The following is a 57,671-nucleotide window of genomic DNA, read 5'->3' as shown; positions in this document are numbered from 1 at the left end:
AATATTTCGCCACTCTTCATCCCTATAATCTTTGATGATTGTCCCATCCCTATCCAAAAAGGCTACTCTCATTTTATGTTATCCTTTCCAAAAATATTTTTTTGATTATTACTTATTATTTTCAATCTCCCGCATTTCCTAAGTAACGCATTCACTTCGATAGTTTGAATACAATTCAACCGGTAAATTTAAACTAGTTTTTTATTATACTAAAAAAAAATCAGAATGAAAGAGACGCTTTTTCATTCTGATTTTCTATTAACCTAGTTTATTTATTTTATTTCTTCAAGTGATTCAATCTATTTATTTCGCTAATTCAATAAAATTGGCCATTCGTTTCATCGCTTCTTTTAGATTTTCCATTGAAGCAGCATAACTAATACGAATATAGCCTTCTGCCTCTGGTCCAAATGCAATTCCAGGAATCACTGCCAATGCTTCTTTTTGTGCTAAAGCCAAACAAAATTTCATTGAATCTTGTTCTTGATTAGCAGGTATTTTCGCGAAAATATAAAACGCGCCATTAGGACGAGCCACATCAAAGCCTAATTGGGTCATTTTTTCGTAAACGAAATCACGTCGTTCACGATATTGTTCTTTCATAATTTCCGCATCATTGATTCCTTCAATCAATGCTCTAACAGCTGCTTTTTGAGAAATCGTTGAAGCGGCTGTCACCAAGTATTGATGAACTTTAATAATTTCAGCTATCAACGCTTCTGGTCCAAAAATGAAGCCAATACGCCAACCTGTCATCGCATGAGATTTAGATAGTCCATTAATTAAAATCGTTTGTTCTGGAATAAATTCTGCAATCGATACATGTTGATTGTCATACGTTAATTCACTATAAATTTCATCACTAATCACAAAAATCGGATATTTCTTGACAACTTCTGCAATTGCTTGAACTTCTTCTCTAGTATAGGTTACTCCTGTTGGATTACTTGGATAATTTAAAATAATAGCTTTCACTTGATCGCCATGTTCAATCATTGCCTGTTCAATCATCTCTGGAGTCAAGACAAAACCATTTGAACTAGTATCGATATAAACGGGTTCAGCAGAAGCTAGTGTAATAATTGGTTCATATCCTGGATAAATTGGGGCTGGCATCAAGACTTTGTCTCCTGCCTCTAAAATAGCTAACAAACTAGCTGAAATGGCTTCGGTTGCACCAACTGTCACTAAAACTTCTGAAGTATGCCGATAGCTCACTCCATATTTTTCTTTCATAAAATAAGTGGCTGCTTCACGAACATCTGGTAACCCTGACATTCCTGAATAATGAGAAAAATTATCTTTAATTGCTTGTTTAGCAGATTCTTTGACATGTTCTGGTGTATTAAAATCTGGCTCTCCTAAAGTCAGTTTCAAAATCCCATCGATACCAGAAACCTGTTCATCAAAACGACGGATTGTCGATACTGCAATCTTATACACTTGTTTATTAAATCTATTTGTTAAATTCATTTACTGCCACATCCTTAAATAAGTTTATCTAAAACAGTTGTTCTAAAATCAGTCCACATAACCTCAAATATTTATCCATCAAACTAGATTAAACCTGTTTAGTTTTTTTTAACTAAAATTAGGATAGCACTTTTTTATTCTCTAATCAATTCTTAATGGAAAGAAAAAGGTTTTACACGTCATTTTATTGATAAAAGAAAAGGAAAAACTGGGAAATACCTTCTTATTCCTTAGATTCAATCGTTTTTTTCTTATCCTCTATAGTATCATACCCATAAAAAAAATGAAATTTTTATTTCAAAAAAGATTTTTTTCTTTCCATTTCCATAGATTGACCTTGCACTATTCAACATAGTTCTTTATAGTAAAAAGAAAATGGTTTGATGGAGGTCCTGATTAATGAAAGGAATTAGAAAAATTACCCCTTATGTCCCAGGGGAACAACCCAATTTTCCTGGGATGGTCAAGTTAAATACAAATGAAAACTCTTATCCCCCTTCTCCAAAAGTTAGCGAAGCTTTAACGGTATTCAATACTGACCGTTTAAAATTATATAGTTCATTAACCAATCAATCACTAAAAGAAGCGTTAGCTATTGAATTAGGAGTTGATACACAGCAATTAATTATTGGTAATGGCTCAGATGAAGTTTTAGCTTTTTGTTTTTTGGCCTTTTTTAATAGTTCAGATCCAATTTTATTCCCTGATATCACTTATGGATTTTATCGCGTATGGGCCGATTTGTTTAAAATTCCTTTCCAAGAAATTCCTTTAACAGATACATTTAAAATTGATTTTAGTGATTATTCGAAAAAAAATGGCGGTATTATTATTGCTAATCCCAACGCACCGACCGGTATTTATAAAGAAAATAGCGAAATCGAACAACTTTTGCAGCAGCATCCTGATGTTATTGTCATCATTGATGAAGCGTATATTGATTTCGCGGAGAAGTCTTCTATTGAACTACTAGATAACTATCCTAATTTAGTGATTGTGCGAACTTTTTCTAAATCTCGTTCATTAGCTGGACTCCGAGTGGGGTATGCGATTGGAAACCCTGAATTTATTCAAGTAGTAGAAAGTATAAAATCATCGTTCAATCCGTATTCTGTTGATATATTGGCTGAAAATTTAGCAGCAGCTGCCACTAAAGATCTTAACTACTATCAAGAAATAACAACAAAAATTTGTACGACTCGTGATTGGTTCAGTCAAGAAATTAGTAAAATCGGTTTCTTGTCTCTTCCTTCAAAAACTAATTTTATTTTAACAACCCACCCAGATTTAAATATGGAGGAGCTTTACAAATTTTTAGAAAAAGAAACTATTTTTGTCCGCTACTTCGGAAGTGTTCCTCGTTTGCAAAATTATTTACGAATTTCAATTGGTACCCAAACGGAAATGGAAAAAGTGAGTGATGCCTTGAAATCTTTTAAGAATCAGCAAAAATAAATTTGTTAGTAAAAAAACAGTTATTCCTTGAAAAAAACAAGAAGTGACTGTTTTTTTAATTGTTTGCTTGTTTGACCGCATCAATTACAGCATAACGAAAACCATTTTGTTCTAGTGCAGCAACGCCCTTAATTGTACTCCCACCAGGAGAAGTCACACCATCCTTCAATTGTGCTGGATGTTCTTTAGACTCCATAGCTAATTTTGCAGTTCCTAAAATCATTTGGGAAATAATTTCGAATGAAACGGGTCGTGACAATCCTTCCATTACAGCAGCATCACTTAACGCTTCCATAAAAATGGCTACAAATGCCGGACTACATCCTGCTACCGTTCCGAATGTTCCAAGTAACTCTTCTTTCACTTCTTTTACCATTCCAAGAGATTCCAGTAATTCAATGGTTTTCTTCTTTTCCAAATCAGTAAAGTTTTTAGAAAAACTCACTCCTGTTACGCCTTCATTGACACGCACTGGTGTATTAGGAATCGCATGAACAACTCGTGTATCATTTCCTAACAGTGATTGGTTTTCAGCAACTGTATGTCCACCAGAAACTGAAATCAATGTAGCTTTCCGTGGAAAAATTGGCGCTAAATCAGTTAAGATGGTTGGAACAACAGCGGAACCCGTTGCTAAAAAAAGGTAGTCACAATGACCAAAAGCCTCATAAGAATCCACTAGTTGAAACCCTAGTTGTGCTTGTAATTTTTCAGCCGTTCCACTTGAACCACCTTTGACAATCAACTCTTCTGGTAAAAGGACCTCTGCTTTTAATAATCCTTCAATCAAAGCACTTCCAATTTGACCTGCACCTATAAATCCTATTTTCATGAGTTTCATCCTCCAATTCTTTTGTAATTCAAAGAAGAAGTTAGTTATAGATAATCTATCTAACTTCTTCTTTATTTACTTATTTGAACTCCTAAAAAGTATTCACTCAGCTATTTACTATTGTTTTTAACTTAAGAATCAAGCAATCAATCCATTGATTACTTTTTCAAACTTAGCGATTTTTTGATCCGCTTCTTCTTGAGAACTTGCTTTTGTTGCTAAATAAAACTTAATTTTCGGCTCTGTACCAGAAGGACGAATCGCCACCCAACTGCCATCTTCCAAGAAATATTTCAATACATCAGAAGGTGGTGTCGTTAATTTCTCGACGTTTCCTTTAGAATCAGTTCGAGTTAATTCTTTGAAATCTTCTGTTTGGATCACATTAATATCTGCAAAAGATGTCCAAGCTTCTTCACGGAATTGTTTCATCAATGATTTGATTTTTTCGCTACCTTCGATTCCGCTTAATGTGACAGAAATCGTTTTTTCTTCAAAATAGCCATACTCTTCAAAAATAGCAATCAACCCATCGTAAAGTGTTTTGTCTTGTTTTTTATAATAAGCAGCAACTTCTGCCAAAAGGACTAAGGCTTGAATGGCATCTTTATCACGCACAAAGGATTTTACTAAATAGCCATAGCTTTCTTCAAAACCAAACATAAAGGTTTGTGAATGATCTTCTTCATACTGCTCAATTTTCTCAGCAATAAATTTAAAACCAGTTAACACATCGACCATTTTCGTTTTATATTTGGCTGCAATCGTTGTAGCTAATTCGCTAGAAACAATTGATTTTAGAACAACAGCATTTTCAGGTAATGTTCCAGCTTGCTTATGTGCTTCCAAAATATATTGAATGAAGATTGCACCTAATTGATTCCCAGTCAACACTTGATAAGAGCCGTTAGGCAAACGAACAGCTGCTCCTAATCGGTCGGCATCTGGATCTGTAGCAATCAATAAGTCTGCACCTTCTTTTTCGCCTAAAGCAATTGCATATTCAAAAGCAGATTTTTCTTCGGGATTTGGTGATTTAACAGTCGTAAAATCTGGATCAGCAATTGCTTGTTCTGGTACAAGAACAAATTTTTCAAATCCAGCTTGTTTCAACGCTTTTTCTCCAAGCATTTTCCCAGTACCATGTAAAGGTGTGTAAACTAATTTTAAATCAGCACCCATTTCATCAATCAAAGCTTGATTAATCGTTACAGTTTTAACCAACTCTAAATAAGCCTGATCGACTTCATCACCAATAATATGAATCAACCCACTAGCTTCAATTTCTGCTTCTGGCAATACATCAATTTTTAATGGATTTTCAACTGAACGAACATATTTTGTCAATGCATCTGCATCTGCTGGCGGCATTTGTCCGCCATCTTCCCCATATACTTTATAACCATTGTATGCAGCAGGATTATGAGAAGCTGTAATCATGATTCCAGTAAAAGCATTTAAATGTCGAACCGCAAAAGAAAGTTCTGGCGTTGGTCTTAAGCTTTCAAAAACATACGAAGTAATTCCATGTTGTGCTAAGGTTCTAGCTGCTTCCATTGAAAATTCTGGTGACATATGACGAGAATCAAATGCAATTGCAACGCCTCTTTTTTTCGCTTCGTCTCCTTGTGCATCAATAAAACGTGCTAACCCTTCTGTTGCTTGGCGAATTGTAAATATATTCATTCGATTAATTCCAGCACCTAAAATACCACGCATTCCAGCCGTTCCAAATTCTAATGGTGCGTAAAATGCATCTTGACATCTTTCAGGATCCGTTTTTAAATCGCTTAAATCGTTTTTTAATTGTTCAGGTAGGTTTGTTTCATTTACCCATTGTTCATAGACTTGTTCCCAAGACATGAATAACACCTCTTTTTCTAATGTTTTTAATCGCTTTATATTATATCATTCTACATCTTGAGAATAAAGAGAAGTAAAAATCTCTTTATTAAAAACGTTTTTTATTTAAATATTTTTTGATTTGCTACTAATTGATCAGTCACTAATGTTGGTTTTTGCGCGAAAAAGTCCGCAAATTTTTGACTCCATTTTTTTGTTTCCCTTGCTTCACCAAAGGCGGTCATTGTTTGATCGTATGCTTCAATCAGCTCATAAGTATATGGATGATAGTAATTCAAATGGACCACAGCTGCTTCTGGTAAACGCGGTTTGACCTTCATTTCTACGATTGGTTTTCCAATGCATAAACCAAACAAGGGAAATGTTTGGTATGGTAACTGTAATAATTCCGTTATTTCTTTTCCTTGTTTGCGGATACTTCCAACGATTACAGAGCCTAAGCCAAAACTTTCGACAGCAATAACCGCATTTTCAATGGCCAACGCAGCATCGGTTGTTGCTAATAAAATAGGCTCAATACTGTCTTCAATCAAATAATCGCTTTGATATTGGTCACTGACTATTTTTGTTCGCTGTAAATCACCCACAAACAGTAAAAATGCAGAACATTCTTCGATTTGTGGGTTCCCAGGATTCCATTCTACCAATTGTTTTCTAATTTCTTTATCTTGAATCACAATAATACTGTAGAATTGACCGTTCATCCAGGTCGGTGCTTGACGTGCAGCTAGTAATATCTCTTTCAGTTGCTCCTCTGGCAAAACAAATTGTTTATCAAAATCTCGATAACTACGACGATTTTTTAATAATTTTAACGTTTCATTCATACAATCCCCTCCATTACAGGTATTTTATCATACTATTTCTGACTCAAAACTATTTTCCGAGTAATTTCATTAAACTTTATTGAAAATAGCTCAAGATTCTCATCATTAATACGAGAAAAATTGATTCGAATGCCTTTTCTTTGTTCACTAAATAAAATACTTGGTGCAATCAATAACCCCTCTTTTACAAATAAATCCCACTCTTTTTGTCTAAAGTCACCCTTTTTCCAAACTGCCCAAAGATAAAAACCCCCTTTTGGTTTTTCAACTGACCACTCTTCCATATTAGCCAAAATACTATAAACAGCTTCTCCTCTTTTGAACAATGTCTTTCTTAATTCAGCAATTTTCGTTAAAAAAGTTGCATCATTTAACGCTAGATTAGCGAATAGTTGAGGAAAAATACTTAAAGAAAAATCCATCATTTTTCTTGCTTCAGCCAATTTTTGACTGACCGAAGAAGGCGCACTTAACCAGCCTATTTTTGTCGTTGAACCTAAAATTTTTGAGAGCGAACCAATGTAAAGAACATTTTCCGGATCTAGTTTTTTCAATGGTTGAATTAAATTTGATGAATGAAAATGAAGGCTGGCAAACACATCATCTTCAAGAATCGGAACTTGATAGTTTTGGCAAATTGCAATTAATGCTTTGCGCCGATTTAATGTCATGACTTTTCCCGTTGGGTTTTGAAAAGATGGATTTACCATGACCATTTTCACTCGCTGCTGTCTAATTACTTTTTCAAGCGAATCAATCTTGATTCCCTCTCCATCAATCTCTACTCCATATAAACGAATTCCAGCAGCTTGAAAAATAGGCAAGGCATAAAGAAAGGATGGATCTTCTATTGCTACACTATCCCCAGGTTTTAAAAGAACTTGTAAAATCAAAAATAAAGCTTGTTGAGCTCCTGAAGTGATTAATAAACTGTCAGGAGACAAATTAAAATGATATTCCTTTTCAATCGATTCTGTGATTGCTTGACGTAACGGATAGTAGCCCAAATCGTCTTGCTGTTCTTCTTCAAGAAAATGTTTCCATGTTAGTGCTGGGAAATCAAAACTTGGAATTAAATCCATAGGCAGCTCTCCAGTATATGCATCAATAATATCTTTTGAATTCATTTTAATGCTCTCTTCTATTTTATTTGTAACAGGATCATTTTGAGAAAAAGCATTTTGTTCCAAATATCTACGCCAATCGGTTTTTGGAACTGTAGTGATTCCCCACTTCCCTTCATTGACAATCGTTCCACTTCCTTGTTTGCGAACAATCCAGCCTAAAGATACTAACTCATCCAATGCATGAACGACCGTCGAACGATTTACTTCAAAAAAACTAGCTAATTTTCGTTCAGAAGGCAAACGCTCTCCAGGCAACAATTTCCCTTCTTTAATATAAGAAAGAATCAATTCCATAATAGTGATATAAATCGGTACACCTTTTTCCTTTTCAATATGCCACATAATATTAACTCCTATTCATATTCGATACTTGAGCAATAAACTATTTATCTAATTCAGAGAAGCAAAAATTGGATGAGTTGAAAATAACCCAATTGGCAGTTTTTGTCAACTTCCATTTGATTTATACTATTCTTAATTCAAAAAATAAGGAGTCGATTATTTTATGATAAAAAAAGTCGTTACAGTCGCAGGATCTGATTCTAGTGGTGGTGCTGGAATTCAAGCGGATTTAAAAACATTCGAAGAGTATGGTACATTTGGTTTTTCAGCAATCACAAGCATTGTTACAATGAATCCTGATGAGGGTTGGAGCCATTTAGTCACACCTATTGAACCAAATTTAGTTGAAAAACAATTAAAAACGATTTTTGCTGGCGCTCCTTTAGATGCGATGAAAACAGGAATGTTAGGAACTGTCGAATCAATTGAAATCACAAGAAATTATATCGATAAATTCGATATGAAAAATATCGTCATCGATCCCGTGATGGCCTGTAAAGGAACAACAGAATTATTACAACCAGAAAACGTTGCAGCAATGATTCAGCTACTTTTACCTAAAGCAACGATTACAACCCCAAACTTAGTCGAAGCTGGCATTCTTTCTGAAATGGGTGACTTGACTAGTCTTGAACAAATGAAACAAGCAGCAAAAAAAATTGTAACTTTGGGACCAAAAAATGTTGTTATTAAAGGCGGTCATCGCTTACAAACAGAACATGCAACGGACTTATTTTATGATGGTACTTCTTTTACTATTCTTGAAGGTGAACTGTATAAAACTGATTTCAATCATGGGGCTGGTTGTACCTTTGCGGCTGCAGTAACAGCTGGTTTAGCAAAAGGTTTTTCGGTTCCTCAAGCCGTTTCCATTGCCAAATCATTTGTTGCAGCTGCAATCAAGCATGGTCAACAAATTAATCCATTTTTAGGGCATGTTTGGCATGGCGCTTATAATGAAGCAGAAAAAAGAATCAATCAGGAAGGATAAGACAGCGTGAAAAATACCATTTCAATTCGTTCCATTGTACTTGTTGCTCTTTTTGCAGCACTGACTTTTCTAGGAACCACAATCAAAATCCCTGTACCCACGGGTGGTTTTATTCATCTAGGTAACTCGATTTTACTACTGGCAGTCTTATTAATTGGTTATAAAAAAGGCGCATTAGCTGGTGGCCTCGGTTTTGCTATCTTTGACATTTTAAATGGTTACGCTGCTGAAGCACCTTACTTTATTTTTGAAAGTTTTATTGTTGGTGGTGCAGCAGCATTAACTGTGCTTTTATTTAGAAATAAAATAGATTCAATTGGAAAAATTTTGACTGTCGCAACCATAACAGGAATTGTTAAAATCATTATGACTCAATTAAAGAATACAACGATGCTTTTTTTAGCTGGATCTAATTTATCCATTGCTTTCACTGGTGCCTTAAGCAAACTTCCTGCCACAATTGTTAATGTAATCAGTACGATTATAATTGTCGCTCTTGTTTATTTTCCTTTGAAAAAAGCGATGTCAAAAATCATTACAGATAGATAAAAATAACGAAACCCCAGAAAAATTTTGTAGATGTTTTTCTGGGGTTTGTAATTAAGAAAATATAATTTTTGGTGCGCAAAACACCTGTGCTAATTTTCTTATCCATTAAGAATTCGTTAACTTCAAATTAATAACCAGAAGAGAATTAATGTAAACCTATTTCTTCTAAAGATTTAAAAATTTGTATATAACCAATCCTAAAACCGTTCCCACTAGAAAAATACCTAAAAAAACTTGATAAAATTGAGTTTTTTCTTGTTTTTTATAGGTATTGAATACGCTAAATACAAGAAAGATTGACACAAATAAAATTAATAATACTAGAATCATGATAAAACCTCCTATTAATAATTTTTTTCAAAAAGCTAAGATGATTCTGTATTAATTTAACATAGAAAATTACTGCTAAAATAGCTTTGACATAAACAATCACTTTTTTATCTTAAATGGTTATTTATCTTTAACTCTTAATCAAAGCAATAAAAAAAGTAGCTCTTCTTTACAGAAAAACTACTTTTTTACTTCAATACTATTCTTTAGTCAAAATACTTTCCAAAATCCCAAAGATAATACCTGCCACTGGAAAAATGACCCAACTTACGCCCCAATTACCATAGATAAACGATTGAACCAGAAAACACACAACTACGATTGGCCAGTAAACTTTTTCAAGAATCAAAAGCAATGGTGGTTTTTTTTTATCTAAATCAGCTTTTGCTCGTGGACCAGGTTTGTCTTCATCAGAAACAAAGTATGTTTGATTGACTAATTTATCGAAACTACCCATAATTACGCCACCGAATACAAGAAAGAACACACCAATCGCTACAAGAATCAGCATCGCGCTCAATCCTAACATTTCATAAAAGTCCCCATACATAAATCGATCAAACGTCTCCGTAAAAATCAATAATGGACCTACTGACAAGATGCATAGTGACACACCCGTTACAATACACAACACAAATGAACGTTGAAACTGTTCTTTTCTTTTTCTTACTTCATTTTTGACAGAAATAGGAATCAAGCGATCATTAAACTGTCTACCTATTTGAGCCATACTAGTTCCAGCAATAATAAAGAAAGGAACACCAATTGCCGCCCCTAAAAAGATAAATAGTACTCCGATTACTTCGTTAATAAGTGCAGATGCCGCAAACATTGCAGCAACTCCTAAAATAATAATCATTACTCCCAGACCGATTAACGTCGCTCCTCGATGATATATAGCTAAGAAACTTTGTGCTTCTTGTGATGTAATCTCATCTAATTCATGACCATGCTCCGTTTCATAATCTTGTTTCAAATTCATTTCTTCAAGTAGCTCTTCAATGTTTCCAAATTCTGAAATCACAGCTCCGATTGCTTCATTTTCAGATTTTCCTTGTGCTTTTAAATCTTCATAGCGATCTTCTGCATTCGCCAATAAATCAGCCTTAAGTTGTTTTGTTTTTTCAGTTTCTTCTACCCCAAGAAAAAGAGCAGTTATATAATCATTAATTGTTTTCATTTTCTTCCTCCTTAATAAATTGGTTGACGACTTTTTTTGTTAAAAACCATTCTTGAATTTTTTCTTTTAGATAAACATTTCCTTTTTCAGTAATTTTATAATAAGTTCGTTTTTTTCCATGGGTGATATCTCCTGGAAATGATTCAATATAACCGTTTTTTTCTAAACGGTTGAAAGCTGAGTACAACGTGGTTTCTTTAATTGAATAGTTGTCTTGTGAAATTTCTTGAATTCGCTTTGAAATCGCATAACCATATGAATCACCTTCAAGTAAAACAGTTAGGATAAACGTATCGTTGTATCCTCTGATTGCATCACTACCAATCATTCTCCCACCTCCATTTTACTCCACCTAACGTACTACGTCTGTCGTTGTAATTAGAATACCATAATTACTCCGACAGGTAAAGTAAAAAAGCAAGACAAAATAAAAAATTTTGTCTTGCTTTCATTTATTTTCTTTAAATCGTATCTCCATTAAAAATAGAGTTCTTTACAATCACATAGTCAACTTTTCTAATGGCTTCAAGATCTTTACCACCTGCATATGAAATCGAAGATTGTAAATCTTGTTGCATTTCGACTAAAGTATCGGAAAGACTTCCTTTATGTTGAATCCAGATTTTCTTTCCTTCAACATTTTTCTTCTCACCTTTTTGAAATTCAGAAGCACTGCCAAAATACTCTTTTACTACAACGCCATTCTCTACTTTTGTTTCACCTGGAGATTCATCGTGTCCTGCAAATAATGAACCAATCATAACCATTGTTGCACCAAAACGCACTGATTTTGCGATATCACCATGTGTTCGAATTCCGCCGTCAGCAATGATTGGTTTTCTTGCAGCTTTAGCACACCATCTTAACGCGGCCAATTGCCAACCACCTGTACCAAATCCTGTTTTAATTTTAGTGATACAAACTTTCCCAGGGCCAATACCGACTTTAGTTGCATCTGCACCCGCATTTTCCAATTCACGGACAGCTTCAGGCGTACCAACATTACCAGCAATTACAAATGTCTCTGGTAATTTCTTTTTTAAGTGTTGAATCATTTTTATTACAGCATTAGAATGACCATGAGCAATATCAATTGTCACATAATCAGGGACTAAATTACGCTCAGCTAGTTCATCAACGAAAGCATATTCTCCTTCTTTAACACCAACACTGATAGACGTGATTAATCCTTTGGCATTCATTTTCTCCATAAAAGGGATACGAGCAGCTTCGTCAAAACGATGCATAATATAGAAGTAATCATTTTTTGCTAAAAATTCAGCAATTGATTCATCGACGATTGTTTGCATATTAGCGGGAACTACAGGCATTTTAAAGCTATGTTTTCCTAAAGTTACCGTTGTATCACATTCAGAACGACTATTCACAATACATTTATTTGGGACAAGTTGGACATCTTCATAATCAAAAACTTTCATGAGTTATTGCCTCCTAAGTAATTCGTAATAAATACGCAAAAAACACGAACATTCATCCAAAATCGTTCGGATTTTTACACACCTATGCTAATTTACACTATTTTATTAGGAATGTCAAAGAAGTATTGACGAAAATTCAACAGTTATGCCTTTTTTTAATATTTGGGTAGACTTCCCTTTATAATTGCACATATTATTTTCATTATTTAACTTTTTTACATAAATTGCTACTTTCTAAATCTTTTTTAAAACTGCTTTAAAAGAACTAGTTTGATTTAATTCCTATCGAAACTGAGGTATAATGACTGGGAAATGTATTTTATTTAGGAGGCCAAGCCATGTTAAAAATCGAAAGAATTAAAACAGGTGTTATTCAAGAAAACTGCTACTTAATTTATAATGATGAACATTTATTAATTATTGATCCTGGAAATGATGCTGAAAATATTAGCGCTCTTATTCAAAAAACGAATAAAAAAGTTGCAGCTATTTTATTAACACATACGCATTACGATCATATTGGCGCAGTTGAAAGCCTTCGTAAAGAATATCAGGTTCCTGTTTATGTTAGTCCCTTGGAACAAGCATGGTTATCTAATCCTGAATTAAACTTATCTGGATTAGTTAGACATGATGATATGCCTGACGTGATTGTTCGCCCTGCCGAAGTTGAGTTCACGTACTCTGATTATGAAATTGGCGGAATGCGTTTTTCAGTTATGCCTACACCTGGCCATTCGATTGGAAGTGTTAGCTTTCTATTTGACGATTTTGTTATTTCTGGTGATGCATTATTTAAAGGCAGTATTGGACGAACAGATCTCCCTACTGGAAATATGGAACAATTGCTTCACAGCATAAATACTTATTTATTTACTTTGCCTGATGAACTACCTACCTACCCTGGGCATGGAGACGCTACAACAATCGGTCATGAAAAAAGAACGAATCCATTTTTTAACTAATTTATTTAGGAGGAAATAAAAATGAATAAAGCAACTGTTTTGTATTTGGTTCGACATGGAAAAACGATGTTCAATACTATTGGACGAACTCAAGGTTGGTCTGACACGCCATTGACAAAAGAAGGCGAAAAAGTCATCCACGCTCTTGGTTTAGGCTTGAAAGATTTTCCGTTTGAAGAAGCTTATTCAAGCGATAGTGGACGCGCTATGCAAACCGCACGAATTATTTTACAAGAACACGAAAAAGGAAATACGATTCCTTATAATGTCGATCCCCGAATTAGAGAATGGTGTTTTGGTTCCTTAGAAGGTGGTTATGACGGAGAATTATGGGGAGTCGTTCCTAGAGTTTTAGCATTTAAGGACTATAATGATATGATGACAAATCGAATTAGTTATCAAGAATTAGCTGAAGCAATCATTGCAGCTGATACCGCTGATTGGGCGGAACCTTACGAAAAGATTCGTGAGCGCGTTTGGAATGGTTTTGAAGACATCGCTCATAAAAGAGAAAAAGACGGCGGCGGCAATGTAGTAGTTGTTTCACACGGCTTAACTATCTCCTTCATGCTTTCATTGATTGATAATAGTTTACCAATGCAAATTGGGCTTGAAAATGGTAGTGTTACTAGATTGACTTATGAAAATGGCACATTTAGTATTGATTCTGTAAATGATACTCAGTATATAAAAAATGGCTTTGCTTTAAGAAAATAACAAAAGGTAGAACAATCCGTATATAAAAAAACAGTGAGAGTGAGACAAAAGTAAAAAACACTTTTGTTTAATCTCTTAAAACCGAACAAACGGTGGTGCAAAAGCAGCTCCTTCGGAAATAAGCCGAAATTTACCAAAAATTTGAAGAGCAATTTCCGGAAATTCCTTCTTATTTCTCGGAGCTAACCGCTTTTTTCCCAACCTCGTTGTTTCTTTTATATACGGATTGTCATTGTAGCACAAACCTGTTTTATCAACTATGTTGCTTCACAACTTTTACTGCTTTACGAGAATTTTGCACTTTTTCGATAGACTCATCATAGTTTTTTGATGCATAGGCAAAGAAAAGTACATCAACCACATATAATTGAGCGGTTAATGAAACTGTCGCTGCACTTCTTAAAGGTGCTTCATCAGCTTCTGCCGTAACTAATAAAATATCCCCTTTTTCTGCTAAACTGGACGCCGAATTTTTCGTTAGTGCAATCAACATTGTTCCACTTTTTTTAGCTAGCTCTGCTAATGCAATCACTTCACTTGTCATTCCAGAATTAGAAATACAAATCAAAATACTTTTTGAATGATTGGTACCTATAGCCGAAGCCAAGAGTAAATGATCCAATGTACAAAAAACCATTTTCCCTAACCGTGTAAACTTTTGATAAATATCTTGGGCAACCAATGATGATGCACCTAAACCATATACATAAATAACCGAAGCTTCTTCAATCGCCAAAACAGCTTCATCGATTGCTTGCTCGTTTAAAGCTTCTGTCGTTCGTTCTAAAACATGAACAATTCTTGATTGCAGTTTTTGCTTAATAGCAGCTGTAGATTCACTATCTTCAACTTCGGTATAGTTTTCAGAATTTGTCGCACCCAAATTAGCTGAAAGCAATAGTTTTAATTCCGTAAAACCATTGACATTAATTGAATGACAAAAACGAATAATTGCGGCTGGACTAGAATCAGCTTTTTTTGCTAATTCTTGGGCGCTTAGTGTAATTACTTCATTGATATGTTTAATGATATAATCGGCAATTTTTTGTTCTGATTTTGGAAGATTTTGTCGATGATCTTGAATTGTAAAAATAATATTTTGTTGCATTTCTTACTTCTCCTCTTTTCGATTATGGAAGATAAAGTTCTTAATGGTCTTATTTTATTATAACTCATTTTCTTTGAGTGGTATGAATTTTAAATTAAATAAGTAAAAAAAGTCAGATTTAGTAATAGTTTTTAAAAAAGGATAGATGAAGCCTTAATTTTTCAGAATACTTTCTTTTTCATTTTATACTACAGAAAAACAGTTGAGATTATGCATTATAGCAGTTCTCTCAACTGTTTACCTTTTATTAATTTGTTTCTTTTAAATCTTTTGGAATTCCAAAGAAGAAGGTTGCTACAAATCCACCTGCATACGCAGCAAGTAAACCTAAGACATAAGCCATCCACTGGTTGTTAGCAATTAATGGAATAAGAGCCGCTCCACTTGGTCCAATTGCGATAGCTCCAACATTCCCAAAAGCTCCGATTACAGCTCCACCGATACCTCCACCAATACAAGCAGTTACAAATGGACGTCCTAAAGGTAATGTTACACCGTAAATAAGTGGTTCACCAATTCCTAGAATCCCAACAGGCAAAGCTCCTTTAATCATTTCAACAAGTTGAGTGTCTTTTTTACAACGAATCCAAAGAGCAATTGCTGCTCCAACTTGTCCACCACCAGCCATTGCTAGAATTGGTAAAAGCAGGGTCATTCCTGTTTGAGAAATCATTTCGATATGAATTGGGGTCAAAATTTGATGCAACCCAAACATGACCATCGGTAAGAAGGTTAAACCTAGTGTAAAACCAGCTAACATTCCGCCTCTTTCTAAAATAACATTTATTGATCCAACTAAACTATTTGAAATTAATCCAGCAACTGGCATAATCAAAAAGATTGTCAATAAACCAATAACTAATAAAGAGATTGTCGGCGTTACAATGATATCAATCGCATCTGGGACGAATTTGTGCAATTGTTTTTCAACTAATGAAAGTAACCATACCGCAAAAATTACTCCGATAATTCCACCTTGGCCAGCTGATAAAGAGCCACCAGTTAGTATATTCGGCAGTGGGGCTTCGGGGTTCATACCTGTCAACATAGTAATCCCACCAACGACCCCACCTAAAGCTGGTGTTGCACCAAATTCATTCGCACTATTGATACCAGTATAAATTGCAAGATAAGCAAAAATACCATTTTTAATAATGTTTAATACATCAATATACTGTTGCCAAGAAGCATCGAGTTGTCCCGCTACTAGCATGTTTGACATAACGGCAGCAGCTCCACCAATAATTCCTGCACCAACAAAGGCTGGAATCAATGGAACAAATATATTAGAAATTGATTTTAATACTTTTTTAAATCCAGAATTACTATTATTTTTTTGCTTTTGGGCAGCTTTCATTTGTGCCGCTTTTTCTTCAACTAATTGTTTTCCTGAATGATTTTCAGTTTCTTCAGTAACAATTGTTTCTGGGAACGGGTCGCCAAGTTTGACACCCACCATATCTACCATTTCTTGTGCCACTTTGTTTACTGTTCCTGGTCCAATAACGACTTGGAGAGTATCGTCTTCAACCACTCCCATAACACCGTCAATATTTTTTAATTCTTCTAAATCCACTAAGTCGTAATCGCGAATATCCATACGGACACGTGTCATACAATGACGAAGTTTAGATACATTTTCTGTACCACCAACTTTGCTATAGATTTCCCTCGCTATACGTGTGATTTTCTCTTCAGCCACTTTTCTTCCTCCTATTGATTTATATTGTATTTTTTATAAATTGATTGCCATCGATTAATTTTTGTTCTGCTTCTGCTTTTGTTGAAGAAGTCAAGATCATAACAATTGCTAGTTTTACATTTTCATCTGCTGCTACAAAGTATTTTTCAGCTGTTTCATAGTCACAATCCGTTGCTTCCATAATAATTCGTTTAGATCGTTCAACTAACTTTTCATTTGTTGGTTTGACATCAACCATTAAATTATTGAATACTTTCCCAATTCCAATCATTGAAATTGTAGATAACATATTTAAAATCAATTTTTGAGCAGTTCCCGATTTTAATCTTGTAGAACCTGTCAAAAATTCTGGTCCTGCATCCACTTCAATTGGAAATTGAGCGAATTGACTGATTTCAGCGTTTTTATTACAAGAAATCGAAGCAGTTACAGCACCTATTTGAGCTGCATACTCTAATCCACCGATTACATAAGGCGTTCTTCCACTCGCTGCAATCCCCACAACGATATCTTTATCTGTTAAATTCAAATGAACTAAATCTTCTTTTCCTAACTCACTTGAGTCTTCTGCCCCTTCAACTGCTACTGTCATCGCTTGTTCGCCGCCAGCGATTAATCCTTGAACAAGCTCAGGTTCAACACCAAAAGTTGGTACACATTCCGCAGCATCTAAAATTCCCAAGCGACCGCTTGTACCAGCTCCCATATAAATTAAACGTCCACCTTTATTAAAGCTTTCAATTGCCTTTTCAATTACTGGGGCAATTTCAGGCAATGCTTCTTTAACTGCAATCGCAACTTTTTGATCTTCTGTATTCATTTTTTCTAATGCTTCTACAATCGTCATTTGATCAAGATTCATCGTATCTTTATTTCTTCGTTCTGTCGTTAGGTTTTCTAAATTCATTTGCTATTTGCCCACTTTCTACTAATCTAAATTTTTTACCTGCATGAATTGCTTTAATCAATGAGTGATCTTTTTCTACGACCGTTGCTGCAACGGTTACTTTAGGATCTGCTTCTAAATCATGTTTCGTTAATTGAATTTCTCCCATATATCGTTCATAAAGTTGATTATCAATCGTAACACTACCCTTGTTTCTTTCCTTGGTATAGGCTTTTTCAGGAACTATTTCAGGAATCACTTTAAATCTTGCTTCTGCGCTTCGGATAACATCTCTAGCATCGTCTTGACGATTGACATGATTGCCAAGAATAAGTGAGTAATAGTCACTACCAGATGATTCTACTTCTAAAAGCAAAATATTTTCATTTTCATGGTAAGAAAACTGATTGATTGTTCGGTCATCAATTTCTGGATCACCAATATAAACAGCATCCACACAAAACGATTCTTTAAGCTCAATTGCGGCTGCTAATGGATTAACATATCGATGTTGTTCCAAAGTTGGTAGTCCTTCTTTTAACGGACCTCTTAATCGTTGGTTACCTGGAACAAAAGCAAATGTTCGAATGCCATTTTTTTTAAGCCAACTATTTTTTTCAACTAAAAACGCATCACTCAATCCAGTTTCTGGTCGAGGGTAATAATTATGCCAAGCTTCAAAACGCTCGAAATCGGCACCATGTTGCTTTAGTTCTTTAAGTTCTTCTAGGGTAATCGTACTCGCATTTAGTCCAATATCTATAGTTTTTGAGGCTTCTGCTATTTTTTGATTTGAAATTGCATAATCCATTCGAAGCCCAGTAACACCGATTTCCAAAAGCTGATCAAGTTTTTCGAATGAAAAACCTGCTTTAGCTAAAGCTTCTCCAGAAATATCAACCATCAACTTCATTTTCAGTTCTTGAGCATGCTTTCCAAGAACCTTTAATCGATCAAAATAAAGACTTGCATCTTCTTCTGGAATATGTAAGGAGGTAAAGATGCCTTTAAAACCAGCTTGTTGCATCTTATGCAAATAATCTATTTTTCTTTGATCTATGTCTTCGCCTAAAAATACAGATAATCCATTCATTTAAATTTCCTCCTTCACTAGAACGACTTCATTATAGTATAAATAAAATATAATTTCAAGTTACAACAAATTTTAAGCCAAAAAATGAAATATAATTTCAAATAAACTATTTATTATAAAAGTTTGCATCAAAAAAGTGGAGAGAACTGTATCAGCTCTCTCCACTTTTTAGTTTTCTTATTAAGTTATCATTATTTGTTTTTAAGCTTTCGCATGACCAACTTCGTCACCAGCAACAACGTCACCTGTTTTAGTTAACTCAATTGATTTTGCGGCATCAGAGTTCGTAATAACAACAATCATATCCGTTGCTTTACCAGCTGCCTTAATGTCATCAAGGTTAACGACTGCAACTAATGTTCCTTTATTTACCTTGCTTCCATCTGAAACTTTCACGTCAAATGGGCCACCATTTAATTCAACCGTGTCGATTCCCATATGTAGTAAAACTTCCAAACCATTTGCCATTTTCATACCGATTGCATGTTTTGTTTGAAAAACGCTTAGTACTTCACCTTCAACAGGAGCGTATATTTCACCATTTTCAGGAATTACAGCAAAGCCATCACCCATCATTTTTTGAGAAAAAACAGGATCATTCACTTCAGTAATTGGAATTATCTTTCCTGTTGCTACTGCATATAATGTATCATTAATAACTGGTGCTTCTTTCTTTTTTAAAAATCCAAACATGATATTCCCTCCATTTATTAGAAACTAGTATAAGTATAAGAAAAGAAACGAATAATTACAATAGATGACTGAGACTATTATTTTTTTTTACTTTTTCTTTAATCCTTTGTTGTGTTTCTTATCATCAAACAGTTATACTAATAGTAGATTGACATTTTTTTCAGAAAGGGATGAATATATGCTTTTGTCTAATCTTTGGAAAGCAATTATTTTTGGAATCATTGAAGGTGTTACTGAGTGGTTGCCGATTAGTAGCACCGGTCATTTAATTTTAGTAGACGAATTTATCAAAATGAATTTAAGTTCAGATTTTATGGAAATGTTCAATGTTGTGATTCAACTTGGTGCTATTATGGCAGTTGTTGTAATATATTTCCATAAACTAAACCCTTTTTCTCCTCAGAAAACTGAGATAGAAAAAAAAGATACTTGGATTCTCTGGTCAAAGGTTATAGTTGCCTGTACGCCTGCAGCAATTATAGGAATTCCGCTGGATGATTGGTTAGAGGCAAAATTCCATAACTTTTTCGTGGTATCATTGATGTTAATTGTTTATGGAGTAGCTTTCATTTTAATTGAAAAGAAAAATAAAACTCGTCAACCAAAATGTACGGATTTAAGAAGTTTCACTTATAAAGCTGCTGTCATTGTAGGTTTTTTCCAAGTTCTTTCTTTGATACCAGGTACTTCACGATCTGGTGCAACTATTTTAGGAGCCATTATGATTGGCGCTTCTCGCTTCGTTGCAACTGAATTTTCTTTTTTCTTAGGAATTCCTGTGATGTTTGGTGCAAGTTTTCTAAAAGTAGGAAAATTTATTATGAAAGGGAATAGTTTTGGTTTTTCAGAAACGATAATTTTATTGACAGGTTGTATTGTTGCCTTTGTAGTTTCTGTTATCGTCATCAAGTTCTTGATCAATTACATCAAGAAAAATGATTTTACTGTCTTTGGATGGTATCGAATTTTACTAGGAGTATTTTTGATTAGTTATTGGCTATTTTCTTGATTCTAAGAGATTGAGATAAACAGCTACTCTTGTAAATAACAATTTAATCAATATAAAAACGAACATTTACAAAATTCAAGTTTTATTTTTTGTAAATATTCGTTTTTTGTAGTTCACTTAATCGAAATAGTACAGATTAATTTTAAGTGAACTAGAACAAAACACTTTCAGAATAAAAATAAAGAGGTTGAGACAAACAGCCACACGATGTAAAATAATCAGAATTCCGAAAATCCATTTTTCCTCACCACTTACAAGCAGGCAATACTTAATGCTTCATTCAACAACTCAAGCCTAATAATTAGGCTAAAACTTTAATTAAACGATGATAATGATTATCATTCTAAATTAGAATAAATATATTTAACTAACAACATCAAAACCTTTATTTATATGATTATTTTCTAATTGATAATCACTATCGTTCTCAATTACACAATTTCATTATCAATTAGATTTCTTTTATGTTATGCTCTATTTGAGGAGTGATTACAATGATATTATCTAATGAAAAAAAAGCAATGTTTTCTACGGCGGTATGTCTTATTTTTATGATTCTTGGTTTTATACTGGAAAAAGTAGGTATCCAATTTTACTATATTAGTTTTGTCCTTGCTATTCTTTTTGGCGGTTTTAAACAAACAAAAGAAGGCTTAATCGAAACATTTGAAGACAAACGTTTAAATGTGGATTTACTAATGGCATTAGCAGCGATTGGTGCCTGTATTATTGGTAACTGGTTTGAAGGTGCAATGTTAACTTTTATTTTCTGTTTAAGTGGCGCATTAGAGGAATATACAACTAATAAAAGCAAAAATGAAATTACTAGTTTAATGAATATGCAACCTGAAAATGCCCTGATTCTAAATGAAAATGGTGAAACATCCGAAGTTCCAGTAAGTGAATTACATATTGGCGATCTACTTTTAGTTCCTAAAGGAGCTAGTATTCCTATCGACGGAATTTTACTTAGTGATGCTACAACGATTGATGAGGCGGCAATTAGTGGAGAATCGATTCCTGTAGAAAAGAAAAATCAAAATGAACTTTTTGGTGGTACGATTAATCTCGGAAATGCTATTAAAATGAAAGTAACGAAAAACAGTGAGGATACATTATTCGCAAAAATTATTCGTCTTGTTGATGAAGCACAAAATACGCCTTCCCAAACAGCTAGTTTTATTGAAAAAATTGAAAATATTTATGTAAAAGCTGTTTTGATTGCTATCCCATTAATGATTATTATTCCTTATTTCTTTTTAGGCTGGTCTTGGAATGAAAGTTTTTATAGAGGAATGGTTTTATTAGTTGTTGCTTCTCCATGTGCATTAGTCGCTTCTGCTACACCAGCAACTTTGGCTGCTATTTCAAATGGCGCTAGAAATGGCGTTCTGTTTAAAGGCGGTGTTTATTTAGAAAATCTTGCTTCGTTAAAAGCAATTGCCTTTGATAAAACTGGAACGCTTACCAAAGGAATTCCAATTGTCACGGATGCTATCTTCTTATCTGATAAACAAGAGGCTCTAAATGTTTTGGTTGCCTTAGAAAGAAGATCAACTCATCCATTAGCACAAGCGATTATCAAACATTTTAATAATGAAAATACTAAAAATTATGATGAATTAGATGTAAAGGATATCGTAGGTTTCGGTATGGAGGCAACGATTGATTCTGTCGTTTGGCAATTAGGGAAAAGTTCTTTAAACGAACAAACGGTAGTTTCTGAAGAACTAGCTGCTTTAATCAATAAGTTACAACAAGAAGGCAAAACAGTCATCTACTTGTTTAAGGAAAATAAAATCGTCGCTTATTTAGGTTTGTTAGATGTTCCAAAACCAGAAGCCAAAAATACTTTAGCCTATTTTAAAAATGAAGGCATTCATACAACGATGATTACGGGAGATCATGCGCAAACAGCTGCTGCAGTAGCTGATATTCTTGATATTGATGAAGTTCATGCGGATTGCTTGCCTGAACATAAAAATGAATTAATCAAACAACAAAAAGAACAATATGGGATTAACGCTATGGTGGGTGATGGAATCAATGATGCTCCTGCTCTTGCAAATGCAGCGATTGGTATCGCTATGGGACAAGGAACAGACATTGCTATGGACGTTGCTGACATGATCTTGATGAAAAATGATTTGGAAAAACTACAAATGAGCCATATGTTATCTAAAAAATTAAAAAAAACTGTGACAATTAATATTCTTTTTTCAGTAACTGTTATTCTTTTATTGATTGCTTCAAACTTTTTCCAAATCATCAACTTACCTTTGGGGGTAATTGGTCACGAGGGAAGCACTATCTTAGTTATTTTAAATGGTTTGAGAATGTTACGAACAATTCCAATTACTGAAGAAAAAACAAAAAATACGCCTACGATTCATTCGTCACGAAAATTAGCTTAAAATAGACCAAAGTTAAGAATCGATTTATTCTTAGTTTCTAAAACCGAACAAATGATAATCTTAATATTTTTTAGCTCTGGTTTATTACGAGAACCTAAGCTCCCTCCCCCCATAATAACAAGCGCCAACTCATGTAAAAGTTTTATGAGCTGGCGCTTATTTCAAAAAAAACGAAGAACAAAACAATTCAATAGCTTACCTTTCATTCTTGTCACTAACCATCTTTGTCTATCCCTTCCCTTTTCTGTTTATCTAATACAATATTTTCAATCAGTAAGAACTAAATTCTTGGTTCATTCATTTCGTTTAAAAACTCATTTAAAAAGCTTTCTAAAAATAGATGTCTTTTTTCACCTATTTTCTTTGCATATGAGGTATTTAGAGTATTTTTTAATAGAAGTAACTTTTCATAAAAATGATTAATAATCGTACTGGATTTTCGATATTCTTCCTTAGTCAAATTAGCTCTTGCATTTTCTTTGGGATCAAACATGAGATGCTTTTTATGACCACCATAGTAAAATGTTCGAGCAATCCCTATTGCTCCCATTGCATCTAATCGGTCTGCATCCTGAACGATTTTCCCTTCAATGGTTAATTCTTTTCTTTCTTTCAAATTACTACTGAAAGAAATATTTTTCAAGATAGTAATGATCTCAGCAATTTGATTAGTGGTCAAATCAATTTCCTTTAAAAAATTTATCAATTCAAAATATGCCTGCTCTTGTTCAACAACTAATTTTTCATCAACCACATCGTGCAGGTAAGCGGCTGAAATTACAATAAATCTGTTGCAGGATTCAGTGAAAGCTATTTTTTCAGCCATATCGACAACTCTATTTATATGGTCTATTCCATGACCCGTTTGATCCTTAGAAAGCTTTTGTTCTACATAGTTTTTGATTCTTTCTAGTTGTTCTTCTTTAGTCATTTAAATAATAATTCCTCCTCGTTGTTATTTAAAAATTTTCTTTACTTGCCATTTTTTAGAATAAAATTAATAGATTAAGAAACTATTTTAGTGTTAAGGGAAAAAACTTGTCATCTTTTATTGCAATGAGAGGTTGGATTAGGTATAATGATTAATGTTGAATTACATATGGATTTCCATATGTAAGACCCTATTTTATCGGAGGTGAAAGAAATGCCAAATATTGAATCTGCAATTAAACGTGTACGCACAAACACTACTGCGAATACTAAAAATTCATCTCAAAAAAATGCGATGCGTACAGCTGTCAAAAAATTTGAAGAAGCTGTTGCCGCTGGAAGTGACAACGTAGATGCATTATATAATGAAGCTGTAAAAGCTGTGGATATGGCTGAATCAAAAGGATTAATCCATAAAAACAAAGCAAACCGCGACAAAGTTCGTTTGGGCAAAAAAATCGCTAAATAATGAATTCTTGAAGTTAACGTTTTGTTAGCTTCTTTTTTTATTCACAGATTGAAGAGATTGAATAAAATTTTTTTCATCTCTTCAATCCTGATACTTGTTAAGTTTTCAATCACTTGAAAAACACGTCCTGTTTCAAATACCTGCTCTGTTTGAATTAAAATACTACCTACTTAATTGCTTTGACATTTTTAGGATAAACAGTTCAAATAAGAGTTCTTTTTCCATTTTCCCTGTTTTCATTTTATAATCATTTTCAACTAATTCATCATAGATTTCCTCTAATCGCTTTAATTCGAAATTCCGTATTTTTTGCAAAGCTAGTTTTACACGATACGGATGTACCTTCACCGTTTCTGCAATATTAGATTGTTGATACCCTAATTTAGCTAAAATTTTTGTTTGTAAGAATAGACGGACTTGATTAAGTAAAATAGCATTTAATTTGATTGTTTCCTCTCCTTGCAACAACAAGTCTTCATATAACTGTATCGCCTTCTCACTATTACCAGATAAAACATCGTTCGTTAAATCAAAAACATTATGCTCTAATGATTTCGGTACCAACTCTCTAACTGCAGTTAATGTAATACTTTTTGAGTCTAAAGCATATAAAAATAATTTTTGCATTTCTCCCATTCCTTTAGACAAATTATAATCTGTTAATTGTAACAATAAATCAAATGCTTCCGAACGAATAGTGTAGCCTTCGTTATGAATAGTTTGCTCAATATATTGACGAACTTCACGTTCTCCCATAGGATTAACTTCCACAACTTCTGAAAGTTTTTTTAGATTTTTAGTGATTTTCTTTCGCTCATCAAGCTTTTCAAAATTTGCTACAATCACTAAAATCGTTGAAGGCGAAGGTTGTTGTAAATATTGAATCAAAGCGTCAATATTATGTTCTATAGCTATATTTTTTCGTTCAGCTGTTAAAAAATATGGATGTTCAATAAATACTAAGCGATAATCTCCAAAAAACGGAATCGTTTCTGCTTCTTCAATTGCAACCGAAAGAGGCACTTGTTCCATATCAAAATAAGATAAATTAAACTGATCATCTTCAGTTTTTAAAACTTGATTAGTTAATTCTAGTTTAAATTGTTCAATCAAATAAGTTTCTGTTCCTTGTAATAAATAGACAGAAGAAAATTTTTGTGATCGGATTTCTTTTAATGCATTTTGTAAATTCATATTTGCCCTCTTTTCTCTTTTCCATCCTATCATGAGCTAGCAAGAATTACTAGCATCTCTTTGAACTCTTCATAAGAAACTCACTAACCAAGTTTTAAATCTTACTAAGACTATTTTAAGATGGTTTTAGCAGCGGATAATGAAGTAACAGGTGTCCATTCATAATAAATCATCCCATTCTCCTTCGTTTGATAAATCGTTACTTGATTTTTTGCTAAGGTAGTAAGCGTTTCTTGATTCGGATGACCAAAACGATTGTTTCTTCCACAAGAAATAATCGCTTCATTTGGCTGGATTTTTTTGATAAAATCAGCTGAGCTTGATGTCTTACTTCCATGATGACCTACTTTTAATATATCTATTGCCAAATCTGGGAATTCTGCGATTAATTGTTGTTCTCCTTGACTTTCTAAATCACCAGTAAGTAAAATTTTTTTCCTAGCAATTTGACTGAATAAAACTAATGAATCATTATTATCACCTACGCCAGCAACTTTAGGAGCAAGTACATTCATATTTATAGTGGTCTCAAGTGTCGTATTGGCTAAAATTGAATAACATTTGGTACCAGCTTTTTTTAAAGCTTGAATTATGGTTCGAAAGCCTATTTTTTGTTCAGTTCCTTCTGGATAATAGACGTCTTTTATCGGAATTTTTTCATTCAGAATCAATAAATCACCAAAATGATCTTGATGTCCATGAGTAATAAAAACTTTATCTAATTTTTTCACTCCGCGACTTTTTAGAAAAGGAATCAATGAATTTTCAGCATTAGCTTTTGCTTTTTGTCTAATTGCCCACGGCTCTTTCCCTATCTCCATTTTCCCTCCTGTATCGATCAAGATATTTTCAGCATGAAAAGGGGTTTGAATAAAAATGCTATCGCCTTGACCAATATCAACAAAAGCAAGAATTCCTTTAGCTGAAAAATATTTTTGATTCATAATCAATACTAAACCAAATAAAAGCAAAAGCGTTTTTTTCGATCTCTTTAATAAAGAATCTAGTAATAATAAAATTACTATAAATGATAAAATAAACATTAAGGGTGTAAAGCTACCAGTCACAATCGTAAAAACGGTGTTTTGACCGAACCAATCAAATACGAGTTGTAAAAGACTAAAGAATTTTTCTAAAACTCCTTGATAAAAGGGAACCAAAAATAAGAATGAACTAATAAAACTGAGGGAAATCATTGGAAGTAAGAATTTTTCAAAAAATGGAATTAAAAGAAAAGTAAATAAGCTGCCAGTTGCTTGCCATTCAAAAAAAGACAGTCCTATTACTGGAATCGTCACTAAACTTAATAGTAGAGAAAAAAAGATTGTTTGTAGCCAAGTTGATTTTATTCTCTTTGCAATTGGATGAATGTATAGGATAGAAAAAGATAATCCGAAGCTAAGTTGACCACCTGCCGAAAATAATAGATAAGGAGAAAATAATAAACAAATCAAAAGGGTACAACTCCAACAATCTAACTGAGATAATCCTAAATCGAAACGACGATTAAATAATTTTATACAGGATTGACAAAGTGCTCGAATAATACTAATTGATCCACCTGTGATACCAGCATAAAAAAAACAAAAAAGAAGTTCCAACCAAAAAACTTGTTCCCTCATAAAGCCGAATTTCAAAAAGAAAAGACGAAATTTATTGAGAAAAAAAGCCACATGCATTCCTGAAAGACTAAATAGATGAAGAATCCCAATGCTTGCCAAAATCGTTTGCTTTTGAGCAAATTCATTTGCTTTAAAACCAAATAACAGAACATTAAAATACATTGCTGTCTCTGTTAGAAAGGTGTTATTACAATAATTAATTGCCTTTTTTCGCAAAATTGATAGACAACTCGGTAAATTGCTAAAATTGATGGATTCCTTTTTAATCTCTGTAATTTTCTCAATTTGAAGTAATTGATAGATTCCCTTTTGTTTCAGGTAGTTTTGGTAATCAAATCCGTTTAAATTCGTTTTTGGAAGCGGTGTTTCCATTTGCCCAGAAACTGAGAGTGTTACTAGCTGATCAATTGCTTGCCATTCTCTCAGTTCTTCTTCTGTTTTGATTCGATAAAATGCCACCATTTTTTGCTTATGATATACTTTTCCTACTACAGAACCTTCTACCTTTAAAAGATCCCCATCAACCTCAAACTGATCTGGTTTAACAAAAAGCTTACCGTTCCAAGTCGTTTGCTCGTCAAAACGTGTTCTTGATTCTTTTATACGAATATGTGCTACAGAAAGCAACAGTATCAACAGCGATATAAAGCAACCATAAATCACTGCTTTATTTCTAGTTGCTAAGACTCGAATCAATATGAAAATTGAGAAAAAGAAAGCCAACCAATGAAATTTCAATAAGCAAATGGTTGGCCCAATCAAGAATATTACTGAAAAAATCCAATAATTATTATTCTGTTTCAGAGAAGTCTTTAAATCGTTCAGTCTCTTCTCCTAATTGTAATTCAGCAAAATATTTTTTTGATAAAACAACTTGATTTACCTCAGCACCAACTTGTTTGATTAAATCTAATGCATAGGCATCATTTCGATAATCTTTTAAATAATGAATTTTTTTGATTCCTGCTTGCAAAATCATCTTGGTGCATTGTAAACAAGGAAAATGAGTCACATATATTTCGGCATTTTCTGTTGCAATGCCGAATTTTGCACATTGTAAAATGGCATTCATCTCCGCATGAATCGTACGGACACAGTGATTGTCTACCACATAACATCCATCATCAATACAATGAACATCCCCACTGACAGAACCATTATAGCCTCCAGCAATCATTCGTTTATCTCGAACGATTGTTGCGCCTACTTCTAAACGTGTACATGTACTTCTTAAAGATAATAAGACACTCTGAGCCATAAAATATTGGTCCCAAGGAATACGTTCTAAAGTCATTTAATCGCTCCATTCTATTTGATATACAATCATTTTTACTTTGATATTCCGCTGAATTATATCATTTTTTTACTCTTATAAAAAGAATAATTTATAGTAATACTCTCGTCAAGAATCTTTTTCTCTAAATTTTGAAAAGCTTCGATAATTTTTATTAAACTTGTGTAACTATGTTGCTTTATCAAGTCTTACTTGATTCAAATTAGACTTCAGCTCACACTAATGGATTCTTTGAGTTTTTCAAACGTCTTGTCTCCAATTCCAGAGATATTTTTCAACTCATCGATTGCTTTAAAGCCACCATTTTCCTCTCTATATGCAATAATTTCTTGTGCTTTTTTCTGTCCTATACCAGTCAATGTTTGTAATTCTGTCTCATCTGCTGTATTTAAATTCACCTTATTCGATTGTTTCATTTTTTCGCTTGTTGTTTCTTGATCAAGCTCTACTACTTCTCCTTCATTTGGTATATAAATCACCATTTGATCTGAAACTTTTTCTGCAAAATTGACATTTTTAGTATCAGCTTTCTCCTGCACTCCCCCTGCAAGCTGTACAACATCCCATACACGCATCTCTTCGTCTATCTGATAAATTCCTGGTTTCTTAACAGCGCCCTTTACATCAGCATACAGCAGAGGTGTAGAGCCAGTTACCATTTCACTACTTTGTCCTTGACTACTATTTTTTATCACTTCCAAATTATCAGCATCGTTAATAGTAAGTTTCTGATAATAAAATGCTAACAATGAAACTAAAATCGACACCATCACAACTAAACCTACTAATAAATATTTTTTATACTTCTTCACCCATTCTTTATAATCCATTTTAACCTCCTTATTTATAAAATACGCAAATAGATTTAATTCACATTTAAAATAATAATTTATTTTCTTTTTTGTTTATCTACCATTGACTAAAAATGTGATAAAATAAAGTAAATTTGCTTGGTTTAAAAGTATATACTATTACTAACTTAAATGTATTTAGGGAGTGTTTTCTATGAAAAAAATTTTTATTGCTAGTCAATTACCTGAAAAAGCGATGACTTATCTTGACAATCAATCGATTACTTTTGATTATTGGACTTCTCCAAATACGATTTCTGAAGCAGAACTAATTGACAAATTAAAAGATGTTTCAATTTTAGTTTGCGGGATTGATGTTTCTGTAACAAAAGATGTAATCCAAGCTTCACCTCAGCTTAAATTAATCGCAAATGTAGGTGATGGGTTCAGTAATATAGACACCGATTTTGCCAAAGAGAACAATATTCTTATCACAAATGCACCAACTACCGACTCGATTGCCTCTACAGCTGAACAAACAGTCACCTTACTCTTATCTTTATCTAGAAAACTCTTGTCTGGTGATACAATGATGAAAGAACATAAATTTCAAGGATGGAAAGTAACTGGATATGTGGGCGGTCATCAAGTTTACAGGAAAAAAATAGTAATTATCGGGATGGGGAAAATCGGAAGAAAAGTGGTTGAAATGCTTGCAGGTTTCAAAATGGATTTTTATTATGTAGATCCGAAAACAGTCGATGTCGATTTTGCCACAAAATTTGCTTTAAAAAAGGTGTCCTTAGAAAACGGATTGAAATTAGCCGATTACGTTACAATTAATTGTTCTTTAAATGAAGAAAATGTTCATATGATTAGCTCAAATCAACTTTCACTGATGAAGCCTTCTGCCTATTTAATCAATTGTGCTCGTGGTCCTTTGGTCAATGAAAAAGACTTATGTTCTGCTATAACGCAAAATCAAATAGCTGGAGCTGCCTTGGATGTTTATGAATTTGAACCAAAAGTCAGTAAAGAGTTGGCTCAATTAGATAATGTCGTTTTGACCCCTCATGCTGGAAATGCGACGGTTGAAGCTCGCAACGAAATGGCAATGGATGCTGTTTACAATGTAGTAAAATTCATAACTAACAAACCTTTAGATTATATTGTTGGTGGAACTGAATAAAATAAAAAAGAACCAGCCGTTTGTTTATAGAGGTTTGTCAAATAAACGGCTGGTTCTTTTTATTAAAATAATTTCTTCACTTCATCAATAAAAAATTGACCTATTTCACTAATTTTTTTATTCTTTTGGTACAAAATACAAATATTATTTTTTTCACTATTAGCTAATGGCACTAACTTGATTACTTCTTTAGTAAAACCCGTTACAACTCCTGAACCAGACGCATACGCATTTGTTTCGACTAAAAGATTCATCAATGTTCCGCGATCATTCGTATAAATCACGGTTTCTTGTTCTTGATTCTCAATCAAATCTTCAGAAAAATAAGCAAAGTTACTGCCTTCTTGCGTAAAACGAACTTGAGGATAACAACATAATTGCTCTAACGTGATCTCTTTTTGATTGGCTAATGGATGATTATTTCCTAAAAAAATATGTGTATGAAAGCTGCCCACAACTTCATAATCTAAATTTGATTGCGCTAAATATCGTTCAATCCCTACTCGATTTTGATTATTTAAGTAAATAACGCCTAGTTCGCTATGAAAACTTTTAACATCTTCAATCACTTTTAGCGTCGTTGTCTCAAAAACGCGAAAATTTTTATACTGATTTTCGAAGGTTTGAATCAAACGTCCCATCACTTCACCTAAAAAATCGTAGTGTTGTGAAGAAATTGAAAAGCGTTCACTTTTCGTCACTTCTTGGTATCGATTTTCAATCAACTCCATTTGAGTGATTATTTTTTCCGCATGTTCTAAAAATGCCATTCCTTCATCGGTCAAAAATGCACCCTTATTTGTTCTAGTAAATAACGTAACACCGATTTCTTCTTCTAGTTCACGAATTCCATTTGATAAACTAGGTTGGGTAATAAATAATTTTTTGGCCGCTTCTCTAAAACTACCGTTGTTAGCAATTGCGACCACATACTTCATTTGTTGAATATTCATTTTTTCCTCCAAGATCAATCAGAGAAGTAAACTTTACGGCCATTTAATGGTTGTGCTGGACGATTGTTAAACGGTAACATCCCTTCATTGATCATCTCTATAAAATCTTTATCCATCTTTTGAACAGTATCAAATACAAACCAATGAACAGGTCCTTTGGTTGGTGGGGTCGTCAGCGAACCTACATAACTAAAATAAGACCGTTCTTCTGGTAAAAAAATCTCTGGATTGAACCACTGTTGATGCGTTTCGCGTTTCCATAAAATACTCTGAGAATCTTTTGAAAAGCGATTCTTTTCTTTAGTAATGGTAAACAAACAACCGACAACTAAGTTTTCCCCATTATTATTCATGTGAACTAGATGAAATTCTAAGGGAAAGCGTTCGTCTTCAATAATATGTTCACTTGGCATGTGAAAGTGGATATCCGTTAAAAAGAATTTTTCATTTTCGTAAACAACATAACTCTCTGTATTTGGTGGTACAAAGTGAAAGGTATTTTTAAATTCTTTTTCGGTAAATTCTTCTTTTATATAATGAAAACAAATTCCTTCTGTGGAAATCATTTTTTCCGTTATTTCTTTTGAGAGTTTGATTGGTGATTGATAAGGAAATTTAGCTCCTTCAGAGAACCAATCGCATAATGTATGCCAATGTTCTGGCCCACGTTCCCCTGTGTATCCCCATTCAACGTCCATATTACGAATATTTTTGATCTTCTTCATTAAACCCCACCTTTATCTCTTATTGAAAATAACTTTATACTATTTATTTTGCAGAGTCAATTTTCACAAACTATTATGATTATATTTTTACAATAATAAATAGACACGGTTCAATTTATGGAGGCTAAAACAGAAGTATTTTTACTTTTGTCTTACCTATCACTCACCAAACCATGCCTACTACTTATAAACTAATTACCCCAATTTGCCGGATCAATTTTCCACTCTTTTAAAAGTGCTAAATCTTTTTCTTCGATATAATTTGCTTCTAATGCTGCCTCTAGTAAAGTTGAATAATTAGTTAACGTCACTAATGACATTTCTGCTTCAGCAAATCTTTCCTTTCCTTTCGGCAACTCATAGGTGAAGATAGCCGCAACACCTAATACATCTGCGCCTTCTCGTTTTGCAGCCGTCGCTGCTTCTAAAACACTTCCACCCGTTGAAATCAGGTCCTCAATGATGACCATTTTTTGACCATCAGAAATACGCCCTTCGATTTGATTGCCTTTTCCATGTTCTTTCGCTTTGCTTCTGATATAAACCATTGGTAAATCAAGAATTTCAGCTACCCAAGCGGCATGCGGAATTCCTGCAGTGGCAGTTCCTGCAATGACTTCTACATCAGGATAGTTTTCTTTAATCGCTTGAGCAAGCCCTGAAGCAATTTCGCGACGAATTTTGGGATAACTCATTGTGATACGATTATCGCAATAAATCGGACTCTTAATGCCGCTTGCCCATGTAAAAGGATCATTTGGACTTAAAAAAACAGCTTCAATCTCTAATAAATTTTTGGCAACATTTTTTGCTAATTCAGTCATTTATTTTCTCCATTCCATTCTTGTTTAATCATTAAATAGGTTTGATAAGGATTTTCAGCTTGAGTAATTGGACGCCCTACTACGATATAGGTTGATCCTAATTCACGAGCTTCAGAGGGTGTAACAACTCTTTTTTGATCACCTACATCAGCTCCTGTGGGTCTAATTCCTGGAGTTAAGCAAATAAAATCATTGCTTGTCTTTTTATGAATCTCATCTGCTTCTAATGCCGAACAGACAACACCATCTAGTCCAGCCTTTTGAGCACAAGTTGCATAATGTAATACACTTTCTTTGAGTGGGACTTCGATCAATTGATCTTGATGCATGGATTTTTCACTCGTAGAAGTTAATTGTGTCACTGCAATTAAAACCGGTATTTTGGCACCCGACTTTGTTCCTTTGGTTAATCCAACTTTCGCAGCAGCCATCATGTCCACTCCACCAGCAGCATGGACATTCGTGATTGCAATGCCTAATTTAGCCAAACCTGTCATCGCTTTTTCCACCGTATTTGGAATATCATGCAGTTTTAAATCCAAGAAAACTGCATGACCTAATTTAGTTAACCAACGGACAATTTCTGGCCCTTCTTGATAAAAAAGTTCCATACCAATTTTTACAAATAACGCTTCATCTTTTGGGAATTTTTCTAAAAAAACAGCGACTTCGTCTTTCGAAGCAAAATCTAAGGCAATTATTGGTCGATGACTCATTGCTAACGTTCTCCCTTCACTTCTCTGATTAATTGTTCTAAAGATTCAATTCCAAGTTCAGCCATACGTATTGGGAGAGCTTCAATCAATTTAGGGCAAATGTAGGGATCGGTAAAGTTAGCTGTTCCAACTCCGACTGCACTCGCACCAGCCATAAACATTTCAAGGACGTCATCCACTGTTTGAACACCACCCATACCTATAATCGGTAAATCTGAAACTTGCGAAACTTGCTGAATCAATCGAATAGCCACTGGTTTAATAGCTGGACCAGATAAGCCGCCTGTCCCATTCGCCAAAATTGGTTTACGTGTTTTTAAATCAATACGCATTCCAAGAAGAGTATTAATCATTGAAAATCCATCTGCTCCACCTGCTTCGATTGCTTTAGCGATTGGCACGATATCTGTCACATTTGGAGATAACTTTACATAAATCGGTACGGTTGCTACTTTTTTTACCGCTTCTGTCAGCTGAAAAGCCACATCTGGATCAGTCCCAAAAGCAATTCCCCCATGCTTCACATTTGGACAAGAGATATTTAATTCAATTGCTTTGACATTAGGCGCTAAACTGATTTTTTCACAAACTTCAACGTAATCTTCTTCACAAGCTCCTGCAACATTAGCAATAATCGGTAAATCATATTTTTCTAAAGCAGGTAATTTTTGCTTCATAACAACATCTAAACCAGGATTTTGCAACCCAATTGCATTTAACATTCCGCTTGGCGTTTCAGCTACTCTTGGCGTTTCATTGCCAAAACGGGCTTGAGGAGTGGTCGCTTTGACCATAATCGAACCCAATTTTCCGATATCATAATATTTTGCATATTCTTCGCCAAAACCAAAACAGCCACTTGCTGGGATGATTGGATTTTTCAGCGTTAAGCCTGGGATATTGATTTCTAATAGATTTTTTTTCATAAGACTACCTCATTTGCTCTAAAAATCGGCCCTTCATCGCATACTTTCAGACTTTTCGTTCCTGTTTCATCATCTGGCACGTGACACACACAAGCGTAACAAGCGCCCATTCCACAAGCCATTCTTTGTTCAAGAGATAAAAAGACATTTGGATTATCATTAAATAATTGGGCAACCGTTTTTAACATTCCATTTGCCCCGCACGCATACACAGCGTCTGGTTGCTCTTTTTCTATCGCATCTAATAAAAGGTTTCCTACATTCCCATGGACACCTAATGAACCATCATCTGTTGCAAAACGAGTATCACCTAAAGTAATAAATTCTTCTTGAAAATAAGCAACTTCTTTTGAAGCATAGCCTAAAAAATGAACAACTTTCACACCCTTTTGCTTCAATTGCTTCGATAATTCGTACATTGGGGGAATACCAATCCCACCACCAACAACATAAACAACTTGACCAGCTTGCATGAAATCAATTGGAAAACCATTTCCTAAAGGACCCATCACATCTAATTTTTGTCCCGATGTTAATTCAGAAAAATAACGTGTCCCATCGCCTTCCACGCGATAGATAATCGTACACGTTTTCGCTTCTTTATCGATTTCATTAATACTAATTGGTCTTCTAAGTAATAAATCTTCTCGAGGAACTTTGATATGTAGAAATTGACCCGGTTTTTCCATTTCATTTATTAGTTCCCCAGCCAAAACTAATTGAAAAATTCTAGGTGCTAATTGCTTCTGAGAAACAATCGTCATTAATTCCTGTTTCATTTTCTTCCTCCCCAAGGTTGAGATAAATGCGGGTACCTCTGAGAACTATGATTAAACACACGAAAATTGCTCTTCAAATTTTTGTGTGTTTTAGCATAATTCCGAAAGAGGTGCATTTAATTTACCACATATTTTTAATAATTAAGATTGTATAATTTAAAAATAATTCTTTAAATTGATTCAGTTGAAAATGAGCTTGCCTCTAATACACTCAAAATGGCATTTGCAGTATCCAATGATGTAAATAATGGTACGCCATGTTCAACCGCTTCTCGTCTAATCAAAAATCCATCTTGGTTTAAATCTGACCGGTTTTTATCCATTGTATTGATTACTACTTGCGCCAAGCCACTTCGAATCAAGTCAATTACCGTTTCATCTTCTTGCGTATCAATTTTAGCAACAGTTCGAACATGTAAGCCATTTTTTTCGAAAAAGGCTGCCGTTCCTTTGGTTGCTAGCAAACTATAGCCAATTTCATTAAATCGTTTGGCCAAATCTAATGACTCTTCTTTTGTCTCATCGGCAATCGTAAATAGTACCGAACCATAACTAGGTAAGTGTAACCCTGAAGCTTCAAATGCTTTGTATAAGGCTTTTTCTAAGTTATGATCTGACCCCATCACTTCACCAGTAGATTTCATTTCAGGCCCAAGATACGTATCCACTTTAAGCAGTTTTGTAAAAGAGAAGACTGGTGCTTTTACATGAACTTGTTTACTTTCTGGAAACAGTCCATCCTGATAGCCTAAATCTTTCAATTTTTCTCCAAGAATCACTTTCGTTGCAACTTGCGCCATCGGAATTCCTGTAATTTTACTTAAAAATGGAACCGTTCGACTCGCTCTAGGATTGACTTCTATTACATAAACTTTTGTTTCATGGATGACAAATTGAATATTCATCATTCCGATACAGTTTAAACCTAATGCTAGTTTTCTCGTGTAATTTTCGATTGTTTGTTTAATTTCTTCAGATAATCCTTGTGGCGGATAGACCGCCATTGAGTCTCCAGAATGTACACCTGCGCGTTCAATATGTTCCATAATTCCAGGGATTAAAACCGTTTCCCCATCACAGATGGCATCCACTTCACACTCTTTGCCTAATAAGTAACTATCAACTAAGACAGGATGTTCAGGGGAAGCCTTAACGGCATGTTGCATATAATCTTCTAAATCTTTTTGATTCTCGACGATTTCCATTGCACGACCACCAAGTACATAGCTCGGTCTTACTAATACAGGATACCCTATCTTTTCAGCGATCACAACCGCCTCTTTCGCACTTGTTGCCGTATCTCCAGCAGGTTGAGGAATATCCAGCGCTTGTAAAGCTTGTTCAAATAAATCTCTATTTTCTGCTCGATCCAAGTCTTCAATTGATGTTCCTAAAATTTTAACGCCCTGTTTCGCTAGTGGTTCTGCTAGATTAATTGCTGTTTGCCCACCAAATTGAACAATTACTCCTAGCGGTTGTTCTAATTCAATGACATTCATCACGTCTTCTAGTGTTAATGGTTCAAAATACAGTTTATCAGAAACTGAAAAGTCAGTAGAAACCGTTTCAGGATTACTATTCATGATGATTGCTTCATAACCAGCTGCTTGAATTGCTTTAACCGAATGAACAGTTGCATAATCAAATTCAACCCCTTGACCAATTCGAATCGGACCTGATCCCAGAACTAAAACCGACTCTTTTTCAGAACGAATACTTTCATTTTCAAACTCATAGGTACTATAAAAATAAGGCGTTTGTGATTCAAACTCTGCTGCACAGGTATCAACCATTTTATAAACTGGTAAAAGTTTTTGTTCATGACGATAATCAGAAACCTGTTGTTCTGTCCAATGCCATAATTGAGCAATTTTTCGATCAGTAAATCCATTTTGTTTAGCTTCTTTAAGAATCTCAAGTTCGCCTATCTGATCTGTTAATGCTTGTTCAATTTCTACAATATGCAATAGCTTATCTAAGAAGAAGAGATCAATTTTTGTTAATGAGGCTAAATCCTCAATCGTATACCCTCGTCTGATTGCTTCTGATAAATAGAATAAACGATCATCTTGCGCTTTAACGATTTTTTCAGTTAGTAATTCATCGTTAACTTCTGCTAGTTCGGGTAATTCATTATGAATCGTTCCGATTTCTAGCGATCGTACCGCTTTTAACAACGATTCCTCAATATTGCGACCAATGGCCATAACTTCTCCAGTTGCTTTCATTTGAGTTCCTAACAGTCGATCCCCTTTTTCAAATTTGTCGAAGGGCCAACGAGGAATTTTAGCAACCACGTAATCTAAAGCAGGTTCAAATTCAGCATAGGTTGTTTCGGTTACTGGATTTTTCATTTCGTCTAAAGTTAATCCAACAGCAATTTTTGCCGCTAATTTTGCAATTGGGTAGCCTGTTGCTTTACTTGCCAAAGCAGAAGATCTGGAAACTCTTGGATTAACTTCGATTACATAATAATTAAAACTATGTGGATCAAGTGCTAACTGAACGTTACAACCACCTTCTATTTTTAAAGCACGAATGATTTTTAATGAAGCATCTCTTAATAATTGATATTCGTGGTCAGATAATGTTTGGCTCGGAGCAAATACAATCGAATCACCTGTATGAATCCCCACTGGGTCAAAGTTTTCCATATTACAAACCACGATAGCATTATCAGCAGAATCACGCATCACTTCGTATTCAATTTCTTTATAACCAGCAATACTTTTTTCAATCAAGCATTGGGTAGCTGGAGATAATTTCAAGCCATTTTCAGCAACAATTCGTAATTCTTCTTCGTTATCGCACATTCCACCACCTGTACCGCCTAAAGTAAAGGCGGGTCGAACAATGATTGGATAACCAATTTGATTTGCAAATTCAATTGCTTGAGCGACCGTTGTGACAATCTCACTTTCTGGAATTGGTTGATCTAATTCTTGCATTAATTGTTTGAATAAATCTCGATCTTCTGCTTGATCGATGGCACTTAATTTTGTTCCTAATAACTCTACATTCAATTCTTTTAAAATCCCAGAAGCAGCTAATTCCATTGCCATATTCAAGCCTGTTTGTCCACCTAGGGTTGGTAATAATGCATCTGGACGTTCTTTTCTTAAGATACGTGAAACAAATTCTAACGTAATTGGTTCGATATATACATGATCGGCGATTTCTTTATCCGTCATGATGGTCGCAGGGTTTGAATTGACTAAAACAACTTCATATCCTTCTTCTCTTAAAGCAAGACAAGCTTGTGTTCCCGCATAGTCAAATTCAGCGGCTTGACCAATAATGATTGGACCCGAACCAATCACCATAATTTTTTTGATATCTTTTCTTTTTGGCATTAGTCTTGCTCCTTCCACGCATCCATTGCTTCCATAAATTCATCAAATAAGTGTAGAGCATCATGAGGTCCTGGCGCAGCATCTGGATGATACTGAACCGTAAAGGCAGGATATTCTCGATGACGAATTCCTTCAACTGTTCCGTCATTAATTTCTTTGTGCGTAACAATCAATTTATCAGGATCCAGTGAAGATTCATCTACTGCATACCCATGATTTTGAGAAGTAAAATCGATTCTTCCAGTCGCAATTTCTCGAACTGGATGATTGAGTCCACGATGACCAAATTTCATTTTATACGTATCCGCTCCATTGGCTAGCGCAAATAATTGATGACCTAAGCAGATACCAAAAATCGGGACTTTACCTTGGATTTCTTGAATCATTTTAATTGCTTCTGGAACATCTTTAGGATCTCCAGGTCCATTAGACAACATGACGCCATCTGGTGAAAGCTCTAAAACTGTCTCAGCTGTTGTATTATAAGGTAAAACAGTCAAGTTACAGTGACGCTTTGATAATTCTCTTAAAATACTATGTTTTAAACCAAAATCAATAACAACAACTTTTCTCCCCACGCCTGGGCTTGGGTAAGGTTTTGTTGTTGAGACTTGAGCCACTTGATTTTTCGGTAAAACAGTCGCTCTAAGTTGATCAAAAGCGTGAGGTAAATCATCGTTTGTATCGATGATGCTCGCTTTCATTGTACCAACAGAACGTAATTTTTTTGTCAAAGCACGTGTATCGATCCCTGATATACCTGGAATACCTTTTCTTTTTAAAAATTCATCTAAGGTCATTTGTTGGCGCCAGTTGGAAGCTAGTCGCGCATGTTCTTTGACGATCACTCCTTTACAGGTAGGTGAAATAGATTCATAATCGTCACGATTGATTCCGTAATTACCAACCATTGGGTAGGTAAATGTAATGATTTGTCCGTTAAAGCTTTGATCAGTGATTGTTTCTTGATAGCCCGTCATACTTGTTGTAAAAACAACCTCACCTACCGCATCCGTTTCAGCACCAAACGCATTTCCTTCAAAAACAGTGCCATCTTCTAAAACCAATAATCGCTTCAACTCTTACTCCTCCTCGTTAGACCAAGTTAGTTTTCCATCTACAAACGTCATTTCAGTATTTCCTTTTACTTTCCATCCTGTAAACGGAGTATTGATGCTTTGTGATTCAAACGCCTTATCGTCAATTGCAACTTCATCTTCTAAATTGAACACTGCAATGTCAGCCGCACTGCCAATTGTTAAAGTTCCCACTGTTAAATTAAAAATTTCAGCAGGTTTAGTCGCCATCCAATCGACGACTTGCTCTAATGTGAATTTTCCAGTTTCGACAAAGTGTGTATAAATCAATTGGAAAGCCGTTTCGCTACCTACGATTCCAAATGGAGCTTTTAAAAATGACTGACATTTTTCTTCTAATCCATGCGGGGCATGATCTGTCGCGATACAATCAATTGTTCCATCCAGTAGTCCTTCGATTAGTGCGTCTCGATCTTCTTTTCCTCTTAGTGGTGGGTTCATTTTCCAAAAACCATGATCTTCAGGAATCTGTTCATCAATCAAAATCAAATGATGAGGAGCAACTTCTGCTGTCACATGAATCCCTGCTCGTTTAGCGTCTCGAATCACTCGTACACTTTCTTTTGTCGAAACATGACAAACATGATAATGAACACCAGTTTCTCCTGCTAAAACAACATCTCTAGCAATTTGCGAAGCTTCTGTAGCACTTAAAATTCCCGGTAATCCTAATTTTTTTGAAATCTCCCCTTCATGCATCACTCCACCAAACAATAACGATTCATCTTCAGTATGAGCAACAATTGCCATCTTCAATTTTGCCGCTTCTTTCATTGCTAAGTACATAGTACCTGCCGTTTGAACGCCAACGCCATCATTAGTGAAAGCAAAAGCTCCGACTTCTTTTAATGCTTTTTGATCAGTCAAGGTTTCACTTCTTAATTCTTCAGTAATCGGGGCATATTGTAATACTTTGACTACTGCATCACGTTGAATAATGTCATAAACTTCTTTTAGTTTTTCTGGAGTGTCTGGTACCGGATTTAGATTAGGCATTGCACAAACAGTTGTAAATCCACCTCTTGCTGCTGATTTGCTGCCTGATTTAATCGTTTCTTTATAGGTAAAACCTGGTTCTCTCAAATGAACATGAACATCCACCAATCCCGGTGTAATCAAATGACCTTTCGCATCATAAACTTCATCAAAATCATTTTCGTCAAAATGAGTGCCGATTGCTTTGATAATTCCTTCTTCAATCCAGATGGATACCGAAACTAATTCATTTTCTTTTTTAACTATTTTCCCGTTTTTAATCAATATTTTCATCTTACTCACCTATGCTTTCCCATGTAGTATTGCTTCTAATATGGCCATTCTCATAAAAACACCATTGCTCATTTGTTCAATGATTCGCGATTGAAGACTTTCAACCAACGAATCGGCTAATTCAACATCTCGATTAACTGGCGCTGGATGCATAATAATAGCTTTTTTTTGCAATCGTTTTGCTCGTTCTATGGTTAATCCATACGCATTATGGTAATCCTCTTTAGAAAAAATCTCTGTGCCATCATGTCTTTCATGCTGAACACGTAATAACATCATCACATCTACTTCTTCAACTAGTTCATCTAGCGGTAAATAATGGCCATAAACTTCAAATTGTTTGTCATACCACTCTTCTGGACCAGAAAAGAATATTTTAGCCCCCAAGCGATTGAGTAATTGCATGTTTGATTTTGCAACACGAGAATGGGTAATATCTCCAACGATTGCAACTTTCAAGCCTGCAAAATAGCCAAACTCTTCGTAAATTGTCATCAAATCAAGCAAACACTGCGTTGGGTGCTGACCACTACCATCACCACCATTGATAATCGAACATTGAATCGTTTTACTTTGAATTAATTCATCGTAGTAGTTTTCTTTACTGTGACGAATCACCGCTACATCGACACCAATTGCTGACATGGTTAAGACAGTATCATAAAGTGTTTCGCCTTTTTTGACCGAACTCATGCTCTCTTCAAACTCAATGACTTCTATCCCTAATTTCTTTTCAGCAACGTCAAAGCTTTTATGTGTACGAGTGCTATTTTCAAAAAATAAGTTCGTAGCAAAATACTGCTTTTTCTCTGGTGTCCAAGTCGCTCCTTGTTTAAACTCTTTCGCTCGATGGATTAGACCCATTACTTCTTGGTCGCTTAACGCCTCCGCTGTTAAAAGGTGTTTTAAACTAATTCGTTCAGATGTGATGATCATTTAGTTCTTCCTCCTATTCTTCACTTCGTGCGGTTTCTGGTAAAATTAAATTTAAAATAATTCCTAACACTGTTGCTAATGCCATTGAAGACAATTCGAATGTTTCAACTTTAAAGACTAGTCCTCCGATTCCAATGACTAAAATCACCGAAGCAATCAATAAATTCTTTTTCTTATCAAAATCAATCTTATTATCAATTAATATTTTTAAGCCGCTGGCAGCAATTACTCCGAACAAAACGAAACTAATTCCTGAAATTACAGGTCCAGGGATACTTAAAATTACTGCACTTAATTTCCCAACAAAGCCTAGGGCAACTGCTAACACAGCCGCTCCACCGATGACAAACACGCTATGTACGCGCGTGATTGCTAATACACCAATATTTTCTCCATAACTTGTTACTGGTGGACCGCCTACTAACCCAGCTGTAATTTGCGCTAATCCATCGCCCATCAGCGTTTTCGATAATCCTGGTTCTTCAAAAAAGTTACGCTTGGTAAGTTTATTTAAAACCATTAAATGTCCGATATGTTCTGTCATCGTTACAAAAGCGATTGGTGCCATTGTCGTGATTGCATTTAAATAAAGTTTTGGTTGATATTGGACAAAAGGTACCTTAAAGTTTGGCGTCGCAATCCAAGCCGCTTCTTTAATTAGCTCAACATCTACGATTCCGAAAGCTAAAGCCACTAAATAACCACTTACGATCCCTAACAAAATTGGGATTAGCCCTAAAAATCCTTTAAAATACATGTTATAAAATATGGTTAAGCCTAGCGTAATTAAAGCAACTGCAATATATTTAAAATCGTACACTGTATGCAGCTGATCACTATACATTGCATTATTTGCTGCATTTGCTGCCAAACCTAAACCAATAACCATCACAACTGGCCCAACAACGATTGGCGGCAAAATTTTATCTAGCCATGCTGAACCAATTTTTCTAACAATTAAAGCTACAATTAAATAAACAATTCCTGTAGTCATCGCACCTTGTGCAATTGCTGGATAACCATCACTTTTCATTAACATTTGCATGGCAGCAATAAAAGCAAAACTACTTCCTAAGTAAGCTGGGATTTTCCCTTTTGTTACCGTTAAATAAACGATTGTTCCTAACCCAGAACTGACTAAAGCGATACCTGGATTTATTCCAACTAAAATTGGTACCAATACGGTTGCACCAAACATCGTGAATAAATGCTGTAAGCTTAATCCAATCCAGTGAAGTGGTTTTGGTTTATCATGTATATCTAAAACTGCGTCTTCGTTTCTAAAATCCTTATCCGCTGCCAATGTTCCTACCTGCCTCTTCTATAATTAATTCATTTGTGTTTTAGCAATTAAAATTCGATCTTGTCCGTCTTTTTCTTCCATTTCAACAATGATTTCTTCATTCATTGCGGTTGGAACATTTTTTCCAACATAATCGGCTCTAATCGGTAATTCTCTATGTCCGCGATCCACTAAAACGGCTAAAGAAATTTTACGTGGTCGTCCTAAATCCATAACTGCATCTAATGCCGCGCGAACAGTTCTACCTGTAAATAAAACATCATCAATCAAAATAACTTCTTTCCCCTCTAAAGATACAGGGATTGAAGACGAATGTAATTCTGGTTCAGCTAATGAACGCTCCTTCATCGAACTCGTTTTTACATCATCACGGTAAAGCGTAATATCCAACTCTCCTACTGGTACTTCAAGATGCTCTAATTGTTTCAAACGATCAGCAATTCGTTGAGCAATATAAATCCCTCTCGTTTTGATTCCTACTAAAACAATATCCTCAATTCCTTTGTTTCGTTCAATAATCTCATAGGTGATACGAGTGAGCGCTCTTTTCATTGTTACCGCGTCTACTACCTCTTTGGTTTGCATTTTTTTCCTCCTTAAAATGATCTTCTTTTATTATGACAAAACAAAAAAACTCCTACCCGTTTTGGGCAGGAGGATTGATTACAATACAAGAATACTAATGTACTATTCATCACACACAGATTATTGTCTAAGCGCACTTAGATAGCTCTGCATGTTTCCTTCTTAGCCTCACGGGACTACTCTTAAAGGATCTATTAAATTTTCTTTCTAAAACAGTGTACCCTTTCTTAACAAATAAATCAATGGTTATCGCGTAATTCAGTTAAAGTTTTTTCAAACAACTCGGGTACAGGTGCTTCAAAGACCATCATTTCGCCTGTTTTAGGATGTTTAAAGCCTAAAAGTTCTGCATGTAAAAACTGTCCTTGACCAGGCAATGTTTTTTTAGGCCCATATAAAGGATCACCTGCTACAGGATAGCCAATATATTTCATATGAACACGGATTTGATGAGTTCGTCCTGTTTCTAACTGTAATTGAACTAACGTAAACCCAGAAAAACGCTCTAAAACTTCAAAATGGGTTACTGCTTCTTTTCCACCCTCACGAACATCTTGCTTTTTACGATCCGTTTTTGACCGTCCGATTGGTGCATTGATTTCACCTTTATCATGACCAATTTCACCATGGACTAAAGCAACATATTTTCTTAATGATGTTTTATCTTTTAATTGTGCAGCCAATGCTTCATGCGCTTGATCATTTTTCGCTACCATTAATAAACCAGAAGTATCTTTATCAATTCGATGAACAATTCCTGGTCGAATCACACCGTTTATTGAAGAAAGATCCTTAACATGATAAAGTAACGCATTAACTAACGTACCATGCGTATGACCAGCAGAAGGGTGAACAACCATTCCTTGTGGTTTATTGACGACCAAAACATCTTCATCTTCATAAACAATTGTTATAGGAATATCCTCGGCGATAATATCTAGTTCATCTGGTTCAGGTACCGTGATTTCGATTTCGTCACCTTGCTTTACTTTATAATTAGCTTTGATTACTTCACCATTAACTTGAACTTGTTGCTCCTTCAACCATTGTTGAATTTGCGAACGAGAATGATCATTTAGTTGTTTGCTTAAAACCTTATCAATTCTACCAGTTTCTTGTTCAACTGTTACGTTAATTTTTTCCATCTTTGCCGTCCTTCACTGCTTTTTCTTCTAAAATCAAGTAAATAAAAATACATGCTACACCTATTACTAAAGACATATCTGCAACATTAAATATTGGAAAGTTGATGAAATCGGTTTGAAACATATCAACAACATAACCTAATCGTAAACGATCCACGAAGTTCCCAATTGCTCCAGCCAAAACTAGGGTCAAACCAATCGTAAACCACTTACTGCCATGAACATGTTTAGCCAAAATATAGACGACCACTGCAACGACAATCACAGTAATAATATAGAAGAACCACATTTTGCCTTCTAATAAACTCCAAGCAGCTCCTGTATTTCTAATGTAGGTAAACGATAAGAAGCCTGGGATAAAATCCTTTGTTTCTCCTAATGAAATATTACTGACAGTTAAATACTTTACCCATTGATCTATACCTACAATCAATGCACTAATAATCAAATATACTGCTAACAATTGCTTCAATCCTTTTCTGAAATAGTATATAAATCTCTTGGACGAACGATTCCTAATAAATTCCCATTCGGGTTTCCATCTTTCGTTATCAAAATAGCTTCCAAGCGGATTTGTTCACTAAATAATTTTTCGATATAAAATACAGTTGTATCCGCAGACACAAACTGATAGTTACTTTGTTTATAATTTTTTATTAGTAAATCAGAAGCTTTTTTTCCTGCAAGATTTACCGTTCCCTGTGAACTTTCAATGGCTAACCAAAGACCAATTCCTCTAACCGTGATTAATCCTTTAAAAATCCCAGAATCATAAATCGGAAATTGCGAAAATTGTTTTTTTGCTACAATTGACAATAATTTTTCAACAGAAATATCCATTTCAAAACCTGTCACTTTTTTTGCAAAACGTGGCAAAACCTTTTCAGGACTTAATAGATATTTTTCGATTGTCTGAATTCGCTCAACAGCCCACTCATTCGGTTCAGCAATAATAAAATCATTGGCAATTTGTTCGTGAACAATCGCATTTCTAAGCTGAGCCATTTGGATTAAATCATCTTCAAATTGAGCTAATTCAGAATTTCTTTGCCGACTCACTCTTCTGGTAAGTTCACTAAAGCCCATATTTGCTGGATTATCTAAACGCTCTCTAAGCCATTTTTCAATTCGGTTAAAACTACTCAGAAAATCCTGTGCCCTTTGACCCATGATTAACCTCCTTAATTAGGTACGCGTTTTTTAACATAACACAAAAATAAACAACGTACATCAACAACAAAAGAACAACTCCGAAAAGAGAGACTCTAAAAAACGCCGCTAATGCAATAGCCAAAAATAAAATAAGGTAAATAGACACTAAAATTGGATTCATTGTGATTTCTAATTGAAGTTGATTTTGATTATTATGAATAGTAATTGGCTTACTTTTTAAAGCAAAAAAAGAAACTTGGATAGTCGCTTCTGGTTCTGAAATCGTTACAGTTTTTGTTTCACCTTGATTGATTGAAAACCACTTTTGTTGGTTCTTTTTTACCAATAAAGAACTTGCCATTCCATAGAAACCAGTTTTTCTTGTAATTCGAACTTCCATGCAGATCCCTCCTCTGCTAACTTATTTAGTATATAACAAAATAAGACTTACGTGAAGAAGGAAGTCTGAACAATTTTTTGGAAGCCTAGTTTATTTCAAATGCAAAAATGACAGTATTCACTATTAACGCTGTTAAAGAAAAAATAATTAAAAGTGAGTGAGACAAAAGTAAGGAACACTTTTGTTCTGACCTCTAAAGCCGAGTAAACGGTGGGAGCAGAAGCAACTCCTACGGAAATAAGCGACCAATCACAAAAATTTGAAAAATAATTTTCGTGATTGGTCGCTTATTTCTTGGAGTTAAACACTTCTGTCCCAACCTCTTAGTATAATTAAAATAGACCGACTGCCTGACCATCATTGGTGATATCCATATTTAAAGCTGCAGGTTTTTTTGGTAACCCTGGCATTGTCATTACATCACCTGTCAGCGCCACAATAAAACCAGCGCCAATTTTAGGAACCAATTCACGAATCGTAATCACAAAATCTTCTGGTCTTCCTAATTCTTTAGGATCATCTGATAAAGAATATTGGGTCTTCGCCATACAAACAGGCAAACGATCCCAACCATATTTTTCAAAAGTCGCTAACTGATTTTTAGCTTTTTGAGAAAACGAAACCCCTGAACCACCATAAATTTTAGTTACAATTGCTGTTATTTTTTGTTCTAAATTCATTCCTGGTTCATAAATCGTTTGAAATTCAGCCGTTTTTTCAGCAATAACCTCAACCACTTTTTTAGCTAAATGTTCACCACCAACAGCCCCTTTTTCCCAAACACTCGTTAATTCAACAGGAACATCTATTTTTTCACATAAATCCTTTAATGTCGCTACTTCCTCTGCTGTATCACTCACAAATTCATTAATTGCAACAATAACTGGCAAACCATAACTTTTCATATTTTCAATATGCTTTTGTAAATTAGCAAACCCTTTAATTATAGCTGGAATATTTTCGATATTTAATTCATCTTTTGCTATGCCGCCGTGCATTTTTAACGCGCGAATCGTCGCAACAATTACCACTGCATCGGGTGCTTTTTCTAAGTTCGGCACTTTAATATCTAAGAACTTTTCAGCTCCTAAATCAGCCCCAAAACCTGCTTCGGTTACAACATAGTCACCCAATTTCAATGCCGTTTTTGTTGCTAAAACACTATTACAGCCATGCGCGATATTCGCAAAAGGTCCTCCATGAACAAAAGCAGCTGTCCCATAGATTGTTTGAACCAAATTAGGCTTGATTGCATCTTTTAGTAACAGAGCCAACGCACCTTCAATGCCTAAATCACTTACAGTTACCGGTAAACGGTCATACGTATAACCTACCACAATATTGCCTAGACGGAATTTCAAATTTTCAACATCCGAAGCTAAACATAAAATGGCCATAATTTCGCTTGCCACAGTAATATCAAAACCATCTTCTCTTGGAACTCCTTGAACAGGGCCACCCAAGCCAACAACGACCTTGCGCAATTCTCGGTCATTTAAATCAACGACTCGTTTCCAAATAATTCTTCGCACATCAATATTTAGTTCATTTCCTTGATGAATATGATTATCTAACAAGGCAGCCAAAGCATTGTTAGCAGTTGTGATGGCGTGCATATCCCCAGTAAAGTGTAAGTTAATATCTTCCATCGGTAAAACTTGGGCATACCCGCCGCCAGTCGCACCACCCTTGATTCCCATAACAGGACCTAATGAAGGTTCCCTCAAAGCGATAACAGTTTTTTTACCGATTGCATTCAACGCATCGCCCAAACCAATCGTCACAGTTGATTTCCCTTCTCCAGCAGCTGTTGGATTAATTGATGTTACTAAAATCAAGTGTCCATCTTCTTCATTTTTACGATTTTCAATAGCAGCAAAATCAATTTTTGCTTTATATTTCCCATACATCTCTAATTCTTCTTGATCCAAACCAATTGTTTCAGCTATTTTTGTTATAGGTAACAGGTCAACTTCCTGTGAAATCTCGATATCCGTCTTCATAAACAACCTCTTTTCCGAACTTTTTTTAAGTAAATACTATTTTTGTTAAGTTATTTTATATTATAACGTTTTTATCCGCTTATTTCCATTAAATTTATTACTTTTTGAGAAATCGTTGACGGTCTACAATTTTATCTTTATAATAATGCTAGACTCTACTAGCAAAGAGCCAACATAGCAAATCAATGCTATTTTCAAAACAACAAAGTTTATTTTGAAGAGATTTCTATTTTTAGTTTCTGACGCAGAACTGCTAATCCAGCAGATCTACTATCCTGAAGGAGAGTGAATTGAATGGAAAAAGGCTTTGTAAAATGGTTTGACAACAGAAAAGGATACGGATTTATTGTTTACAATGAAGAGGAGGAAATTTTTGTTCATTTCACTGCTATAGAAGAAGAAGGCTTCAAATTTTTAGAAGAAAATCAACTAGTGACTTTTGAAATCATGGAAGGAACACGTGGTTTACAAGCTGCACACGTAAAAAAAATATAAGATAACGGCTGGAATAGAATTATTCAGCTCCAAGAAATAAGTCTGAACTTACAAAATACCAAGAAACACGAAGAATTCCCAACCATTACTATTGGAGATTCTTCGTGTTTCTTTATTTCTATATAAATGCCATCATTGATACAAGTTTTGTTCTATCTCGCTACTTATCTAATGAACTCAGAAACTTACTGATAGACTCAACACCAAAACTTAAAGCTGCTTCATTCGGATCAAACTTGGCAGAATGCAAGCCATAATCACTATCAACACCAAGCCAAATCATCGTACCAGGAACTTTGGAAAGTAAATAGCCAAAATCTTCACCTGTCATTGCGATAGGAGCATGCTCAAATGTAACATTTTCTTCTTGTTTCATAAAATCAATTAGTTTTTGAGTAGTTTTGACATCATTAACCACAGGTACATAGCCTTTTTGATCAAGGAAAACATCGACTTCACAATTAAAGGAACGTGCAATCCCTTCTGCTACCTCTTTCACTCGACGTTGGGTCAACTGATTCATTTCCTCAGTTAATGTTCGAATCGTTCCCGTTATTTTTGCATCTCCTGCAATCACATTGTTAGTTGTTCCAGCTACAAAAGTCCCAAAAGTAATCACGGCTCCTTCAACGGGGTTAACGTTACGGCTAACGATGGTTTGCGCTTGTTGTACATAACTAGTTGCAGCTACAATCATATCATTTGAAGCATGCGGAAACGCAGCGTGTCCGCCTTTCCCTTTAAACGTAACATGGATTTCGCACGTCGCAGCAAACAAAGTTCCCTCTCTTGTCGTAATTGTGCCTACAGGGAGATCAGGATTTACATGAAGACCATAAAATTCATCCGGCAGCCAATCATCAAATACTCCATCTTCATACATTAGCATACCGCCTGATTCATTTTCTTCTGCTGGTTGAAATAAAAACAAGTAATTGTTTTTAGGCTGTTTTTGAGTTAATTTTTCTAATGTTCCTAACGCAATCGTCATATGAAAATCATGACCACAAGCGTGCATATACCCCTTACGTTTAGACATAAAAACAGAAACTACCTCTTCTTCAATCGGCAACCCATCAATATCCGCTCGCCACCCAATTGTCTTTTCAGGTGCATAGCCATTTATAAATACTAAAATTCCTGTACGCCAAGTTCGTATCTCCATATAAGGTTGCTTTATTTCTTGAATTTCTTTTAATAAAAATTTTTGCGTTTGCTCTTCTTCCAAACCAATTTCTGGAATTTGATGCAGTTCTCTACGAATTGCTACTAATCGTTCGCCAATTGCCATAAACGTTCCTCTTTTCTCATTACATTCCTATCTATTGTCGAATAAAACACCGCAACTGTCAATCTTTGTTTTACTCAAAAAAAAACAATTTTATCTGCTAAATTACTCACTCATAGCCCGAGAGAAACTAAAAAAAAAGAACTCTTTCTCTAAAAGATAAACTATAAAGTAACTTTTGCTTTTCGTATAGCTACTAAAAACTGTTCGCCATATTTGTCTAATTTATTCTGTCCGACTCCCTTAACTTGTAGTAACTGCAGTGAATTTTCTGGTCTCTTCTCACACATTTCCTTCAGAGTGCTATCTGAAAAAACTAAATAAGGCGGTACACCTGCTTCTTGAGCCAAATCCATTCTTAACGCTCTTAACGATTCGAATAATTGATCATCGATCTCAACAACTTTGCGGACTTTTTGATCTTCTTTTCTAAATACTTTGTGATTCCCTAATAAGACATCGACGCCAGAATCAGAAATTGAAAGAATTGGGAATTGTCCATCTGAAGGAACTAAATAGCGTTCTGCCGTGAGGTAATCAATTAATTGAGTAACCTCTTTTTGTGTCCTGTCTTTCATCAATCCATAGGTTGGCAAACGATCAAAATGCCATTGATCAATTTTTTGGTCTTTCGATCCAGTTAGAACTTTCCCGACTAAACCTTTACCAAAGCGCTCTCCCATCCGTTTCACACAAGACAATGCTTTTTGAACATCTACTGTAATATCCACTAATTCACGATCATCTAAACAATTTGAACACTGCTGACATTCATTTCCTGATTCTCCAAAATAACGCAAGATGAACTTTTGCAAACACATTTGAGCATTCGCATATTGAGACATCTCTCTCAATTTCAAATATTCCTTTTGTTTATAATCGATAGTCATTTCAGATTGATCAATAAAAAATTGTTGAATCTGTAAATCCTGCGGCGCATAAAGTAAAATTGCATCACTTGGTAATCCATCTCTACCTGCACGCCCAGCTTCTTGATAGTAAGATTCAATATTTCCCGGAATTTGTGCATGAATAACAAAACGAACATTACTTTTGTTAATCCCCATCCCAAATGCATTTGTCGCAACCATTACTTGTATTTGATCGTAAAGGAATTTTTCTTGATTTTGACTCCGCAACTGCTCATTCATTCCACCATGATACATACCAACCGCAATCTTCTTACTTTGTAATAGGTGGTAAATTCGTTCCACTTCTTTTCTAGTACTCGCGTAAATAATACCAGATTGCTCTTTATTTAGTTTTAAATATTCTAAAAGAAACACATCACGATTTTGATCTTTCACTACTTGAAAAGAGAGATTTTCTCTAGCAAAACCGGTTTTCACTTGATTTTCTGTTGGAATTTTTAATTGCTCAATAATATCTTTTGATACTTGAGGGGTTGCAGTTGCTGTCAATGCAATCACAGTTGGTCTTTGTTCAAACTGTTCAACGATTTCGGCTAATCGCAAATAACTGGGTCTAAAATCATGTCCCCACTGAGAGATACAATGCGCCTCATCAACTGCTAATAGATCAATCGGAACATGTAAGAGCAATTGTTGAAAATCATAAGACTCTAAACGCTCAGGAGCAATATACAATAATTTTACTTCTTTATTGACCGCCATTTGAATTCTGTGGTTCATCTCTTGTTGTGAAATTGTACTATTAATAAATGTCGCTGGAATTCCCATCATATTTAGCGCATCCACTTGGTCTTTCATTAATGAAATTAAAGGTGAAATAACTAAAGTAAGATTTTCTAGCATCAACGCTGGCAATTGATAACAAATCGATTTACCGCCACCAGTGGGCATAATTCCAAGCACATTTTCTTGATTAAGCACATGATTAATGATGGTTTCTTGTCCTTGTCGAAAGTCATCATAACCAAATTTATCTTTCAATAATTGTTTAATATCAACCATGAATTTATCTCCGTTCTAGCGTATCTGTTTGTCATTCTACCATGTTAAATATCGCCATTCAAGCTCTCTTAAATCAAACGTGAAACTTTTGCTTTTTTGTGAAACATTTTTTATTAACTCTCAAAACTGAAACCATTGATTTATCAAGGTTGTATACTTATAGATACGCAAATCTGTGAATAAATCGTTTATAGTTATCCACAGAAAATAAAAAGGTTTTTGTAAACTTGTGATAAAAATTCTAACAACTAAAAAACCCACCTCAGGGTAAAGGTGGGAAAGGAGTTAAAAATGAAAAATATTTTGTTAGGGTTGTTTGTTGGTATATTTGTATATTACCGATCAAATATGATCATTTTATGAATATTCTGCTTCTTTTAAACGTTATTTTTTCATTTTTTTATAGTACTAGCCAATAAGCAAAAGCTATCAAATATTATGTTATACTAATATTTAATTTTATTAAAACAATTATATTAGAGCATAGCTGAAAATGATTAATAAATCAGAATTTTCAGGACATTTAGCGAGAAAGAAAAAAAGAAAACATTGCTTATGTAGGATATAAGCTAGATTTTATGACAATGGGTTTCAACTAAAACAAAAATCTATTAATAACTATAATATTCAAACACTCCCTAGTTATTTATTGATTATTAAAAGTTATTTTTAATTATCCTAGGTAGACTCGTTAAGTTCTGTGATATAATTATTTTGAAAGCGAGGTGAGCATGGTGAATTTCTTTTTCTTTACAGATAAACCAAATCACAATGGTGAAACTATTATTCACACAATGGACTGCGATCAATTACCTTCAGTTGAAAAACGTACAATGATTGGCTTTAAGGCAAATGGATCAGAAGCCTTAACTGAAGCTAAAAATCAATTTTCTGGTAAAAAGTTTGCTGTGTGCCCTTCTTGTTGTCCTTGGGATAAAAGACAAAAATTTAAAGAAGTTCAATAATTATTTCTTCTTTTAAAATTTAAGAAACAAGCCGAAATAGCTAATGTTCAACAAATACATTAAAAATATTTCAGCTTGTTTCAAAAAATTTTATTAACAAATTAATTTTTATGAAAGACAAATCTACACTAAACTACTCATCCTCTCCATTCATTTTTAAAATATCAACCGTTGAATTCATTCTTTTTATTTTGTAAAAAACGCTATTTCATATGTTTTTCATTCTTTCTGTTATTACCCTTGATTGTAAGCGCTTTATAGTTTATAATAGCAATCATGAGAAGAGGCGATTCGTTTATGTATGCAATAAAAGTACTTCACGGCTATCTCACGACAGATGGAAAAAGAACTAGAAATAAGAAGATGGCTAAACGTTATAAAAATAAAGAAGCAGCCGAAAAATTTGCACATATCATTGGTGGAAGAGTGAAAAAATTAGACTAGACTTAATGATTTAAGGGTAGAATAATTTACACTTTTTCAGCTTTTTTATTTCCCAAACTTTCCAAAGCTAGGTTTACTCATAAAACTCATTTATAAAGAATCTATTAAGCATTTGACTCGTAATTTCAATATAATTCAAAAAAGCACCCACCTCAAAAGAGATGGGCCAGGAGTTAGAAAGGTAATAAAAAGGTATTTACTATTGGGTTACATTCATATTAACCAATCAAACTTAAACGAAGCTTAAATCGTCTACTTATTGTTCAATTCTTTTATAAACAATCGGCAAATCAAAACCAAAAATTCTTTTCTCCCCATTATACATTTCTTCTTTTATAATTAAATTTTCCGTCGATATTTCTTGTTCCAAAATAAATTGTGTTTTTGAGGTAAATTGACTAGTTGAGTTACCACTAAATTTATCTTCTGTTTTTTTGTATACAAGCGGAGTAAATTTATCCGAAATAGCTAGCTCATTATAGTCAACTGGAGAAACCTCTTCATATTTTTTGTTAAGCCATTCTTTTGGAATCACTGTTGCAGAAAGGACAACTTGGTTCGATTCATTTAACTCAAATAGAAAAACATCTGATTTAAACTTTTCTTTTCCATTTAGCACATAATAACTTTCTTCAAACAAATAAATTCCTTGAAAGCCTGTAGGCAAGTTCATTATTTTACTATTCAAAATATGATTTTTATGCGTAGCAAATGGAAATGTTATTTGCTCTGTCTCAGATAGTTGCTCATACTGCTCCTTATTTGAAAAATCCCCTTCAAGCATTTGAGAAATCAACTTTACATCATTCATTGTAATCACTCCTTTTATAAACTCAAACATTTAATACTTTGCTTAACTATTTTGATTTGCTTGATTTAGTGTTTCCAAGCATAGATTAAATGACTAAATATAGCTAATCATGCGATGTCAATAACTATTGAAAACCAAAACCCAACGAATTGATTTAAGAAATCTCTGAGTAATTGTGGAATCAATAAACTGAAAAAGAGAACGACTAGCTTAATGCCATTATTACTTTAATTATAGTATCTTTTAGTCATTTCAAAATAATTAACCACGTTATTCATCTGTCACCTCTATAAATAAGTATACACCTTATTATTTATTGAGCAATTAAATAGATGTTTTGATTGCTTTTCGCTAGTTTTCAGTTAATCTTTCTTCTTTTATTCGATTGATTAATTCCTTTGCTTCTTTAATCGTAGTTGCTCTTGGATCAATAGAAAGATTGTATTCTTTTATAGTTTCTCCATTTTCATCTTGCTCGACAGCTGTCGTTTCCCCATTATCTAAACCACCCATAAAACTAAATCCGTCAGTTTTAGGAATAGCTAATATTTTATAATCATCGATTTCCGAAAACATACTTTCTATCAATCAATCTAAATCTTCTGTTTTTTCTGCTAATTCTCTTATTTGTTGTAACGTATAGTTAGGTTCTATCTTATCTGGTATATCATCTTTTATTCGTTTGTATTCCATTGGTTTACTTAAACCAGTTGCATCCGTCCTTGTTGTCCCGAAATTTAAGATAATATTCCCAGATTCGAGTAAATCAAACATAAAAGCAAGTTCCGTTGTTTTATTTTCAAACCGATAAAAAACGGAAGAGCCTTCGTTTGTTTTAGAAATAAATTCTGTTTGACTATTTTCTCTATCATCATATTGAATAGTTAGCCCTTGATCATTCTTAGAAATATAGACAATACCAGTTTCACTAGAATCATCGATGCACTCCCACGTACCGAGCAATTTTTGATAATCTTGCTCTGACATCTGATCGATAACCTTTTTATTATTTGTTGATGTTGCTGTTGAATTTGTTGATATAGTTGTTGTCGAAGCTTTGGTCGTTTTAGAAATTTCTTTTTCAGCACATCCACTTATTAAAACCAGAAAAAATATAACAAGTAGCAGTCCATTTTTCTTCATTCTGTCCTCTCCTTTTTCCTACTGATTTTAGGATACCAAGAATGCGAAGTGATTGCTATAAAAATCGGTATTTATTCAAGAACATGTTTATCTTAAAATCAATTTTAAATGTTACAAAAAATATTTTTACAATTAAACATTAAAATTATCATAAAAAAAGAACCCTTGATAAACAAGGGTTCTTCACCGTTTATAAAACGAATATTAACGACGGATTTCTTTAATACGAGCTGCTTTACCATGTAATGCACGTACCTCTTCTATATTTTCTTTGTTATTTCAAACTATATTCATCCGTTTCCGTACATGGTTTTATTGATGTTTGTAATTGCTATTTTATTTCAATCATATTTCGATGTTCAATGATTTTTGCGTACTTTTTTGCGTATCTTTTTCCAAAAATAGATTTTAAATTTATTCGTTTTTCGCTTTACAATACGAACGTATATTCGTATAATGTTTTTGAGGTGAACACCATGACAGACGAACACAATTTACACGACCCGTACTTTTCTCAGTACCAGGATCGCGGCATTCAAAAATGGCTAGGATTTATGCTATCAGAGCATACGGCGCAAATAGCAGCCGAAAAACAAAGGATAGCAAAAGTTATACCGCAAAAGCGGAAAATGACCGAAAATGAGATTGGACAAATATTTGAGTTTGCGTTTAATAATAATCGGCAAGTGGTTGTGCAATTAGAAATGACAGATACAGATGGCAACTACTTTGAGGATACTGTAGGATTTATAAACGGTTACGATGATTTGGGTTATATGATTGGTGATGAGAAAATTCACTATGATGAGATTAGAAACGTTGAATTGTTTGATTTCAAAAAGTGGTCGGACGTATGAACATCATCGATCAATACGAAGCACGTTTGATTGATTACGATTGCTTACAGTCTATTATCTGGGGATGTGGGCAAAAATTAATCAATGAGGTTGGCCTTGATAAGTTTGTGTTTTACTTAAATGCTGAGGAAGGTGAATACTATGAAGAAAAATAGCTATGTTGGTGTAGTAGATAAAATTAGAGTAATTAAGTCATTTCCTGATATGCTAGTACGCTTTACTTTGCACACTCAAACAGAGGACATCAATTGCCTTGTCAGTCGAAAAGAACTAGCTAACCTTATACTATTTTTAGATGATGGGAAATATGAACTTGCTACCTTTGGTCATTATAATAGTAGAAACCAATTCGTGATAGAGAAATTTAACATTAGAAATCCTGATAATTTTATCCGTGAATTTGTATTAAAACCTATGGCTCAGATAGCTTAGTCCCTCTTTTGTAGAGGGATTTTTTTGTGAATAAAGCGGTTTTTATTTAGGAAAAAGGTTGACTTTTCATACTACGCATAGTATATTTAATATATAGAAAGGAGGTAGGAAATGCTAGAAGATATAGAAAAAGCCGTCAATATTGTTTTTCTCTTTCTTAGTAGTATCTGGCTACTAATGAAAATCAATAAAGACGACAAATAACCTAGGTTGGGGCAAACGCCCCTTCCTTCTATATAATTATAGCATAGAAATCATGAAGAAAAAATATATTTATATCGTGTTGCTACTACTCATCATTTTACAGTTGGTTCTTGTCTTCATTGATAAAAGTAACAATATTTTACAATCAATAATTAATGTTGCTATGATAGCTGTACTCATCAATGATATCGCAATTTCAAGAAAGGAGTAATCAAATGACTGACAAAAACACACAAACAGAAGCCAATAAACGTTGGCAAGAAAAAAACAAGACTAAAGCTAAGTATTTAAGCGATCGTTCTAGAGCTAGGTCATTTATTCGTAATCAAGCTAGTATTGAAGATTTAGCGGAATTCGAACAACTGATTGCAGAACGTAAAAATGTTTTACCACAATAAAAAAATAATAACCTGACCTCTTTGCGTATTTTATCGCAAGGAGGTTGTTA

Annotated in this window: 59 protein-coding genes (2 of these 59 running past the window's edge); 17 read left to right on the top strand and 42 right to left on the bottom strand. The window is 34.4% G+C overall.

The features are described from left to right. Both ACYSNW_RS05140 and ACYSNW_RS05135 read right to left on the bottom strand, forming a co-directional pair. Positions 1-72: the 5' end (the start) of a D-glycero-alpha-D-manno-heptose-1,7-bisphosphate 7-phosphatase gene (locus ACYSNW_RS05140; protein ID WP_461743392.1), read on the bottom strand. Its footprint begins 441 nt before the window's first position; 72 of the gene's 513 nt are visible here — the first part of the coding sequence; the start codon lies at positions 70-72; its stop codon lies off the left edge, out of view. Between the two features lie 231 nt (positions 73-303). Beyond that, the gene (locus ACYSNW_RS05135) at positions 304-1,473 is read right to left on the bottom strand and encodes a pyridoxal phosphate-dependent aminotransferase (RefSeq protein WP_461743391.1); all 1,170 of its coding nucleotides are present in this window, start codon (positions 1,471-1,473) and stop codon (positions 304-306) included. Positions 1,474-1,872: 399 nt separating this feature from the next. On the opposite strand from ACYSNW_RS05135, the gene hisC reads away from it, so the two are divergent. Then, positions 1,873-2,928, top strand: a complete 1,056-nt coding sequence (gene hisC / locus ACYSNW_RS05130; RefSeq protein ID WP_461743390.1) for a histidinol-phosphate transaminase — start codon at positions 1,873-1,875, stop codon at positions 2,926-2,928. A gap of 55 nt (positions 2,929-2,983) precedes the next feature. Here hisC and proC read toward each other — a convergent pair whose 3' ends face one another. The 4 genes from proC to ACYSNW_RS05110 form a co-directional block, all read right to left on the bottom strand. Next, entirely contained in the window at positions 2,984-3,760 is a 777-nt protein-coding gene (gene proC / locus ACYSNW_RS05125) for a pyrroline-5-carboxylate reductase (protein WP_461743389.1), read from the bottom strand. 138 nt (positions 3,761-3,898) lie between these two features. After that, entirely contained in the window at positions 3,899-5,623 is a 1,725-nt protein-coding gene (locus ACYSNW_RS05120) for a phospho-sugar mutase (protein ID WP_461743388.1), read from the bottom strand. A gap of 101 nt (positions 5,624-5,724) precedes the next feature. Continuing rightward, a complete protein-coding gene (locus ACYSNW_RS05115; RefSeq protein WP_461743387.1) occupies positions 5,725-6,450 on the bottom strand; it encodes a nitroreductase family protein in 726 nt (241 codons plus the stop codon). Between the two features lie 32 nt (positions 6,451-6,482). Beyond that, a complete protein-coding gene (locus tag ACYSNW_RS05110) occupies positions 6,483-7,919 on the bottom strand; it encodes an aminotransferase-like domain-containing protein (protein WP_461743386.1) in 1,437 nt (478 codons plus the stop codon). A gap of 163 nt (positions 7,920-8,082) precedes the next feature. Here ACYSNW_RS05110 and thiD point away from each other — a divergent pair, with 163 nt between their 5' ends. Continuing rightward, positions 8,083-8,910, top strand: a complete 828-nt coding sequence (thiD, locus tag ACYSNW_RS05105) for a bifunctional hydroxymethylpyrimidine kinase/phosphomethylpyrimidine kinase (protein ID WP_461743385.1) — start codon at positions 8,083-8,085, stop codon at positions 8,908-8,910. A 6-nt stretch (positions 8,911-8,916) separates the two neighbouring features. After that, positions 8,917-9,459, top strand: a complete 543-nt coding sequence (locus ACYSNW_RS05100) for an ECF transporter S component (protein ID WP_461743384.1) — start codon at positions 8,917-8,919, stop codon at positions 9,457-9,459. 165 nt (positions 9,460-9,624) lie between these two features. Here ACYSNW_RS05100 and ACYSNW_RS05095 read toward each other — a convergent pair whose 3' ends face one another. The 4 genes from ACYSNW_RS05095 to guaC form a co-directional block, all read right to left on the bottom strand. Next, positions 9,625-9,789, bottom strand: a complete 165-nt coding sequence (locus ACYSNW_RS05095; protein WP_461743383.1) for a hypothetical protein — start codon at positions 9,787-9,789, stop codon at positions 9,625-9,627. Between the two features lie 199 nt (positions 9,790-9,988). Then, positions 9,989-10,969, bottom strand: a complete 981-nt coding sequence (locus tag ACYSNW_RS05090; protein WP_461743382.1) for a permease prefix domain 1-containing protein — start codon at positions 10,967-10,969, stop codon at positions 9,989-9,991. Beyond that, positions 10,956-11,297, bottom strand: coding sequence for a PadR family transcriptional regulator (locus ACYSNW_RS05085; protein ID WP_461743381.1), 342 nt, complete (start codon positions 11,295-11,297; stop codon positions 10,956-10,958). The genes ACYSNW_RS05090 and ACYSNW_RS05085 overlap by 14 nt, the downstream gene beginning before the upstream one ends. 133 nt (positions 11,298-11,430) lie before the next feature. Next, positions 11,431-12,408: a GMP reductase gene (guaC, locus tag ACYSNW_RS05080; RefSeq protein ID WP_461743380.1), complete on the bottom strand. Its 978-nt coding sequence runs from the start codon at positions 12,406-12,408 to the stop codon at positions 11,431-11,433. A gap of 338 nt (positions 12,409-12,746) precedes the next feature. Between guaC and ACYSNW_RS05075 the strand changes: the two genes are divergently transcribed. Together ACYSNW_RS05075 and ACYSNW_RS05070 are read left to right on the top strand one after the other, a co-directional pair. Next, a complete protein-coding gene (locus ACYSNW_RS05075; protein ID WP_461743379.1) occupies positions 12,747-13,373 on the top strand; it encodes an MBL fold metallo-hydrolase in 627 nt (208 codons plus the stop codon). A 21-nt stretch (positions 13,374-13,394) separates the two neighbouring features. Then, the gene (locus ACYSNW_RS05070) at positions 13,395-14,090 is read left to right on the top strand and encodes a histidine phosphatase family protein (protein ID WP_461743378.1); all 696 of its coding nucleotides are present in this window, start codon (positions 13,395-13,397) and stop codon (positions 14,088-14,090) included. 253 nt (positions 14,091-14,343) lie between these two features. On the opposite strand, the gene ACYSNW_RS05065 is transcribed toward ACYSNW_RS05070, so the two are convergent. From ACYSNW_RS05065 to ACYSNW_RS05045, 5 genes are all read right to left on the bottom strand, one after another. Further along, on the bottom strand, positions 14,344-15,198 hold the full coding sequence (locus ACYSNW_RS05065; RefSeq protein ID WP_461743377.1) for a MurR/RpiR family transcriptional regulator: 855 nt from the start codon (positions 15,196-15,198) through the stop codon (positions 14,344-14,346). Between the two features lie 247 nt (positions 15,199-15,445). Beyond that, positions 15,446-16,900, bottom strand: a complete 1,455-nt coding sequence (locus ACYSNW_RS05060) for a PTS transporter subunit EIIC (RefSeq protein WP_461743376.1) — start codon at positions 16,898-16,900, stop codon at positions 15,446-15,448. Between the two features lie 19 nt (positions 16,901-16,919). Further along, positions 16,920-17,807: an N-acetylmuramic acid 6-phosphate etherase gene (gene murQ, locus ACYSNW_RS05055; RefSeq protein ID WP_461743375.1), complete on the bottom strand. Its 888-nt coding sequence runs from the start codon at positions 17,805-17,807 to the stop codon at positions 16,920-16,922. Further along, positions 17,770-18,879 carry a DUF871 domain-containing protein gene (locus tag ACYSNW_RS05050; protein WP_461743374.1) on the bottom strand — a complete coding sequence of 370 codons (1,110 nt, stop codon included), beginning with the start codon at positions 18,877-18,879 and terminating at the stop codon, positions 17,770-17,772. Before ACYSNW_RS05050 ends, murQ begins: the two co-directional genes overlap by 38 nt. A gap of 201 nt (positions 18,880-19,080) precedes the next feature. Then, the gene (locus ACYSNW_RS05045; protein ID WP_461743373.1) at positions 19,081-19,572 is read right to left on the bottom strand and encodes a PTS sugar transporter subunit IIA; all 492 of its coding nucleotides are present in this window, start codon (positions 19,570-19,572) and stop codon (positions 19,081-19,083) included. A gap of 178 nt (positions 19,573-19,750) precedes the next feature. Between ACYSNW_RS05045 and ACYSNW_RS05040 the strand changes: the two genes are divergently transcribed. Together ACYSNW_RS05040 and ACYSNW_RS05035 are read left to right on the top strand one after the other, a co-directional pair. Then, positions 19,751-20,581, top strand: a complete 831-nt coding sequence (locus ACYSNW_RS05040) for an undecaprenyl-diphosphate phosphatase (RefSeq protein ID WP_461743372.1) — start codon at positions 19,751-19,753, stop codon at positions 20,579-20,581. A 494-nt stretch (positions 20,582-21,075) separates the two neighbouring features. Further along, positions 21,076-22,995: a heavy metal translocating P-type ATPase gene (locus ACYSNW_RS05035; RefSeq protein ID WP_461743371.1), complete on the top strand. Its 1,920-nt coding sequence runs from the start codon at positions 21,076-21,078 to the stop codon at positions 22,993-22,995. Between the two features lie 280 nt (positions 22,996-23,275). Here ACYSNW_RS05035 and ACYSNW_RS05030 read toward each other — a convergent pair whose 3' ends face one another. Then, the gene (locus tag ACYSNW_RS05030) at positions 23,276-23,926 is read right to left on the bottom strand and encodes an HD domain-containing protein (RefSeq protein WP_461743370.1); all 651 of its coding nucleotides are present in this window, start codon (positions 23,924-23,926) and stop codon (positions 23,276-23,278) included. Between the two features lie 213 nt (positions 23,927-24,139). Between ACYSNW_RS05030 and rpsT the strand changes: the two genes are divergently transcribed. Beyond that, positions 24,140-24,394: a 30S ribosomal protein S20 gene (gene rpsT, locus ACYSNW_RS05025; RefSeq protein WP_461743369.1), complete on the top strand. Its 255-nt coding sequence runs from the start codon at positions 24,140-24,142 to the stop codon at positions 24,392-24,394. A 162-nt stretch (positions 24,395-24,556) separates the two neighbouring features. Here rpsT and holA read toward each other — a convergent pair whose 3' ends face one another. The 4 genes from holA to ACYSNW_RS05005 all read right to left on the bottom strand — a co-directional run bounded on the left by holA (position 24,557) and on the right by ACYSNW_RS05005 (position 29,334). Beyond that, positions 24,557-25,588 carry a DNA polymerase III subunit delta gene (gene holA / locus ACYSNW_RS05020; protein WP_461743368.1) on the bottom strand — a complete coding sequence of 344 codons (1,032 nt, stop codon included), beginning with the start codon at positions 25,586-25,588 and terminating at the stop codon, positions 24,557-24,559. A 110-nt stretch (positions 25,589-25,698) separates the two neighbouring features. Beyond that, positions 25,699-27,948, bottom strand: a complete 2,250-nt coding sequence (locus tag ACYSNW_RS05015; protein ID WP_461743367.1) for a DNA internalization-related competence protein ComEC/Rec2 — start codon at positions 27,946-27,948, stop codon at positions 25,699-25,701. A gap of 52 nt (positions 27,949-28,000) precedes the next feature. After that, complete coding sequence (locus ACYSNW_RS05010) at positions 28,001-28,504, bottom strand: ComE operon protein 2 (protein WP_461743366.1); 504 nt, start codon at positions 28,502-28,504, stop codon at positions 28,001-28,003. A 209-nt stretch (positions 28,505-28,713) separates the two neighbouring features. Beyond that, a complete protein-coding gene (locus ACYSNW_RS05005) occupies positions 28,714-29,334 on the bottom strand; it encodes a helix-hairpin-helix domain-containing protein (protein ID WP_461743365.1) in 621 nt (206 codons plus the stop codon). A gap of 175 nt (positions 29,335-29,509) precedes the next feature. Here ACYSNW_RS05005 and ACYSNW_RS05000 point away from each other — a divergent pair, with 175 nt between their 5' ends. Further along, a complete protein-coding gene (locus ACYSNW_RS05000) occupies positions 29,510-30,484 on the top strand; it encodes an NAD(P)-dependent oxidoreductase (protein ID WP_461743364.1) in 975 nt (324 codons plus the stop codon). Positions 30,485-30,546: 62 nt separating this feature from the next. On the opposite strand, the gene ACYSNW_RS04995 is transcribed toward ACYSNW_RS05000, so the two are convergent. The 17 genes from ACYSNW_RS04995 to ACYSNW_RS04915 form a co-directional block, all read right to left on the bottom strand. Beyond that, positions 30,547-31,437, bottom strand: a complete 891-nt coding sequence (locus tag ACYSNW_RS04995; RefSeq protein ID WP_461743363.1) for a LysR family transcriptional regulator — start codon at positions 31,435-31,437, stop codon at positions 30,547-30,549. A 14-nt stretch (positions 31,438-31,451) separates the two neighbouring features. Beyond that, positions 31,452-32,162, bottom strand: a complete 711-nt coding sequence (locus tag ACYSNW_RS04990) for a carbonic anhydrase family protein (RefSeq protein ID WP_461743362.1) — start codon at positions 32,160-32,162, stop codon at positions 31,452-31,454. 191 nt (positions 32,163-32,353) lie between these two features. Next, on the bottom strand, positions 32,354-32,986 hold the full coding sequence (pyrE, locus tag ACYSNW_RS04985) for an orotate phosphoribosyltransferase (protein ID WP_461743361.1): 633 nt from the start codon (positions 32,984-32,986) through the stop codon (positions 32,354-32,356). Further along, positions 32,983-33,702 (bottom strand): orotidine-5'-phosphate decarboxylase, encoded by a 720-nt coding sequence (pyrF, locus tag ACYSNW_RS04980; RefSeq protein ID WP_461743360.1) that lies wholly within the window; start codon positions 33,700-33,702, stop codon positions 32,983-32,985. Before pyrF ends, pyrE begins: the two co-directional genes overlap by 4 nt. A 2-nt stretch (positions 33,703-33,704) precedes the next feature. Continuing rightward, complete coding sequence (locus ACYSNW_RS04975; RefSeq protein WP_461743359.1) at positions 33,705-34,628, bottom strand: dihydroorotate dehydrogenase; 924 nt, start codon at positions 34,626-34,628, stop codon at positions 33,705-33,707. Continuing rightward, the gene (locus ACYSNW_RS04970) at positions 34,625-35,407 is read right to left on the bottom strand and encodes a dihydroorotate dehydrogenase electron transfer subunit (RefSeq protein WP_461743358.1); all 783 of its coding nucleotides are present in this window, start codon (positions 35,405-35,407) and stop codon (positions 34,625-34,627) included. Before ACYSNW_RS04970 ends, ACYSNW_RS04975 begins: the two co-directional genes overlap by 4 nt. A gap of 170 nt (positions 35,408-35,577) precedes the next feature. Next, positions 35,578-38,760, bottom strand: coding sequence for a carbamoyl-phosphate synthase large subunit (gene carB / locus ACYSNW_RS04965; RefSeq protein WP_461743357.1), 3,183 nt, complete (start codon positions 38,758-38,760; stop codon positions 35,578-35,580). Continuing rightward, positions 38,760-39,839 carry a carbamoyl phosphate synthase small subunit gene (locus ACYSNW_RS04960; RefSeq protein ID WP_461743356.1) on the bottom strand — a complete coding sequence of 360 codons (1,080 nt, stop codon included), beginning with the start codon at positions 39,837-39,839 and terminating at the stop codon, positions 38,760-38,762. Before ACYSNW_RS04960 ends, carB begins: the two co-directional genes overlap by 1 nt. 3 nt (positions 39,840-39,842) lie before the next feature. After that, positions 39,843-41,126, bottom strand: a complete 1,284-nt coding sequence (locus tag ACYSNW_RS04955; protein WP_461743355.1) for a dihydroorotase — start codon at positions 41,124-41,126, stop codon at positions 39,843-39,845. Between the two features lie 9 nt (positions 41,127-41,135). Continuing rightward, positions 41,136-42,062, bottom strand: a complete 927-nt coding sequence (locus ACYSNW_RS04950) for an aspartate carbamoyltransferase catalytic subunit (protein WP_461743354.1) — start codon at positions 42,060-42,062, stop codon at positions 41,136-41,138. Between the two features lie 13 nt (positions 42,063-42,075). Further along, a complete protein-coding gene (locus ACYSNW_RS04945; protein ID WP_461743353.1) occupies positions 42,076-43,365 on the bottom strand; it encodes a solute carrier family 23 protein in 1,290 nt (429 codons plus the stop codon). A gap of 24 nt (positions 43,366-43,389) precedes the next feature. Next, positions 43,390-43,950 (bottom strand): bifunctional pyr operon transcriptional regulator/uracil phosphoribosyltransferase PyrR, encoded by a 561-nt coding sequence (pyrR, locus tag ACYSNW_RS04940; RefSeq protein WP_461743352.1) that lies wholly within the window; start codon positions 43,948-43,950, stop codon positions 43,390-43,392. 239 nt (positions 43,951-44,189) lie between these two features. Next, positions 44,190-45,095 carry an RluA family pseudouridine synthase gene (locus ACYSNW_RS04935; protein ID WP_461743351.1) on the bottom strand — a complete coding sequence of 302 codons (906 nt, stop codon included), beginning with the start codon at positions 45,093-45,095 and terminating at the stop codon, positions 44,190-44,192. Beyond that, positions 45,082-45,558, bottom strand: coding sequence for a signal peptidase II (gene lspA, locus ACYSNW_RS04930; RefSeq protein WP_461743350.1), 477 nt, complete (start codon positions 45,556-45,558; stop codon positions 45,082-45,084). Before lspA ends, ACYSNW_RS04935 begins: the two co-directional genes overlap by 14 nt. Positions 45,559-45,563: 5 nt before the next feature. Next, positions 45,564-46,265: a CBS domain-containing protein gene (locus ACYSNW_RS04925; protein ID WP_461743349.1), complete on the bottom strand. Its 702-nt coding sequence runs from the start codon at positions 46,263-46,265 to the stop codon at positions 45,564-45,566. After that, positions 46,234-46,647, bottom strand: a complete 414-nt coding sequence (locus tag ACYSNW_RS04920; RefSeq protein WP_461743348.1) for a hypothetical protein — start codon at positions 46,645-46,647, stop codon at positions 46,234-46,236. The genes ACYSNW_RS04925 and ACYSNW_RS04920 overlap by 32 nt, the downstream gene beginning before the upstream one ends. A gap of 332 nt (positions 46,648-46,979) precedes the next feature. After that, on the bottom strand, positions 46,980-48,650 hold the full coding sequence (locus ACYSNW_RS04915; protein ID WP_461743347.1) for a formate--tetrahydrofolate ligase: 1,671 nt from the start codon (positions 48,648-48,650) through the stop codon (positions 46,980-46,982). A 294-nt stretch (positions 48,651-48,944) separates the two neighbouring features. Here ACYSNW_RS04915 and ACYSNW_RS04910 point away from each other — a divergent pair, with 294 nt between their 5' ends. After that, on the top strand, positions 48,945-49,145 hold the full coding sequence (locus ACYSNW_RS04910) for a cold-shock protein (RefSeq protein ID WP_461743346.1): 201 nt from the start codon (positions 48,945-48,947) through the stop codon (positions 49,143-49,145). Between the two features lie 160 nt (positions 49,146-49,305). Here the strand turns inward: ACYSNW_RS04910 and ACYSNW_RS04905 are convergent, their stop codons facing one another. Both ACYSNW_RS04905 and recQ read right to left on the bottom strand, forming a co-directional pair. After that, a complete protein-coding gene (locus ACYSNW_RS04905; protein WP_461743345.1) occupies positions 49,306-50,436 on the bottom strand; it encodes an N-acetyldiaminopimelate deacetylase in 1,131 nt (376 codons plus the stop codon). Between the two features lie 161 nt (positions 50,437-50,597). Then, entirely contained in the window at positions 50,598-52,367 is a 1,770-nt protein-coding gene (gene recQ / locus ACYSNW_RS04900) for a DNA helicase RecQ (RefSeq protein ID WP_461743344.1), read from the bottom strand. A gap of 731 nt (positions 52,368-53,098) precedes the next feature. Here recQ and ACYSNW_RS04895 point away from each other — a divergent pair. Next, positions 53,099-53,332, top strand: a complete 234-nt coding sequence (locus tag ACYSNW_RS04895) for a hypothetical protein (protein ID WP_461743343.1) — start codon at positions 53,099-53,101, stop codon at positions 53,330-53,332. A gap of 297 nt (positions 53,333-53,629) precedes the next feature. After that, positions 53,630-53,776, top strand: a complete 147-nt coding sequence (locus ACYSNW_RS04890; RefSeq protein WP_461743342.1) for a hypothetical protein — start codon at positions 53,630-53,632, stop codon at positions 53,774-53,776. 256 nt (positions 53,777-54,032) lie between these two features. Here the strand turns inward: ACYSNW_RS04890 and ACYSNW_RS04885 are convergent, their stop codons facing one another. From ACYSNW_RS04885 to ACYSNW_RS04875, 3 genes are all read right to left on the bottom strand, one after another. Then, positions 54,033-54,587, bottom strand: coding sequence for a hypothetical protein (locus ACYSNW_RS04885; protein WP_461743341.1), 555 nt, complete (start codon positions 54,585-54,587; stop codon positions 54,033-54,035). Between the two features lie 351 nt (positions 54,588-54,938). Next, positions 54,939-55,175 carry a hypothetical protein gene (locus ACYSNW_RS04880; protein ID WP_461743340.1) on the bottom strand — a complete coding sequence of 79 codons (237 nt, stop codon included), beginning with the start codon at positions 55,173-55,175 and terminating at the stop codon, positions 54,939-54,941. After that, positions 55,176-55,730, bottom strand: coding sequence for a hypothetical protein (locus ACYSNW_RS04875; RefSeq protein ID WP_461743339.1), 555 nt, complete (start codon positions 55,728-55,730; stop codon positions 55,176-55,178). Positions 55,731-56,206: 476 nt separating this feature from the next. Here ACYSNW_RS04875 and ACYSNW_RS04870 point away from each other — a divergent pair, with 476 nt between their 5' ends. The 5 genes from ACYSNW_RS04870 to ACYSNW_RS04850 all read left to right on the top strand — a co-directional run. After that, positions 56,207-56,587, top strand: a complete 381-nt coding sequence (locus tag ACYSNW_RS04870) for a hypothetical protein (protein ID WP_461743338.1) — start codon at positions 56,207-56,209, stop codon at positions 56,585-56,587. Further along, positions 56,584-56,742, top strand: a complete 159-nt coding sequence (locus ACYSNW_RS04865) for a hypothetical protein (protein WP_461743337.1) — start codon at positions 56,584-56,586, stop codon at positions 56,740-56,742. The genes ACYSNW_RS04870 and ACYSNW_RS04865 overlap by 4 nt, the downstream gene beginning before the upstream one ends. Continuing rightward, positions 56,729-57,019, top strand: coding sequence for a hypothetical protein (locus ACYSNW_RS04860; RefSeq protein WP_461743336.1), 291 nt, complete (start codon positions 56,729-56,731; stop codon positions 57,017-57,019). The genes ACYSNW_RS04865 and ACYSNW_RS04860 overlap by 14 nt, the downstream gene beginning before the upstream one ends. Positions 57,020-57,438: 419 nt before the next feature. Continuing rightward, a complete protein-coding gene (locus ACYSNW_RS04855; RefSeq protein WP_461743335.1) occupies positions 57,439-57,621 on the top strand; it encodes a hypothetical protein in 183 nt (60 codons plus the stop codon). Between the two features lie 49 nt (positions 57,622-57,670). After that, on the top strand, position 57,671 holds a 1-nt sliver of the coding sequence (locus tag ACYSNW_RS04850) for a hypothetical protein (RefSeq protein WP_461743334.1). 137 nt of this gene lie beyond the right edge of the window; just 1 of its 138 coding nucleotides falls inside the window; only part of the start codon is in view: it crosses the right edge, with 1 base visible at position 57,671; its stop codon lies off the right edge, out of view.

This window comes from Enterococcus sp. LJL99 (assembly GCF_054871725.1).
This window is presented reverse-complemented; position numbering and strand designations above follow the sequence as displayed.

What these genes read in the sequence shown, in the direction of transcription:
- ACYSNW_RS05135 (WP_461743391.1), bottom strand. Translation starts at nt 1,473, where the DNA reads ATGAATTTAACAAATAGATTTAATAAACAAGTGTATAAGATTGCAGTA.
- hisC (WP_461743390.1), top strand. Translation starts at nt 1,873, where the DNA reads ATGAAAGGAATTAGAAAAATTACCCCTTATGTCCCAGGGGAACAACCC.
- proC (WP_461743389.1), bottom strand. Translation starts at nt 3,760, where the DNA reads ATGAAAATAGGATTTATAGGTGCAGGTCAAATTGGAAGTGCTTTGATT.
- ACYSNW_RS05120 (WP_461743388.1), bottom strand. Translation starts at nt 5,623, where the DNA reads ATGTCTTGGGAACAAGTCTATGAACAATGGGTAAATGAAACAAACCTA.
- ACYSNW_RS05115 (WP_461743387.1), bottom strand. Translation starts at nt 6,450, where the DNA reads ATGAATGAAACGTTAAAATTATTAAAAAATCGTCGTAGTTATCGAGAT.
- ACYSNW_RS05110 (WP_461743386.1), bottom strand. Translation starts at nt 7,919, where the DNA reads ATGTGGCATATTGAAAAGGAAAAAGGTGTACCGATTTATATCACTATT.
- thiD (WP_461743385.1), top strand. Translation starts at nt 8,083, where the DNA reads ATGATAAAAAAAGTCGTTACAGTCGCAGGATCTGATTCTAGTGGTGGT.
- ACYSNW_RS05095 (WP_461743383.1), bottom strand. Translation starts at nt 9,789, where the DNA reads ATGATTCTAGTATTATTAATTTTATTTGTGTCAATCTTTCTTGTATTT.
- ACYSNW_RS05090 (WP_461743382.1), bottom strand. Translation starts at nt 10,969, where the DNA reads ATGAAAACAATTAATGATTATATAACTGCTCTTTTTCTTGGGGTAGAA.
- ACYSNW_RS05085 (WP_461743381.1), bottom strand. Translation starts at nt 11,297, where the DNA reads ATGATTGGTAGTGATGCAATCAGAGGATACAACGATACGTTTATCCTA.
- guaC (WP_461743380.1), bottom strand. Translation starts at nt 12,408, where the DNA reads ATGAAAGTTTTTGATTATGAAGATGTCCAACTTGTCCCAAATAAATGT.
- ACYSNW_RS05075 (WP_461743379.1), top strand. Translation starts at nt 12,747, where the DNA reads ATGTTAAAAATCGAAAGAATTAAAACAGGTGTTATTCAAGAAAACTGC.
- ACYSNW_RS05070 (WP_461743378.1), top strand. Translation starts at nt 13,395, where the DNA reads ATGAATAAAGCAACTGTTTTGTATTTGGTTCGACATGGAAAAACGATG.
- ACYSNW_RS05065 (WP_461743377.1), bottom strand. Translation starts at nt 15,198, where the DNA reads ATGCAACAAAATATTATTTTTACAATTCAAGATCATCGACAAAATCTT.
- murQ (WP_461743375.1), bottom strand. Translation starts at nt 17,807, where the DNA reads ATGAATTTAGAAAACCTAACGACAGAACGAAGAAATAAAGATACGATG.
- ACYSNW_RS05050 (WP_461743374.1), bottom strand. Translation starts at nt 18,879, where the DNA reads ATGAATGGATTATCTGTATTTTTAGGCGAAGACATAGATCAAAGAAAA.
- ACYSNW_RS05045 (WP_461743373.1), bottom strand. Translation starts at nt 19,572, where the DNA reads ATGTTTGGATTTTTAAAAAAGAAAGAAGCACCAGTTATTAATGATACA.
- ACYSNW_RS05040 (WP_461743372.1), top strand. Translation starts at nt 19,751, where the DNA reads ATGCTTTTGTCTAATCTTTGGAAAGCAATTATTTTTGGAATCATTGAA.
- ACYSNW_RS05035 (WP_461743371.1), top strand. Translation starts at nt 21,076, where the DNA reads ATGATATTATCTAATGAAAAAAAAGCAATGTTTTCTACGGCGGTATGT.
- ACYSNW_RS05030 (WP_461743370.1), bottom strand. Translation starts at nt 23,926, where the DNA reads ATGACTAAAGAAGAACAACTAGAAAGAATCAAAAACTATGTAGAACAA.
- rpsT (WP_461743369.1), top strand. Translation starts at nt 24,140, where the DNA reads ATGCCAAATATTGAATCTGCAATTAAACGTGTACGCACAAACACTACT.
- holA (WP_461743368.1), bottom strand. Translation starts at nt 25,588, where the DNA reads ATGAATTTACAAAATGCATTAAAAGAAATCCGATCACAAAAATTTTCT.
- ACYSNW_RS05010 (WP_461743366.1), bottom strand. Translation starts at nt 28,504, where the DNA reads ATGACTTTAGAACGTATTCCTTGGGACCAATATTTTATGGCTCAGAGT.
- ACYSNW_RS05005 (WP_461743365.1), bottom strand. Translation starts at nt 29,334, where the DNA reads ATGGATTATAAAGAATGGGTGAAGAAGTATAAAAAATATTTATTAGTA.
- ACYSNW_RS05000 (WP_461743364.1), top strand. Translation starts at nt 29,510, where the DNA reads ATGAAAAAAATTTTTATTGCTAGTCAATTACCTGAAAAAGCGATGACT.
- ACYSNW_RS04995 (WP_461743363.1), bottom strand. Translation starts at nt 31,437, where the DNA reads ATGAATATTCAACAAATGAAGTATGTGGTCGCAATTGCTAACAACGGT.
- ACYSNW_RS04990 (WP_461743362.1), bottom strand. Translation starts at nt 32,162, where the DNA reads ATGAAGAAGATCAAAAATATTCGTAATATGGACGTTGAATGGGGATAC.
- pyrE (WP_461743361.1), bottom strand. Translation starts at nt 32,986, where the DNA reads ATGACTGAATTAGCAAAAAATGTTGCCAAAAATTTATTAGAGATTGAA.
- pyrF (WP_461743360.1), bottom strand. Translation starts at nt 33,702, where the DNA reads ATGAGTCATCGACCAATAATTGCCTTAGATTTTGCTTCGAAAGACGAA.
- ACYSNW_RS04975 (WP_461743359.1), bottom strand. Translation starts at nt 34,628, where the DNA reads ATGAAAAAAAATCTATTAGAAATCAATATCCCAGGCTTAACGCTGAAA.
- ACYSNW_RS04970 (WP_461743358.1), bottom strand. Translation starts at nt 35,407, where the DNA reads ATGAAACAGGAATTAATGACGATTGTTTCTCAGAAGCAATTAGCACCT.
- carB (WP_461743357.1), bottom strand. Translation starts at nt 38,760, where the DNA reads ATGCCAAAAAGAAAAGATATCAAAAAAATTATGGTGATTGGTTCGGGT.
- ACYSNW_RS04955 (WP_461743355.1), bottom strand. Translation starts at nt 41,126, where the DNA reads ATGAAAATATTGATTAAAAACGGGAAAATAGTTAAAAAAGAAAATGAA.
- ACYSNW_RS04950 (WP_461743354.1), bottom strand. Translation starts at nt 42,062, where the DNA reads ATGATCATCACATCTGAACGAATTAGTTTAAAACACCTTTTAACAGCG.
- pyrR (WP_461743352.1), bottom strand. Translation starts at nt 43,950, where the DNA reads ATGCAAACCAAAGAGGTAGTAGACGCGGTAACAATGAAAAGAGCGCTC.
- ACYSNW_RS04935 (WP_461743351.1), bottom strand. Translation starts at nt 45,095, where the DNA reads ATGGAAAAAATTAACGTAACAGTTGAACAAGAAACTGGTAGAATTGAT.
- ACYSNW_RS04925 (WP_461743349.1), bottom strand. Translation starts at nt 46,265, where the DNA reads ATGGGTCAAAGGGCACAGGATTTTCTGAGTAGTTTTAACCGAATTGAA.
- ACYSNW_RS04920 (WP_461743348.1), bottom strand. Translation starts at nt 46,647, where the DNA reads ATGGAAGTTCGAATTACAAGAAAAACTGGTTTCTATGGAATGGCAAGT.
- ACYSNW_RS04915 (WP_461743347.1), bottom strand. Translation starts at nt 48,650, where the DNA reads ATGAAGACGGATATCGAGATTTCACAGGAAGTTGACCTGTTACCTATA.
- ACYSNW_RS04910 (WP_461743346.1), top strand. Translation starts at nt 48,945, where the DNA reads ATGGAAAAAGGCTTTGTAAAATGGTTTGACAACAGAAAAGGATACGGA.
- ACYSNW_RS04905 (WP_461743345.1), bottom strand. Translation starts at nt 50,436, where the DNA reads ATGGCAATTGGCGAACGATTAGTAGCAATTCGTAGAGAACTGCATCAA.
- recQ (WP_461743344.1), bottom strand. Translation starts at nt 52,367, where the DNA reads ATGGTTGATATTAAACAATTATTGAAAGATAAATTTGGTTATGATGAC.
- ACYSNW_RS04895 (WP_461743343.1), top strand. Translation starts at nt 53,099, where the DNA reads ATGGTGAATTTCTTTTTCTTTACAGATAAACCAAATCACAATGGTGAA.
- ACYSNW_RS04890 (WP_461743342.1), top strand. Translation starts at nt 53,630, where the DNA reads ATGTATGCAATAAAAGTACTTCACGGCTATCTCACGACAGATGGAAAA.
- ACYSNW_RS04885 (WP_461743341.1), bottom strand. Translation starts at nt 54,587, where the DNA reads ATGAATGATGTAAAGTTGATTTCTCAAATGCTTGAAGGGGATTTTTCA.
- ACYSNW_RS04875 (WP_461743339.1), bottom strand. Translation starts at nt 55,730, where the DNA reads ATGAAGAAAAATGGACTGCTACTTGTTATATTTTTTCTGGTTTTAATA.
- ACYSNW_RS04870 (WP_461743338.1), top strand. Translation starts at nt 56,207, where the DNA reads ATGACAGACGAACACAATTTACACGACCCGTACTTTTCTCAGTACCAG.
- ACYSNW_RS04865 (WP_461743337.1), top strand. Translation starts at nt 56,584, where the DNA reads ATGAACATCATCGATCAATACGAAGCACGTTTGATTGATTACGATTGC.
- ACYSNW_RS04860 (WP_461743336.1), top strand. Translation starts at nt 56,729, where the DNA reads ATGAAGAAAAATAGCTATGTTGGTGTAGTAGATAAAATTAGAGTAATT.
- ACYSNW_RS04855 (WP_461743335.1), top strand. Translation starts at nt 57,439, where the DNA reads ATGACTGACAAAAACACACAAACAGAAGCCAATAAACGTTGGCAAGAA.